The 54,462-nt window shown below is 65.9% G+C and carries 57 protein-coding genes (1 of these 57 running past the window's edge); 32 read left to right on the plus strand and 25 right to left on the minus strand.

The annotated features are described in order from the left end of the window. Window positions 1-45: 45 nt before the first annotated feature. Entirely contained in the window at window positions 46-534 is a 489-nt protein-coding gene (locus ACZ899_RS23280; RefSeq protein WP_028691183.1) for a DUF3015 domain-containing protein, read from the minus strand. 254 nt (window positions 535-788) lie between these two features. On the opposite strand from ACZ899_RS23280, the gene ACZ899_RS23285 reads away from it, so the two are divergent. The 5 genes from ACZ899_RS23285 (at window position 789) to bamJ (ending at window position 5,642) form a co-directional block, all read left to right on the plus strand. After that, window positions 789-3,227 (plus strand): Lon protease family protein, encoded by a 2,439-nt coding sequence (locus ACZ899_RS23285; protein ID WP_203650523.1) that lies wholly within the window; start codon window positions 789-791, stop codon window positions 3,225-3,227. 163 nt (window positions 3,228-3,390) lie between these two features. Further along, complete coding sequence (locus ACZ899_RS23290) at window positions 3,391-3,729, plus strand: PA4575 family protein (RefSeq protein ID WP_023631147.1); 339 nt, start codon at window positions 3,391-3,393, stop codon at window positions 3,727-3,729. A 236-nt stretch (window positions 3,730-3,965) separates the two neighbouring features. Further along, a complete protein-coding gene (locus ACZ899_RS23295; RefSeq protein WP_203650525.1) occupies window positions 3,966-4,454 on the plus strand; it encodes a TIGR00645 family protein in 489 nt (162 codons plus the stop codon). A 179-nt stretch (window positions 4,455-4,633) separates the two neighbouring features. After that, the gene (locus ACZ899_RS23300) at window positions 4,634-4,939 is read left to right on the plus strand and encodes a DUF6482 family protein (protein WP_186712960.1); all 306 of its coding nucleotides are present in this window, start codon (window positions 4,634-4,636) and stop codon (window positions 4,937-4,939) included. A gap of 85 nt (window positions 4,940-5,024) precedes the next feature. Beyond that, entirely contained in the window at window positions 5,025-5,642 is a 618-nt protein-coding gene (gene bamJ / locus ACZ899_RS23305; protein WP_203650529.1) for a BamJ family beta-barrel-assembly machinery protein, read from the plus strand. 127 nt (window positions 5,643-5,769) lie between these two features. On the opposite strand, the gene ACZ899_RS23310 is transcribed toward bamJ, so the two are convergent. From ACZ899_RS23310 to ACZ899_RS23320, 3 genes are all read right to left on the minus strand, one after another. Further along, window positions 5,770-6,015 (minus strand): PA4570 family protein, encoded by a 246-nt coding sequence (locus ACZ899_RS23310; protein WP_028691179.1) that lies wholly within the window; start codon window positions 6,013-6,015, stop codon window positions 5,770-5,772. Between the two features lie 151 nt (window positions 6,016-6,166). Next, window positions 6,167-6,508, minus strand: coding sequence for a zinc ribbon domain-containing protein YjdM (locus ACZ899_RS23315; protein ID WP_046857186.1), 342 nt, complete (start codon window positions 6,506-6,508; stop codon window positions 6,167-6,169). 185 nt (window positions 6,509-6,693) lie between these two features. Continuing rightward, a complete protein-coding gene (locus tag ACZ899_RS23320) occupies window positions 6,694-7,662 on the minus strand; it encodes a polyprenyl synthetase family protein (protein WP_186712958.1) in 969 nt (322 codons plus the stop codon). A 244-nt stretch (window positions 7,663-7,906) separates the two neighbouring features. Between ACZ899_RS23320 and rplU the strand changes: the two genes are divergently transcribed. From rplU to ACZ899_RS23345, 5 genes are all read left to right on the plus strand, one after another. Further along, a complete protein-coding gene (gene rplU, locus ACZ899_RS23325; protein ID WP_003247466.1) occupies window positions 7,907-8,221 on the plus strand; it encodes a 50S ribosomal protein L21 in 315 nt (104 codons plus the stop codon). Window positions 8,222-8,258: 37 nt separating this feature from the next. Then, window positions 8,259-8,516 (plus strand): 50S ribosomal protein L27, encoded by a 258-nt coding sequence (gene rpmA / locus ACZ899_RS23330; protein WP_003247464.1) that lies wholly within the window; start codon window positions 8,259-8,261, stop codon window positions 8,514-8,516. Between the two features lie 187 nt (window positions 8,517-8,703). After that, window positions 8,704-9,927, plus strand: a complete 1,224-nt coding sequence (gene cgtA, locus ACZ899_RS23335) for an Obg family GTPase CgtA (protein WP_110735931.1) — start codon at window positions 8,704-8,706, stop codon at window positions 9,925-9,927. An 87-nt stretch (window positions 9,928-10,014) separates the two neighbouring features. Beyond that, entirely contained in the window at window positions 10,015-11,133 is a 1,119-nt protein-coding gene (gene proB, locus ACZ899_RS23340; RefSeq protein WP_203650531.1) for a glutamate 5-kinase, read from the plus strand. Window positions 11,134-11,156: 23 nt separating this feature from the next. Further along, window positions 11,157-11,603: a CreA family protein gene (locus tag ACZ899_RS23345; protein ID WP_186713018.1), complete on the plus strand. Its 447-nt coding sequence runs from the start codon at window positions 11,157-11,159 to the stop codon at window positions 11,601-11,603. Between the two features lie 226 nt (window positions 11,604-11,829). Here ACZ899_RS23345 and mksF read toward each other — a convergent pair whose 3' ends face one another. Genes mksF through mksB form a run of 3 tightly spaced genes read right to left on the minus strand, consistent with a single transcriptional unit; the run spans window position 11,830 to window position 16,644 of the window. Beyond that, on the minus strand, window positions 11,830-14,661 hold the full coding sequence (gene mksF, locus ACZ899_RS23350; protein WP_203650533.1) for an Mks condensin complex protein MksF: 2,832 nt from the start codon (window positions 14,659-14,661) through the stop codon (window positions 11,830-11,832). Further along, window positions 14,658-15,365: an Mks condensin complex protein MksE gene (gene mksE, locus ACZ899_RS23355; RefSeq protein WP_011532174.1), complete on the minus strand. Its 708-nt coding sequence runs from the start codon at window positions 15,363-15,365 to the stop codon at window positions 14,658-14,660. Before mksE ends, mksF begins: the two co-directional genes overlap by 4 nt. Next, window positions 15,355-16,644 carry an Mks condensin complex protein MksB gene (gene mksB, locus ACZ899_RS23360; RefSeq protein WP_110735926.1) on the minus strand — a complete coding sequence of 430 codons (1,290 nt, stop codon included), beginning with the start codon at window positions 16,642-16,644 and terminating at the stop codon, window positions 15,355-15,357. The genes mksE and mksB overlap by 11 nt, the downstream gene beginning before the upstream one ends. A 233-nt stretch (window positions 16,645-16,877) precedes the next feature. Here mksB and ACZ899_RS23365 point away from each other — a divergent pair, with 233 nt between their 5' ends. Both ACZ899_RS23365 and rimI read left to right on the plus strand, forming a co-directional pair. Continuing rightward, window positions 16,878-17,669 (plus strand): energy transducer TonB, encoded by a 792-nt coding sequence (locus ACZ899_RS23365; protein ID WP_234562972.1) that lies wholly within the window; start codon window positions 16,878-16,880, stop codon window positions 17,667-17,669. After that, window positions 17,666-18,121 (plus strand): ribosomal protein S18-alanine N-acetyltransferase, encoded by a 456-nt coding sequence (gene rimI / locus ACZ899_RS23370; protein ID WP_050706883.1) that lies wholly within the window; start codon window positions 17,666-17,668, stop codon window positions 18,119-18,121. The genes ACZ899_RS23365 and rimI overlap by 4 nt, the downstream gene beginning before the upstream one ends. A 66-nt stretch (window positions 18,122-18,187) precedes the next feature. On the opposite strand, the gene ACZ899_RS23375 is transcribed toward rimI, so the two are convergent. Continuing rightward, the gene (locus ACZ899_RS23375; protein ID WP_234562973.1) at window positions 18,188-19,366 is read right to left on the minus strand and encodes an acetyl-CoA C-acetyltransferase; all 1,179 of its coding nucleotides are present in this window, start codon (window positions 19,364-19,366) and stop codon (window positions 18,188-18,190) included. A 177-nt stretch (window positions 19,367-19,543) separates the two neighbouring features. On the opposite strand from ACZ899_RS23375, the gene ACZ899_RS23380 reads away from it, so the two are divergent. Both ACZ899_RS23380 and ACZ899_RS23385 read left to right on the plus strand, forming a co-directional pair. Beyond that, window positions 19,544-19,813: a PepSY domain-containing protein gene (locus ACZ899_RS23380; protein WP_234562974.1), complete on the plus strand. Its 270-nt coding sequence runs from the start codon at window positions 19,544-19,546 to the stop codon at window positions 19,811-19,813. Then, window positions 19,810-20,340, plus strand: coding sequence for a cytochrome b/b6 domain-containing protein (locus ACZ899_RS23385; protein ID WP_234562975.1), 531 nt, complete (start codon window positions 19,810-19,812; stop codon window positions 20,338-20,340). The genes ACZ899_RS23380 and ACZ899_RS23385 overlap by 4 nt, the downstream gene beginning before the upstream one ends. A gap of 117 nt (window positions 20,341-20,457) precedes the next feature. On the opposite strand, the gene ACZ899_RS23390 is transcribed toward ACZ899_RS23385, so the two are convergent. The 4 genes from ACZ899_RS23390 to ACZ899_RS23405 are packed head-to-tail and all read right to left on the minus strand — an operon-like array spanning window position 20,458 to window position 24,627. Further along, the gene (locus ACZ899_RS23390; protein ID WP_234562976.1) at window positions 20,458-21,582 is read right to left on the minus strand and encodes an agmatine deiminase family protein; all 1,125 of its coding nucleotides are present in this window, start codon (window positions 21,580-21,582) and stop codon (window positions 20,458-20,460) included. Window positions 21,583-21,586: 4 nt separating this feature from the next. After that, on the minus strand, window positions 21,587-22,681 hold the full coding sequence (locus tag ACZ899_RS23395; RefSeq protein ID WP_232855723.1) for an extracellular solute-binding protein: 1,095 nt from the start codon (window positions 22,679-22,681) through the stop codon (window positions 21,587-21,589). 3 nt (window positions 22,682-22,684) lie between these two features. Continuing rightward, complete coding sequence (aguB, locus tag ACZ899_RS23400) at window positions 22,685-23,581, minus strand: N-carbamoylputrescine amidase (RefSeq protein ID WP_234562977.1); 897 nt, start codon at window positions 23,579-23,581, stop codon at window positions 22,685-22,687. Next, window positions 23,578-24,627 carry an agmatine deiminase family protein gene (locus tag ACZ899_RS23405; RefSeq protein WP_234562978.1) on the minus strand — a complete coding sequence of 350 codons (1,050 nt, stop codon included), beginning with the start codon at window positions 24,625-24,627 and terminating at the stop codon, window positions 23,578-23,580. Before ACZ899_RS23405 ends, aguB begins: the two co-directional genes overlap by 4 nt. A 134-nt stretch (window positions 24,628-24,761) precedes the next feature. On the opposite strand from ACZ899_RS23405, the gene ACZ899_RS23410 reads away from it, so the two are divergent. From ACZ899_RS23410 to ACZ899_RS23425, 4 genes are all read left to right on the plus strand, one after another. Next, window positions 24,762-25,622 (plus strand): LysR substrate-binding domain-containing protein, encoded by an 861-nt coding sequence (locus tag ACZ899_RS23410; RefSeq protein ID WP_234562979.1) that lies wholly within the window; start codon window positions 24,762-24,764, stop codon window positions 25,620-25,622. A 314-nt stretch (window positions 25,623-25,936) separates the two neighbouring features. Next, the gene (gene fabV / locus ACZ899_RS23415) at window positions 25,937-27,136 is read left to right on the plus strand and encodes an enoyl-ACP reductase FabV (RefSeq protein ID WP_232855720.1); all 1,200 of its coding nucleotides are present in this window, start codon (window positions 25,937-25,939) and stop codon (window positions 27,134-27,136) included. Between the two features lie 167 nt (window positions 27,137-27,303). Then, window positions 27,304-27,990, plus strand: coding sequence for a GNAT family N-acetyltransferase (locus ACZ899_RS23420; protein ID WP_485627823.1), 687 nt, complete (start codon window positions 27,304-27,306; stop codon window positions 27,988-27,990). Window positions 27,991-28,157: 167 nt separating this feature from the next. Further along, a complete protein-coding gene (locus ACZ899_RS23425; RefSeq protein ID WP_203650562.1) occupies window positions 28,158-29,066 on the plus strand; it encodes an alpha/beta hydrolase family protein in 909 nt (302 codons plus the stop codon). Between the two features lie 89 nt (window positions 29,067-29,155). Here ACZ899_RS23425 and ACZ899_RS23430 read toward each other — a convergent pair whose 3' ends face one another. The 5 genes from ACZ899_RS23430 to ACZ899_RS23450 all read right to left on the minus strand — a co-directional run bounded on the left by ACZ899_RS23430 (window position 29,156) and on the right by ACZ899_RS23450 (window position 31,911). Continuing rightward, on the minus strand, window positions 29,156-29,497 hold the full coding sequence (locus ACZ899_RS23430; protein ID WP_234561638.1) for a HopJ type III effector protein: 342 nt from the start codon (window positions 29,495-29,497) through the stop codon (window positions 29,156-29,158). Beyond that, window positions 29,490-29,786: a DUF1244 domain-containing protein gene (locus ACZ899_RS23435; RefSeq protein WP_050706872.1), complete on the minus strand. Its 297-nt coding sequence runs from the start codon at window positions 29,784-29,786 to the stop codon at window positions 29,490-29,492. Before ACZ899_RS23435 ends, ACZ899_RS23430 begins: the two co-directional genes overlap by 8 nt. 11 nt (window positions 29,787-29,797) lie before the next feature. Then, window positions 29,798-30,490 carry a dihydromonapterin reductase gene (gene folM / locus ACZ899_RS23440; RefSeq protein ID WP_203650575.1) on the minus strand — a complete coding sequence of 231 codons (693 nt, stop codon included), beginning with the start codon at window positions 30,488-30,490 and terminating at the stop codon, window positions 29,798-29,800. 76 nt (window positions 30,491-30,566) lie between these two features. Next, window positions 30,567-31,139 (minus strand): putative antibiotic biosynthesis monooxygenase, encoded by a 573-nt coding sequence (locus tag ACZ899_RS23445; RefSeq protein ID WP_203650577.1) that lies wholly within the window; start codon window positions 31,137-31,139, stop codon window positions 30,567-30,569. A gap of 148 nt (window positions 31,140-31,287) precedes the next feature. Beyond that, on the minus strand, window positions 31,288-31,911 hold the full coding sequence (locus ACZ899_RS23450; protein ID WP_203650579.1) for a hypothetical protein: 624 nt from the start codon (window positions 31,909-31,911) through the stop codon (window positions 31,288-31,290). Window positions 31,912-32,095: 184 nt separating this feature from the next. On the opposite strand from ACZ899_RS23450, the gene ACZ899_RS23455 reads away from it, so the two are divergent. Beyond that, window positions 32,096-32,551 carry a flavodoxin gene (locus ACZ899_RS23455; protein WP_234561637.1) on the plus strand — a complete coding sequence of 152 codons (456 nt, stop codon included), beginning with the start codon at window positions 32,096-32,098 and terminating at the stop codon, window positions 32,549-32,551. 98 nt (window positions 32,552-32,649) lie between these two features. On the opposite strand, the gene ACZ899_RS23460 is transcribed toward ACZ899_RS23455, so the two are convergent. Beyond that, window positions 32,650-33,537, minus strand: a complete 888-nt coding sequence (locus ACZ899_RS23460) for a LysR family transcriptional regulator (RefSeq protein WP_234561636.1) — start codon at window positions 33,535-33,537, stop codon at window positions 32,650-32,652. A gap of 100 nt (window positions 33,538-33,637) precedes the next feature. On the opposite strand from ACZ899_RS23460, the gene ACZ899_RS23465 reads away from it, so the two are divergent. The 4 genes from ACZ899_RS23465 (at window position 33,638) to ACZ899_RS23480 (ending at window position 36,810) form a co-directional block, all read left to right on the plus strand. Then, window positions 33,638-34,024 (plus strand): CidA/LrgA family protein, encoded by a 387-nt coding sequence (locus tag ACZ899_RS23465; protein WP_234561635.1) that lies wholly within the window; start codon window positions 33,638-33,640, stop codon window positions 34,022-34,024. Further along, complete coding sequence (locus tag ACZ899_RS23470; protein ID WP_203650587.1) at window positions 34,014-34,700, plus strand: LrgB family protein; 687 nt, start codon at window positions 34,014-34,016, stop codon at window positions 34,698-34,700. Before ACZ899_RS23465 ends, ACZ899_RS23470 begins: the two co-directional genes overlap by 11 nt. Window positions 34,701-34,873: 173 nt before the next feature. Then, window positions 34,874-35,779 carry an alpha/beta fold hydrolase gene (locus ACZ899_RS23475; protein ID WP_110736894.1) on the plus strand — a complete coding sequence of 302 codons (906 nt, stop codon included), beginning with the start codon at window positions 34,874-34,876 and terminating at the stop codon, window positions 35,777-35,779. Window positions 35,780-35,895: 116 nt separating this feature from the next. Continuing rightward, the gene (locus ACZ899_RS23480; protein WP_234561634.1) at window positions 35,896-36,810 is read left to right on the plus strand and encodes an SDR family oxidoreductase; all 915 of its coding nucleotides are present in this window, start codon (window positions 35,896-35,898) and stop codon (window positions 36,808-36,810) included. Window positions 36,811-37,346: 536 nt separating this feature from the next. On the opposite strand, the gene ACZ899_RS23485 is transcribed toward ACZ899_RS23480, so the two are convergent. After that, on the minus strand, window positions 37,347-38,129 hold the full coding sequence (locus ACZ899_RS23485; RefSeq protein WP_203650591.1) for an IclR family transcriptional regulator: 783 nt from the start codon (window positions 38,127-38,129) through the stop codon (window positions 37,347-37,349). Between the two features lie 189 nt (window positions 38,130-38,318). Here ACZ899_RS23485 and hmgA point away from each other — a divergent pair, with 189 nt between their 5' ends. The 4 genes from hmgA (at window position 38,319) to ACZ899_RS23505 (ending at window position 43,092) form a co-directional block, all read left to right on the plus strand. After that, entirely contained in the window at window positions 38,319-39,620 is a 1,302-nt protein-coding gene (hmgA, locus tag ACZ899_RS23490) for a homogentisate 1,2-dioxygenase (RefSeq protein ID WP_203650594.1), read from the plus strand. Window positions 39,621-39,623: 3 nt separating this feature from the next. Further along, window positions 39,624-40,916, plus strand: a complete 1,293-nt coding sequence (gene fahA / locus ACZ899_RS23495; RefSeq protein WP_203650596.1) for a fumarylacetoacetase — start codon at window positions 39,624-39,626, stop codon at window positions 40,914-40,916. Window positions 40,917-40,927: 11 nt separating this feature from the next. Then, the gene (gene maiA / locus ACZ899_RS23500; protein WP_234561633.1) at window positions 40,928-41,557 is read left to right on the plus strand and encodes a maleylacetoacetate isomerase; all 630 of its coding nucleotides are present in this window, start codon (window positions 40,928-40,930) and stop codon (window positions 41,555-41,557) included. A gap of 185 nt (window positions 41,558-41,742) precedes the next feature. After that, window positions 41,743-43,092 (plus strand): MFS transporter, encoded by a 1,350-nt coding sequence (locus ACZ899_RS23505; RefSeq protein ID WP_234561632.1) that lies wholly within the window; start codon window positions 41,743-41,745, stop codon window positions 43,090-43,092. On the opposite strand, the gene ACZ899_RS23510 is transcribed toward ACZ899_RS23505, so the two are convergent. Beyond that, window positions 43,081-43,887, minus strand: a complete 807-nt coding sequence (locus ACZ899_RS23510) for a SirB1 family protein (protein ID WP_234561631.1) — start codon at window positions 43,885-43,887, stop codon at window positions 43,081-43,083. The genes ACZ899_RS23505 and ACZ899_RS23510 overlap by 12 nt on opposite strands. A gap of 123 nt (window positions 43,888-44,010) precedes the next feature. On the opposite strand from ACZ899_RS23510, the gene ACZ899_RS23515 reads away from it, so the two are divergent. The 3 genes from ACZ899_RS23515 (at window position 44,011) to ACZ899_RS23525 (ending at window position 46,602) form a co-directional block, all read left to right on the plus strand. After that, window positions 44,011-45,030 (plus strand): Leu/Phe/Val dehydrogenase, encoded by a 1,020-nt coding sequence (locus ACZ899_RS23515; protein ID WP_234561630.1) that lies wholly within the window; start codon window positions 44,011-44,013, stop codon window positions 45,028-45,030. Window positions 45,031-45,145: 115 nt separating this feature from the next. Beyond that, window positions 45,146-45,787, plus strand: coding sequence for an MBL fold metallo-hydrolase (locus tag ACZ899_RS23520; RefSeq protein WP_050706855.1), 642 nt, complete (start codon window positions 45,146-45,148; stop codon window positions 45,785-45,787). A gap of 95 nt (window positions 45,788-45,882) precedes the next feature. Further along, window positions 45,883-46,602, plus strand: a complete 720-nt coding sequence (locus tag ACZ899_RS23525) for a YiaD family glycine zipper/OmpA-like lipoprotein (protein ID WP_028689530.1) — start codon at window positions 45,883-45,885, stop codon at window positions 46,600-46,602. A 145-nt stretch (window positions 46,603-46,747) separates the two neighbouring features. Here the strand turns inward: ACZ899_RS23525 and pta are convergent, their stop codons facing one another. Continuing rightward, complete coding sequence (gene pta, locus ACZ899_RS23530) at window positions 46,748-48,838, minus strand: phosphate acetyltransferase (protein WP_203650604.1); 2,091 nt, start codon at window positions 48,836-48,838, stop codon at window positions 46,748-46,750. A 32-nt stretch (window positions 48,839-48,870) separates the two neighbouring features. Further along, a complete protein-coding gene (locus tag ACZ899_RS23535) occupies window positions 48,871-49,173 on the minus strand; it encodes a DUF3565 domain-containing protein (protein WP_232855704.1) in 303 nt (100 codons plus the stop codon). On the opposite strand from ACZ899_RS23535, the gene ACZ899_RS23540 reads away from it, so the two are divergent. Together ACZ899_RS23540 and ACZ899_RS23545 are read left to right on the plus strand one after the other, a co-directional pair. Continuing rightward, the gene (locus tag ACZ899_RS23540) at window positions 49,172-49,657 is read left to right on the plus strand and encodes an FKBP-type peptidyl-prolyl cis-trans isomerase (protein WP_050706853.1); all 486 of its coding nucleotides are present in this window, start codon (window positions 49,172-49,174) and stop codon (window positions 49,655-49,657) included. The genes ACZ899_RS23535 and ACZ899_RS23540 overlap by 2 nt on opposite strands. 146 nt (window positions 49,658-49,803) lie before the next feature. Further along, a complete protein-coding gene (locus ACZ899_RS23545; protein WP_050706852.1) occupies window positions 49,804-50,286 on the plus strand; it encodes a glutathione peroxidase in 483 nt (160 codons plus the stop codon). A 199-nt stretch (window positions 50,287-50,485) separates the two neighbouring features. On the opposite strand, the gene fecA is transcribed toward ACZ899_RS23545, so the two are convergent. The 3 genes from fecA to ACZ899_RS23560 form a co-directional block, all read right to left on the minus strand. Next, window positions 50,486-52,795, minus strand: a complete 2,310-nt coding sequence (fecA, locus tag ACZ899_RS23550) for a TonB-dependent Fe(3+) dicitrate receptor FecA (RefSeq protein ID WP_234561629.1) — start codon at window positions 52,793-52,795, stop codon at window positions 50,486-50,488. 148 nt (window positions 52,796-52,943) lie between these two features. Further along, window positions 52,944-53,870, minus strand: a complete 927-nt coding sequence (locus tag ACZ899_RS23555) for a FecR domain-containing protein (RefSeq protein WP_234561628.1) — start codon at window positions 53,868-53,870, stop codon at window positions 52,944-52,946. 214 nt (window positions 53,871-54,084) lie between these two features. Next, window positions 54,085-54,462: the 3' portion of a sigma-70 family RNA polymerase sigma factor gene (locus ACZ899_RS23560; RefSeq protein WP_234561627.1), read on the minus strand. Its footprint extends 117 nt past the window's final position; 378 of the gene's 495 nt are visible here — the last part of the coding sequence; its start codon lies beyond the right edge, outside the window — the gene reads right to left on this strand; it ends in the stop codon at window positions 54,085-54,087.

Consider the following 54,462-nt stretch of genomic DNA (forward strand, 5'->3'; position numbering starts at 1 on the left):
TGAAGCGCCAAACCCGCCCCGCAACCGGGGCGGGAGGCGTGGAACTCAAGCCTCGGTGGCGTACTTGGCCAGTTGCGGGTCGCTCTTGAGCACGGCCAGGGTGTTGGAGTGGACAGTCTCGGCAGTCACGTCGGCGCTGCTGAAGATCTGCTGGAAGTGCTCATGGGTGACGGCGGCGAAGCGCGCGCGGTCTTCAGGCGCCACACCGAGGACCACGGCATAGGTGGTCAGGGCTTCGCCCTGGCCCTGGGCCATGTCTTCGGAGAGCTCGTTCATCATGCCGTTCATGGCGAACCAGGATTTGCCGCCATAGGTGAGCGCGGCCTTGGTCGAGCAGCCGTTGGTGCCCGAGGTCATGCCGAAGGTTGCGTTGCCGGAGGTGCCGTTGGTGGTGGAAGCCAGGAAGTGGGCCGGTGTGCCGCGCTGGCCCTCGAACAGCAGGTTGCCCCAGCCGCAGTTCGGGCCGCCCGGCGCTTCGGCCATGGCGTTGATCGAGACAGCGGCGAACAGAGTACCCAGAAGAATCCGTTTCATAGCGTTGTTCTCTTTCTCAAGTGACGTACCAATGGTCAGGGTTCTGGCAACGCGGTTGCCAGGGCGGGAGGATTTCCATCCCCCTGCGCAGCTTGGAGTTTAGGCACGATCCAAAGGTTGCGTTGTTTATTGCGAAAAATTGCTTGCGCGATCGGCCATGTTGGGCTGTGACATAAAGTCCCACGGAGCCTTGCCGCTGCGCGCTGGCGGCGCCAGAATGCCTTCCATCCGCCCCGCCGAAGTAAGGAAACCCAATGCCCGATTCTGTCGCCTCGCGCCTGCGTCTCGCGCCCGAAGCCCTGACCCGGCGTTTCTCCGCTGAACAGTTCGCTTTCTCCAACACCGACGACCTGGAGCCGTTTCGTGGCGTCCTGGGCCAGGAGCGTGCCGTCGAGGCCCTGCAGTTCGGCGTGGCCATGCCGCGCCCCGGTTACAACGTGTATGTGATGGGCGAGCCCGGCACGGGCCGCTTCTCGTTCGTCAAGCGTTACCTCAAGGCCGAAGGCAAGCGCCAGCACACCCCGGCCGACTGGCTGTACGTCAACAACTTCGAGGACTCCCGCGAGCCCCGCGCCCTCGAGCTGCCGTCCGGCAGCGCCCATGAGTTCATCAGCGACATGAACGGGCTGATCGACAACCTGCTGGCCACCTTCCCGGCGGTGTTCGAGCACCCGTCCTACCAGCAGAAGAAGAGCGCCATCGACCGCGCCTTCAACCAGCGTTACGACCGGGCGCTGGACGTGATCGAACGGGCCTCGCTGGAAAAGGACGTGGCCCTGTACCGCGACAGCAGCAATGTCGCCTTCACCCCCATGGCCGATGGCAAGGCGCTGGATGAAGCCGAATTCGCCCAACTGCCGGAGGCGTTGCGCGAGCGCTTCCACGAGGACATCGCCGAGCTGGAGGAACGCCTGAACGAGGAGCTCTCCAGCCTGCCGCAGTGGAAGCGCGAATCGAACAACCAGTTGCGCCAGCTCAATGAAGAGACCATCACCCTCGCCCTGCAGCCGCTGCTGGCGCCGCTGTCGGAGAAGTACGCGGAAAACGCCGCAGTGTGCGCCTACCTGCAATCGGTGCAGCTGAACCTGCTGCGCACCGTGGTCGAGCAGTTGGTCGATGACAGCAAGACCGACGCCGTGGCGCGCAAGATGCTCGAGGAGCAGTACGCGCCCAACCTGGTGGTCGGCCATCCCGGCAAGGGCGGGGCGCCGGTGGTGTTCGAGCCGCACCCGACCTACGACAACCTGTTCGGCCGCATTGAATACAGCACCGACCAGGGTGCGTTGTACACCTCCTACCGCCAGTTGCGCGCGGGGGCGTTGCACCGCGCCAACGGCGGCTTCCTGATCCTGGAAGCGGAGAAGATGCTCGGCGAGCCGTTCGTGTGGGACGCCCTCAAGCGCGCCCTGCAATCGCGCAAGCTGAAGATGGAGTCGCCGCTGGGCGAACTGGGTCGTGTCGCCACCGTCAGCCTGACGCCGCAGATGATCCCGCTCAGCGTCAAGCTGGTGATCATCGGCTCGCGCCAGCTGTACTACGCGCTGCAGGACCACGACTCGGACTTCCAGGAGATGTTCCGGGTGCTGGTGGATTTCGACGAAGACATGCCCATGGTCGACGAGAACCTGGAGCAGTTCGCCCAGCTGTTGCGCACCCGCACCAACGAAGAGGGCATGGCGCCTTTGACCAGCGATGCGGTGGCGCGCCTGGCCACCTACAGCGCGCGCCTGGCCGAGAACCAGTCGCGGTTGTCGGCACGGATCGGCGACCTGTTCCAGCTGGTCAGCGAGGCGGACTTCATCCGCCAGCTGGCCAACGAGGCCATGACCGATGCCGGCCACATCGAGCGCGCGCTCAAGGCCAAGGCCCAGCGCACCGGGCGGGTGTCGCAGCGGGTGCTCGACGACATGCTCGCCGGGATCATCCTGATCGACACCGAAGGCGCGGCGATCGGCAAGTGCAACGGCCTGACCGTGCTCGAGGTCGGTGATTCGGCGTTCGGCATGCCGGCGCGGATTTCCGCCACCGTCTACCCCGGCGGCAGCGGCATCGTCGACATCGAGCGCGAGGTCAACCTCGGCCAGCCGATCCACTCCAAGGGGGTGATGATCCTCACCGGCTACCTGGGCAGCCGCTACGCCCAGGAGTTCCCCCTGGCGATCTCGGCGAGCATCGCCCTGGAGCAGTCCTACGGCTACGTCGATGGCGACAGCGCCTCGCTGGGCGAGGCCTGCACATTGATCTCGGCGCTGTCGCGCACGCCGCTCAAGCAGTGCTTCGCCATCACCGGCTCGATCAACCAGTTCGGCGAGGTGCAGGCGGTCGGCGGGGTCAACGAGAAGATCGAAGGCTTCTTCCGCCTCTGCGAGGCCCGTGGCCTGACCGGCGAACAGGGCGTGATCATCCCGCGGGCCAACGTCGCCACGCTGATGCTCGACGAGCGGGTGGTGCAGGCGGTCGAGGCCGGGCGCTTCCATGTCTACGCCGTCAGCCAGGCCGACGAGGCGCTGAGCCTGCTGGTCGGCGAGGAAGCCGGCGCGGTCGACGACAAGGGCGAATTCGCCGAGGGCAGCGTCAACGCCCGGGTGGTCGAGCGCCTGCGGGTGATCGCCGAGATGATCAGCGAGGAGGAGATCAAGGAGGCCGAGAAGGAGCGCATGGAGGAGGTCATCGCCCAGGCCAAGCCTGCCTGAGTCAATAAACCGGCGCTGGCGGCCATGTGCTACCGTTCAGCGCCGGTTTTCCAACTTTTTCCTCAGCTCGGCTAAAGTGGAACTTAAGGACGTTGTCAGGGTTCAGGATGGAGACAGCCTGAGGGTTTCAGGCTGAACAGGGCTTTACAGAGGGGACGCCGCCATGCGCAACCTCAGCCTCACCCGCCAGTGCCTGGGCCTGGTGACCCGCATCGAATGCAGCATCCGTCCGCTGGCCGGGGACAACGGCATGTGGACCTTGCTGTTCGCCGCCGGCATGGCCGGCGAACAACCCTCGGCGATCAAGGCCCAGGGCCCGTTCCATGGGCCGATGGTGGCCGAGTCGGTGATGAACGCCATCGTCGACAGCCTCACCCTTCATGGTTATCAGGTCGCGGAAGACCCGCAGATCTGGTGCCTGCACCTGCAGGCGCAGTTGCGCCGGATCAACGGTGAGCGTTGCCGCAATCTTGGGGACTATCAGTTCCATCCGGAGACCTGAGCGTCTTTGCTGTGGAACCAGGTTCCCGTGGGAGCGGGCTTGCCCCGCGATAAAGGCCCGGCCTGGCCATTGTGACAAGATGGCTGGCGCCATCGCGGGGCAAGCCCGCTCCCACGAAGTCGCCTCCACAAAGCCCGTTCCCACGTGCGGCAACCAGCCGCAGGCTTTTGCTGTCACAGGTGGCTGGCTATACTCGCGCTCGCTTTTCCAGTCACTTCACGAGTCCCCTACTGTCCATGGAACGTATCCTCGAAAACGCGATGTATGCCTCACGCTGGCTGCTCGCCCCGATCTACTTCGGCCTCTCGCTTGGCCTGCTGGCACTGGCCCTGAAGTTCTTCCAGGAAATCATCCATGTCCTGCCCAACGTCTTCACCCTCGCCGAAGCCGACCTGATCCTGGTGATCCTGTCGCTGATCGACATGTCGCTGGTCGGCGGCCTGTTGGTAATGGTGATGATCTCGGGCTACGAGAACTTCGTCTCGCAGCTGGACATCGACGACAGCAAGGAGAAGCTCAACTGGCTCGGCAAGATGGATTCTTCGTCGCTGAAGATGAAGGTCGCCGCGTCCATCGTCGCCATCTCGTCGATCCACCTGCTGCGGGTGTTCATGGATGCGCAGAACATCTCCACCGACTACCTGATGTGGTACGTGATCATCCACATGACCTTCGTCATCTCGGCGTTTGTCATGGGTTACCTGGATCGCATTACCAAGCACTGATGCCTGCAAGGGCCATTCGCGGGTAAACCCGCTCCCACAGGTTCTCTGCCAACCCTGTGGGAGCGGGTTTACCCGCGAAGAAGGCAATGCGCTGCAACTGACGAGCGGTGCCTTGTCTAATCCAAGGTTCTGTACAAAAAATGAGCACTCATGCGTGGTTCCCGCAGCGAGGTACGCCCATGAACCTGCATCAGCTCAATACCGAGGCCAGGGCTGGCCATGTCGACGAACTCAACCTGATCGCCATCGAGGGCGGTGACTACCTGCTCGAGGCCCGGGTCAAGGGCCGTGCCCACCCATTGGACGATGCGCGTGGCAAGCGCTTGCGTGTGCACTCTGTCGAAGATGCGCGTCAGCTCCTGCAAGCGCTTCCCCTGCTGTCGATGAACCTGGTGCACTGGTCCGTGCAGGACGAGATGTGCGGCCTGGGTCTGCACCCGGAAGAAGACCTCAAGGTCCCGATTTCCCAGCGTTCGGCCTGGTAGCTGCTTCGCGCGGCACCAGTGTGCTAGGCTGCTCGCCCTTTTCATTAGGGCGCGGATGCAGTGCGCCCTTAAGCGGAGCAAGCCAATGTCCGAACTCAACCTGTCCACCGACGAATCCCGCGTCAGCTACGGCATCGGCCGCCAACTGGGCGGCCAGCTGCGTGACAACCCGCCACCAGGCGTCAACCTGAACGCTATCGTTGCCGGCCTGACCGACGCCTTCAACGGCGCCGACAGCCGCGTCAGCGAAGAAGACCTGTCGGCCGCCTTCAAGGTCATCCGCGAAGTGATGCAGGCCGAAGCCGCAGCCAAGGCCGAAGCCGCCGCTGCCGCCGGCAAGGACTTCCTGGCCTTCAACGCCAAGCGCGAAGGCATCGTGACCCTGGCCTCGGGCCTGCAGTACGAAGTGCTGACCGCAGGCGAAGGCGCCAAGCCGACCCGCGAAGACAACGTGCGTACCCACTACCACGGTACCCTGATCGACGGCACCGTGTTCGACAGCTCCTACGAGCGCGGCCAGCCGGCCGAATTCCCGGTCGGTGGCGTGATCGCTGGCTGGACCGAGGCCCTGCAGCTGATGAACGCCGGCAGCAAATGGCGCCTGTACGTGCCGAGCGAGCTGGCCTACGGCGCCCAGGGCGTCGGCAGCATCCCGCCGCACAGCACCCTGGTGTTCGACGTCGAGCTGCTCGACGTTCTGTAATGCCGCCGGGGCCGCTTTGCGGCCCATTCGCGGGCAAGCCCGCTCCCACAGAAACCTCGCTGCAATCGAGAGCAATGAGATACCTGTGGGAGCGGGCTTGCCCGCGAAGAGGCCAGTGCTGCTGGCCTCAATTCCAATCGGTTCCCCCCGGGCGCAACGCCCGCGCATAGCAGAACAGAAACAGATTCCTCACCAGCTCTTTGAGCACCCCGGGTTCACTCGAATTCAACCCCGTGAGATCCAGGTCTCCCTGGTCACGCAGTTCGTCGAGCGCGTCTTCCTCGAGTACGGCGCACACTTCGCCAGTCTCGCGGTGGAGGATACGCAGGTAGGGGTGGGGGCGGTCGAGCCAGGCGTCGATCAGATAGGTCATGGCTATTCTCCTTGGATAGCGTTTCCAATGAGAATAATTCTTATTATCAAAATAGCAAGGGACTATTGGAAGAAATCTTCCAAATGGTGCAGGCGATCCTGTTGCAGGATCTGTCAGGGCCGCCCGCAGGGCAGCCCCGAGGGGCAGGAGATCAGACCTTGCGCACGAACTCGGACTTGAGCTTCATCGCGCCGATGCCGTCGATCTTGCAGTCGATGTCGTGGTCGCCATCGCACAGACGGATGTTCTTGACCTTGGTGCCGACCTTGACCACCAGGGACGAACCCTTGACCTTGAGGTCCTTGATCACGGTGACGGTGTCGCCGTCCTGCAGGACGTTGCCGACCGAATCCTTCTTCACCACGTCGTCGCTGGCGGCTTCGGCTTCGCCGTTGGCCGACCACTCGTGGGCGCATTCGGGGCAGATCAGTTGGGTGCCATCCTCATAGGTGTATTCGGAGTTGCATTGGGGGCAGGGTGGCAGAGTGCTCACGGCTTTTCCTTTCAAGTACAGGCGGGTAAAGGCGCACATTGTATAAGGTTTTGCGCCTGTATGCACAAAAGCATCGCGGGGCAAGTCGCATCGGCGCACCGCCGCTCCCACGCCATGATGTGTGCCGGCGTGGGAGCGGCGGTGCGCCGATGCGACTTGCCCCGCGATGAGGGTGTTGCGATGAATCAGTGGGTGCGCGCGACCGCGAACTCGCTCAGCTCGACCAGGGCATCCCGGTACTCGCTGGCCGGCAGCACTTCCAGGCAGGCGATGGCGCGGGCGACGTAGTCGCGGGCCATCTGCGCGGTGTAGTCCAGGGCGCCGGATGCCTCGACGGCGATGCGGATCTGCTCCAGGTCTTCCAGGCCACCTTTCTGGATCGCCTGGCGCACCAGCGCGGCCTGCTCCGGGGTGCCTTCGCGCATGGTGTAGATCAGCGGCAGGGTCGGCTTGCCTTCGGCCAGGTCGTCGCCGACGTTCTTGCCCAGGGTCTCGGAGTCGCCCTTGTAGTCGAGCAGGTCGTCGACCAGCTGGAAGGCCACGCCCAGGTGGTCGCCGAAGGTGCGCAGTGCTTCGCGCTGCTCGTCGGTGGCGCCGGCCAGCGCGGCGGCGCTGTGGGTCGAGGCCTCGAACAGCATCGCGGTCTTGCCGCGGATGACGTCCATGTACACCTCTTCGGTGGTGCTGGCGTCACGCACGCGCGACAGCTGCAGCACTTCACCCTCGGCGATCACCCGGGTGGCCTTGGAGAGGATCTGCATGACCGGCATCGAGCCCAGCTCGACCATCATCTCGAACGAGCGCGAATAGAGGAAGTCGCCCACCAGCACGCTCGGCGCGTTGCCCCACAGGGCGTTGGCGGTGGAGCGGCCACGGCGCATGCCGGACATGTCGACCACGTCGTCGTGCAGCAAGGTGGCGGTGTGCAGGAACTCGATGGTCGCCGCCAGCAGGCGCAGGTCGTCGCCTTCGCGGCCCAGGGCCTTGCCGCACAGCAGCACCAGCAGCGGGCGCAGGCGTTTGCCGCCGGCGGAGGTGATATAGTCGCCGATCTTCGATACCAGCGGGACGCGCGAGGTCAGCTGCTTCTTGATGATCTCGTCGACGGCGCTGAAATCATCAGCTACCGCGCGGTAGAAGGATTGGGGTTGCATCGGCTGCTCCATTGAGGTTGCGCGGCATGCTAGGTCGCGGGTCCCGGTGTGTCAAGGCGCGGTGGCCGTGGCCCCGGGCCGGTACTTGCAAGCATTTATGGGGTTGCGTACAATCGCGCACCCTAACTTCCTGGGCAGCACCTGCCTTACGCAATTGCACCGGGCCGTTCCAGCCTTGTGCAGCCATGCCAGCCAATACTCATCATATAAAGCGCTGGGTGAGCAGGATTATCGGAGAAATACCATGTCTTACGCAGTAATCGTTACCGGCGGCAAGCAGTACAAAGTCGCTGAAGGTGAATTCCTCAAGATCGAAAAACTGGAAGTCGCCACTGGCGAATCCGTGACCTTCGATCGCGTCCTGCTGGTCGCCAACGGTGAAGAAGTCACCATCGGCGCTCCAGTTGTTGCTGGTGCTAAAGTAGTGGCCGAAGTCGTTTCGCAAGGCCGCCACGACAAGGTTCGCATCATCAAGTTCCGTCGTCGTAAGCACCACATGAAACGCATGGGCCACCGCCAGTGGTTCACCGAAATCAAAATCACCGGTATCCAGGCTTAATCGCCCCGATCCCCTGAATTTATTGGAGAATTGAACCATGGCTCACAAGAAGGCTGGTGGTAGTACTCGTAACGGTCGCGACTCAGAATCTAAACGCCTTGGCGTGAAGATGTATGGCGGCCAGGTGATCAAGCCGGGCAACATCATCGTCCGTCAGCGCGGCACCGAATTCCACGCTGGCTACGGCGTTGGCATGGGCAAGGATCACACCCTGTTCGCCAAGATCGAAGGCGTGATCAAGTTCGAGAAGAAAGGCGAGTTCATGCGCCGTTACGTGAGCATCGTCGCCGCTTAATCGCGACGTCGCTCCAGAAGCCCCGTCATGCGACGGGGCTTTTTCGTTTGTGGTGAGCCTCTTGCAAAGCTGTTTGTCTGGGCTGCCGGCGTTGGTTTCTGATGGTACGGGGCCGCCGCGCTCATTTTTGCAAGAGCCTCATGGTTTTCTGGTTTTCGACTCGTCGTCCGACGAGAGGCGGTTTTGAATGAAGTTTGTAGACGAAGTATCGATCCGGGTTAAGGCCGGTGACGGCGGCAACGGTTGCATGAGCTTCCGCCGCGAGAAATTCATCGAGAACGGTGGCCCCAACGGCGGTGACGGTGGCGACGGCGGTTCGGTGTACATGGTGGCCGACGAGAACCTCAACACCCTCGTCGACTACCGCTACACCCGTCACCACGAAGCCCAGCGCGGCTCCAACGGCGGCAGCACCGACTGCACCGGCAAGAAGGGCGATGACCTGTTCCTGCGCGTGCCGGTGGGCACCACCGTGATCGACGCAGCCACCCAGGAAGTCATCGGTGACCTGATCACCCCGGGCCAGAAGCTGATGGTCGCCCAGGGCGGCTGGCACGGCCTGGGCAACACCCGCTTCAAGTCCAGCACCAACCGGGCGCCGCGCCAGACCACCCCGGGCAAGCCCGGCGATCAGCGCGACCTGAAGATGGAAATGAAGGTCCTGGCCGACGTCGGCCTGCTGGGCCTGCCGAACGCCGGCAAGAGCACCTTCATCCGCTCGGTCTCGGCCGCCAAGCCGAAAGTCGCCGACTACCCGTTCACCACCCTGGTGCCGAACCTGGGCGTGGTCAGTGTCGACCGCTGGAAGAGCTTCGTCATCGCCGACATCCCCGGCTTGATCGAAGGCGCCTCCGAAGGTGCCGGCCTGGGCATCCGCTTCCTCAAGCACCTGGCCCGTACCCGCGTGCTGCTGCACCTGGTCGACCTGGCGCCGCTGGACGGCAGCAGCCCGGCCGATGCCGCCGAGATCATCATCAACGAGCTGGCGCAGTTCAGCCCGGCGCTGGTCGACCGTGAGCGCTGGCTGGTGCTGAACAAGGCCGACATGATCATGGACGACGAGAAGGATGAGCGCGTCAAGGAAGTGGTCGAGCGCCTGAACTGGGACGGTCCGGTCTATGTCATCTCGGCCATCGCCAAGCAGGGCACCGAGAAGCTCAGCCACGACCTGATGCGCTACCTCGAAGACCGCGCCGACCGCCTGGCCAACGACCCGGCCTACGCCGAGGAACTGGCCGAGCTCGACCAGCGCATCGAGGACGAGGCCCGTGCCCAGCTGCAGGCCCTGGACGATGCCCGCACCCTGCGTCGTACTGGCGTCAAGAGCGTGCACGACATCGGTGACGATGATGACTGGGATGACTTCGAGGACGACGAAGACGGCCCGGAAATCATTTACGTGCGCGACTGATCGGTTGCAGTACACTAAACGCCGCTCTCTGGAGCGGCGTTTTTGTATCCACGGTATCTACAGATTCGACATAGGTTGGAAGAGAAGATGCGAAGCAAGGTGACTGGCGCCCAGCGCTGGGTCGTGAAGATCGGCAGCGCGCTGCTGACCGCCGATGGCAAGGGCCTCGACCGCGGCGCCATGGCGGTGTGGGTCGAGCAGATGGTGGCCCTGCGTGAAGCGGGCGTGGAACTGGTGCTGGTCTCCTCCGGGGCCGTGGCCGCCGGCATGAGCCAGCTGGGCTGGACCTCGCGACCGAGCGCGATGAACGAGCTGCAGGCCGCCGCCTCGATCGGCCAGATGCGCCTGGTGCAGGCCTGGGAGTCGAGCTTTGGCGAGCATGGCAAGCACACCGCGCAAATCTTGCTGACCCACGACGACCTCTCCGACCGCAAGCGTTACCTCAATGCCCGCAGCACCCTGCGCACGCTGGTCGACCTGGGCGTGGTGCCGGTGATCAACGAGAACGACACCGTGGTCACCGACGAGATCCGCTTCGGCGACAACGACACCTTGGCCGCCCTGGTGGCCAACCTGGTGGAAGCCGACCTGCTGGTGATCCTCACTGACCGCGACGGCATGTTCGACGCCGACCCGCGCAACAACCCCGAAGCCCAGCTGATCTACGAAGCCCGTGCCGACGACCCGTCGCTGGACGCCGTGGCCGGCGGTACCGGTGGCGCCCTGGGCCGCGGCGGCATGCAGACCAAGCTGCGCGCCGCGCGCCTGGCCGCCCGTTCCGGTGCCCACACCATCATCATTGGTGGCCGTATCGAGCGCGTGCTGGATCGCCTGAAGGCCGGCGAGCGCCTGGGCACCCTGCTGTCGCCCGAGCGCGGCATGCTCGCCGCGCGCAAGCAGTGGCTGGCCGGCCACCTGCAGACCCGTGGCACCCTGGTGCTCGACGACGGCGCGGTGAAGGCCCTGCGCGAATCGAACAAGAGCCTGCTGCCGGTGGGCGTGAAGACCGTGCAGGGTAGCTTCCGCCGTGGCGAGATGGTGGTCTGCGTCGGCCCCGATGGCCTGGAGGTGGCCCGTGGCCTGGCCAACTACAGCGCCCTGGAGGCGCAGAAGATCATCGGCCAGCCGTCCGACGCCATCGAGAGCCTGCTGGGCTACAGCGCCGAGCCTGAGCTGGTGCATCGCGATAACCTGGTCCTGGTCTGAAGGAGATCACCGTGCTGAAAAGGATGTTTGCCGTGGCGGCGCTGCTGCTGCCGATGCTGGCCGGGGCCGAGGAAATCGGCCAGGTGTCCACCGTGTTCAAGTTCGTCGGGCCCAATGACCGCATCGTGGTCGAGGCGTTTGACGACCCGAAGGTCGACGGCGTGACCTGCTACCTGTCGCGGGCCAAGACCGGTGGCTTGAAAGGTGGGTTGGGGCTGGCCGAGGACCGTGCCGAGGCGTCGATCGCCTGCCGTCAGGTGGGGCCGATCCACTTCAAGGGTGAGTTGAAAGATGGCGAGGAGGTGTTCAAGGAGCGCACCTCGCTGGTGTTCAAGACCATGCAGGTGGTGCGGTTCCTCGACAAGAAGCGCAATACGCTGGTGTACCTGGTGTACAGCGACCGGGTGATCGAAGGCAGCCCGCAGAATGCGGTGACGGCGATTCCGATTGTGCCTTGGGCACAGCAGTAACCTGCTAGAAACAATCGCGGGGCAAGTCGCATCGGCGCACCGCCGCTCCCACGCCAGCACACAGCATGGCGTGGGAGCGGCGGTGCGCCGATGCGACTTGCCCCGCGATGCTTTAAAAGGCGAGGGCTTCGCCCTCGTTCGCGGGTAAACCCGCTCCCACAGGTACTTCATTAATCCTGTGGGAGCGGGTTTACCCGCGAAGGGCCGCAACGCGGCCCCGGCTACCTCAAGCCAGTTCCTCGGCCTCATCCTCGCGCACGATCGCCTTCACTTCGTCGCGACGGCTGATGTACTTCCAGTCCGCCTCGTCGATGTAGATGCCATTCGGCCCGCTGCCGCCTTCCAGGTCGATCGCCACCCGCGCCGACACCTGCGGCTTCACGCTCGCCAGGATCGGCACGAAGCCCAGCTGCTGGCTGGTCTCCAGCAACGCCGCCTGGTTGCGTTCGTCGATGTCCGCCGCCTCGTCGAGGTAGTACGGCAGGCGAATGCGCCCGGCCAGGTCGCGGTCCATCAGGTGCAGCAACAGGTACATGTTGGTCAGCGCCTTGATGGTCATGGTGGTGCCGTTGGACGCAGCGCCGTCGATGTCGGCGTGAATCACCGGCTGGCTGTTGATCTTGGTGATCTCGAAGGCCAGTTCGAACAGGTCCTTCAGGCCCAGCTGGTTGTGGTTGGCCGCCACCAGCCGCGCCAGGTATTCCTTGGCCTCTTCGTTCTTGTGATCCTGCTCGGCGCTCTGGGTCAGGTCGAACACCGACAGCGTTTCGCCTTCCTCGTACTGGCCGGCGCTGTGGATGATCTGGTCGATGTGCCGGAGCGCTTCCTTGTTCGGTGCCAGCACCACGCGGAAGCTCTCCAGGTTCGACACCTGGCGCTTGTTGATCTCGCGGTTGAATAGCGCCAGCTGGTGCTCGAGGCTGTCGTAGTCGCTGCGGATGTTGCGCAGGGTCCGGGCGATGTCGGTGACCGCGGCGCGGCGGGCCTTGGCCAGGGTCAGCGCTTCCTCGGTGCGGTGCGAGTAGGCGTTGATCAACAGCTGCAGGCGGCGCTCCATGTCGTCTTCGCTGTCGAACTTGGCCACGCCCTTCAGGCGCACCTGGGCGTACAGCGCCTCGATCTGGTTGTCGACGCGCTGCAGCGCCTGCCAGCTGTCCTGGTAGTCGTTGAGCAGCGGCAGCAGGTTGTCCATGGAGTCGTCGATCGCCTCCATGAACGGCGTGCCGAACGGCAGGTCGGCCGGCAGCAGCTGGCGACGGCGCAGGGCGTCTTCCAGGGTGCGCTGCTTGGCTTCGAGGTCGGCGATCTGCCGGCCCACCAGCTGCAGCTTGGCCGACAGTTGCTGGACGCGTTCGGTGAAGGCGTCGCTGGAGCGCTTGAGCTCGTCCTGGGCGGCTTCCAGCTGGCCCAACTGCTCCATTTTTTCCGGCTCTTCGGCGGCCAGGGTCTCGGTGCGGCGGAAGTCTTCCAGGGCCTTCTGCGCATCCAGCACCTGCTGGTACAGGGCCTCGGTCTGCGCCTTGCTGGCGGCGCGGTCGAGGGCCACGGCCTGCTGGGTCTTGAGCTGCTTGAGTTCTTTTTCCAGGCGCTCTTTCTGGTCGCGCAGGGCGGCGCGGTCGGCCAGGGCCTGCAGCGCGGGTGGGTCGATGTGCGAGATGTCGATGGACAGGCCCGGCACTTCGAAGCGTTCGCCCTTGAAGCGGTCGAGCACGCCTTCGAGGGTCTTCACCCAGACGTCGCTGTCGTCCAGCTCGATGCCACGGTCACCCAGCGGCAGGCTGAACAGCGCACCGTTGAACAGGCGCATCAGGCGGTCGACGTCCTGCTGCGAGAACTCCTCGCGCAGGCGGGCGTAGCTGTTGTTGTCGGCGTGGTCGAGCTGCTGCTTGACTGCCTTGACGCGTTTTTCCAGGTCGCGCACGCGCTCGTCGAGGTCCTCGGCGGAGAACTGTCGCGACTGGGCCAGGGCGCCGGCCAGTTCGTCGTGGGCGTCCTTGGCCGCCAGCAGCTGCTGCTCCAGGACCTTGACGTCGGTGACCAGGGCGAAGCGGTGCTTGAGCACCGACAGCTCACCCAGCCAACGCTGGATGCCGGTGATCTCGCGCTCCAGGCGCATCAGCTCCTGGGTACCGCCGCGCTGGTCGTTCTGCAGGCGGTCCTGCTCGCCACGGTAGTGCTCGGACTGGATCACCAGCTCTTCCTTGCGCGCCATGGCGTATTCCTGCCAGGTGCCCAGCAGGTTGTCGAGCAAGGGCGAGATGCGGTGCAGCTTGCCGCGCAGGATGTCGCGTTGGGCCACGCCACCGGCCAGGGCCTCGACCAGTGGGCCTGCGGCCACCAGGGCGTTGTAGTCGCCCTCCATGCGGCGCACGTCGCGGAAGGCCTCTTCGCAGGCGGCGATGTAGTCGACGCTACCGGAGCGCAGGCTGTGCTCGAAGGCGTCGAGGAACAGCTGCTTGAGCTTGGCGGCGGTGATCTCGCGCATGTGCAGCAGGTTGATGAACAGTGCGCGGAAGGTCTTCAGGCTCTGCTCGCTGGTCGAGCGCAGCGGGATCAGGGTCAGGTCCAGCGGCACCGAGGTGTGGCCGCCGACTAGCAGTCGGCGCAGTTCGTCCGGCTTGAGCTCGTAGGCTTTCAGGCCATGGCGCTCGAGGTTGGTGAACAGCTCCTTCTGGCGCAGGCAGGTGTCGTCTTTCTGGTAGTGGGCCAGGTCCAGCTCGCCCTGGTAGGCGAAGAACTGGTGGCCGAAGCCGCCGCCCGGGCCGCGGCCGACCACGCCGATCACGTGCGGGCCGTGGGGCAGGTTCAGTTCGGTGAGGATGTAGCTGGTGTCGGTGGCGAAGTAGAAGCGCCGCGACTGTTCCAGGCTGTACTTGCCGAAACTCATGTCGGACATGCGCGCCAGGATCGGGAACTGCAGGGCGTTGATCGACGCCGATTTACCCAGGTTGTTGGCGCCGTAGACCGACAGCGGGTGTTCCAGGGGGAACAGGCCGAGGCTGTAGCCGGCGGTGTTGAGCAGTGCGAAGCGGCGGATGCCGTAGCGTTCCTGGCTCATGCGTCAATCTCCTGTTGCTCTTCGCGGATCGCCCGGGCCAGGGCGTCCTCTTCGCTTTCCTCGCCGTCGAACGGGGTGAGGTCGAGCGGGTCGTCGGTGCGGTTGAGTTCCTCGGGGGTTTCTTCCACCACCAGCACGGGCACCGGCAGCGGCAGGTCGCTGTGCAGGGTGGCGGCCAGGTCGCGGTCCTGCTGGACCGACAGGCACACGTCGAGGAAACGGTGCATCGGCGGCATGAAGCGGTAGATGCCGCCCTCTTCGAAGGCGAAGCCCAGCTGGGTCATGCGGCGCATGATCTTTTCTTCGAGCTCGTCGACGGTCTGCACTTCGGCCTGCAGGAACAGGTCGCGGTACTTGTCCAGCAGCGATGGCAACTCGTCGCGGCCGATGCTGCCACCGTCGAGCACGGCCATCGGGTCGCGGCCCTGGTCGGCCAGGTGCTCGACCAGGATGAAGGTGAACAGCGACAGGCGCTGGGCGGTCTTGTTGACCTGCGCGGCGGCCTGCTCGGGGACGAAGTAGTAGAAGCCGCGGGTGTCGCAGACCAGCTCGAAGCCCAGGGCCTTGAACAGGGTGCGGTACTGGTCCTGGAAGTTCGACAGCTGGGCGTACAGCTCCGGGTCGCGGCGGCTGATGTGGAAGCCCTTGAACAGCTCGCGGAAGATCGGCGCGAGCTGGGACAGTTCGGAAAGATCAAGATGCATGGACGGGGCTCGCGGTGGATTCGGTCGTGGTCGCCGGCTTGTTGTCGCGGCTGGAGGTCAGGGCGAAGGAGCGCAGGCTGACCAGGTGTTCGCGGGTGAGGTATTGCTGGCGATCGAGGCGCTCGCGGCTGAAGCGCTTTTCCCGCGACAGGCGCGAGAACCAGTACAGCAGCTCGTCGGTGGCGCCCTCGGGCTCCTGCTCCAGCAGCCAGACCATCAGGTCCGGCAGCGGCAGGGCGTCTTCGCAGCGTTCGAGCATTTCCTTGACCGTGCGTGGGGCGCGGGGCAGCGGGCCCTTTTGCGTCTTGTGCGCCTTGGGGAAGCGGGCAGGCTTGGGCTCGAAGCGGGCCAGGGCGTAGACGTAGGCTTCAACTTGGCTGGCGCTGCCGAGGAAGGTGCTCTGCGGGCGGGTGAACAGCGGCATGGCGGCCTGCGGCACGGCGTCAATGCCCTTCTTGCGGATCACCGACAAGGCCAGCGCGGCGCCACGGGTCACGGCGTTGTGCCGGCGCGCTTCTTCGCGCAGCGGCAGCAGCAGTTCGCGGGCGTGGCGCAGGGTCAGCTGGGCGCTGGTCTGCATTTCGAGGATGCGCGCATGGGTGCGCAGCAGCATGTCGTCGTCGACCAGGTGGCCCAGGCGCGCCTGCTCGCCCAAAAGGCGCAGCAGCACGGTCTCGACCTTGCGCACGCCCTGCTCGAAGGCGCCGTCGGCGTTGACCAGCTGGATCATCGGTTCGACGTACTCGTCCCAGGTCGCCAGCACTTCGGCGTAGCGCTGGCGCAGGGGGATCTGGCGGTTGCTGGTCTTGGCCCGCTCGGCCACGGCCACCAGCGCCTGTTCGTCGTTGTCGAGCTTCTTCAACACGTCGCGCACGCGCATGTCGAGCAGGCGCAGCTGGCGCGCCAGGTCGTCGCTGTCGCGGTTGTCGAAGGCGTCCTGGATATGCCCGGCGAGGCGTTCCAGGTGGCGCAGGTAAGCCTCGATCTCCAGGCACAGGCCCAGCCGGTGTTCGCGGCGCAGGTAGGCGAGGAAATCGTGGATCTGCGCGTTGAGCTCGAAACGGTTCGGGCTCTTGGCCACCGGGACCAGGATGTCCAGGCGGATCCACACGTCGAGCAGCTGGGTGATGTCCTGCGGGGTGCTTTCCACCTGCTGGCGGGCCAGCTGCTGGCGCAGCTCGACCAGGCTCAGGGTGCCCTGGTCGAAGCGCTCGCACAGCGGCTCGATCAGGGCCCAGTGTTCGGCTAGGGCGCGCAGGACGCGCTTGGGTTCGATCATTGGCGGGTCGACTCGTTGCCAAATAAAAGGGGCGATTGTACTGCATCCGGGGGGGAGGATTTCACCCCTTGGTCTGTTATGGGGATAACCCTGAGCCTCAAAGGGGATTCACCGGCCCACCAGGGACCGTGGGAGCGGGCTTGCCCCGCGATGGCCGATAATCTGTTGCGGCGCATCCTGGGCAACGGCGTTAGAATGCCCGACTGTTTCGTCTATCCCCGGATACCCGCGCCTTGCTGATCGAGTCCCGCCGCCGCGCCTACCTGTCCGCCATGCAAGTGGTGCACTGGCTGCCGCGCGCTGAACTGCCGTTCGCCGCCCCGTCGCGGCCGGAGCTGCTGTTGCCGGTGGCGCCGGTCGAGGACCTCGACTTCGAGGTGCGTCCGGCCGCCCCCGCGCCTGCGCCGAGCGCCACCCCGGTGGCCCCCCAGGCGCGCGCCGAGCGGCCGAAAATCGAAATCCCGCGCCCGGGCAGCGCGCCGAAACCGGCCGCCAAGCCGGTCGAGGCCGAGCAGGAGGCCCCCGCGCCACGCCCGGCGCCGGTGCCGCCACCGCGCTTCGCCCTGCAGTTGCTGCGCGCTGGCAGTTGCCTGCTGCTGGTCGAACTGGCCACCGGCCAGCCGTTCCAGAGCCGCGATCCGTCGTACCTGCTGCTCAAGGACATGCTGCGTGCCGCCGGCCTGCCGGATGCCCCGCAGATCATCGGCGAGCCGGTGCGCTGGCCGTTGCTGATGCGCGGCAACATGGACCAGGGCCCGGACGCCGCCCGCGACTTCGTCCAGGGTTTCATCGCCGCGCGCCTGGAAGAGGCGCCGTGCACCTGCCTGTGGCTGCTCGGCCTGCCGGCCATCCGCTTCGCCGGCCAGGCCGATGCCGAAGCCTACTACCAAGAACTCGAGGTCGACCTGCTCGGCAACGCCTGGGCCTTGCCCGGCCTTGAACTGTTGATGGACGAGCCGCAACGCAAGGCGGACGTCTGGAAAGCCATGCGCCGGCTGATGGCGCGCTGGAAGAGCGTTGAATGAGTGACTCGATCAGTTTCCGCCCGGCAACCGAGGCGGATCTGGATGCCCTGCTTAAGATCGAATATGCCGCCTTCAGCCACCCCTGGACCCGCGGCATCTTCCTGGATGCGCTGAAGTCCTATGAAGTGTGGTTGATGTTCGTTGGCCAGCAGCAGGTCGGCCATGGCGTGATCAACGTGATCATCGACGAGGCGCACCTGCTCAATATCACCGTCAAGCCGGAAAACCAGGGCTGCGGGTTGGGCCTGCGCCTGCTCGAGCACCTGATGGCGCGGGCCTACCAGCTCAATGGCCGCGAGTGTTTCCTCGAAGTGCGCGCCAGCAACCAGTCGGCCTATCGCCTGTATGAGCGCTATGGGTTCAACGAGATCGGCCGGCGTCGAGACTACTATCCGGTGGCGGGCGGGCGCGAAGACGCGCTGGTGATGGCCTGTACGCTGCTGGAGGACTGAGGCGCGCCGCCGCGGGCACCGGTTCAAGCCAGTGCCAGGCGACGGCTGAGGTTCAGGCGGCGAGAATTAACGCTCGATTGCCAGGGCTACGCCCTGACCGCCGCCGATGCAGAGGGTCGCCAAGCCCTTCTTCGCATCGCGCTTGATCATTTCGTGCAGCAGGGTCACCAGCACCCGGCAGCCCGAGGCGCCGATCGGGTGGCCCAGGGCGATGGCGCCGCCGTTGACATTGACCTTCGCCGCATCCCATTCCAGCTGTTTGCCCACCGCCAGCGCCTGGGCGGCAAAGGCTTCGTTGGCCTCGATCAAATCCAGATCGGCCAATTGCCAGCCGGCCTTTTCCAGGCAGCGCTGGGTCGCGGACACAGGGCCGATGCCCATGATCGCCGGGTCCACGCCGGCGCTGGCGTAGGCGGCGATCTTCGCCAACACCGGCAAGCCCAGGGCCTTGGCCTTGGTGGCACTCATCAGCAGCACCGCGGCGGCGCCGTCGTTGAGGCTGGAGGCGTTGCCGGCGGTGACGCTGCCGTCTTTCTTGAACGCGGCGCGCAGCTTGCCGAGGGATTCGGCGGTGGTGCCGGGGCGGGGTTGCTCATCGGTGTCGAACACCAGCGGCTCGCCTTTTTTCTGCGGGATGTGGATCGGGGTGATCTCGTCCTTGAAACGCCCGGTCTCGATGGCGGCCACGGCCTTGCGCTGCGACTCGGCGGCGAAGGCGTCCTGTTGTTCGCGGGTGAGGGCGTACTTGTCCACCAGGTTCTCGGCGGTGATGCCCATGTGGTAGTCGTTGAAGGCGTCCCACAGGCCGTCGGTGATCATGCTGTCGATCAGCTGGCCGTGGCCCATGCGCTGGCCGGTGCGCGCCGAAGGCATCACGTAGGGCGCCAGGCTCATGCTTTCCTGGCCGCCGGCGATCACCACCTCGGCGTCACCGCAGCGGATGGCCTGGGTGGCCAGGTGCAGGGCCTTGAGGCCCGAGCCGCAGACCTTGTTCAGGGTCAGGGCAGGGACCTCGAAGGGCAGGCCGGCCTTCACGGCGGCCTGGCGGGCGGGGTTCTGGCCGGCGCCGGCGGTGAGTACCTGGCCGAGGATCACTTCGTCGACCTGGGCCGGGTCCAGCTGGGTCTGGGCCAGCAGCTGGCGGATCACGGCGGCGCCCAGCTCCACGGCGGAGACGTTGGCCAGGCCCCCCTGGAAACTGCCGATGGCAGTGCGGGTGGCGGCGACGATGACGACTTCGTTCATTGTTGTTCTCCGGGATGCGGGCGTGATCCTCACAGCATCCCCGCCCGGGGCTTATTTGAGAAGTTTGTTTTTCTTTGCCATTGATCTGAAATTCAAATGAATGATTGGCTTGCGGCGGTGCCTTCAATCGGGCGGGCTAAGCTTGGCTGGTTCCCACCAACCAGAAGGGGTCCATTCATGCGCCGTTCAGTGCTCGCCATCACCCTGCTGCTCGCCAGTGCCGGTGCGTTCGCCAAGACAGAGTGCACCACCGCCGATCGCGGCACCTGGCAGGATGCCGACAAGTTCCAGGACCAGCTCAAGGAGCAGGGCTACAAGATCAACAAATTCCAGGTCACCAAGGGCAACTGCTACGAGATCTACGGGTTCGACAAGGACGGCCGCAAGGTCGAGATCTACCACGACCCGGTGACGGGCAAGGCGGTCAAGACCGAGTACCATAAGTGACCGCCAGCGTGCGGCTGTGGGACCCGTTGCTCAGGGTGTGTCACTGGTCGCTCGCGCTGGTGTTCTTCGGCGACTATTTCTTCAACGAGGCCGGTGACGACTGGCACCAGTGGCTGGGTTACTACGCCTGCGTGTGCCTGGTGATACGGCTGACGTGGGGCTTCGTCGGGCCGCGCAGTGCGCGCTGGGCGGACTTCTGGCCGACGCCTGCGCGGCTGCTGGGCCATGCCCGGGCGCTGTGGCGCGGTGAGCGTTATCACCGCCTGGGGCACACGCCGATCGGCGCGCTGGTGATGGTGCTGATGATGACCGGCATCGCCAGCCTGGGCCTGACCGGCTGGATGATGCTGGAGGTGGATGCGTTGTGGGGCGCCGAGTGGCTGGAAACCGTGCACAGCTGGCTGGCCGATGGCCTGCTGGCGCTGGTCTGCGTGCACCTGCTGGCGGCGCTGGTGGAGAGCGTGCGACTGCGCGAGAACCTGCCGTGGTCGATGGTGACGGGGCGAAGGCGGTCTGATGAGCCCTGAGTCTGCCCATCGCGGGGCAAGCCCGCTCCCACGCCAGACCTGCGTCTTCACAACTGGCGTGGGATCGGATTTGTGCAGAACTGGCGTGGGAGCGGGCTTGCCCCGCGATGATCGTCTCTATACCGCCGGACACTGGTTGGTCACGCAGTGAATCCCGCCCCCACCCGCCGCAATCGCATCGATATCCAACTGCACCACCTTGCGCCCCGGATACAGCTTCACCAGCAACGCCCGCGCCTTCTCGTCGGCACTGCGGTCACCGAACTGCGGCGCGATCACCGCGTCATTGATGAGGAAGTAGTTGATATACCCCGCCGCGAAGTCCGGATTGTCCTCGCTGAACTTGCTGCGCCGAGGCTTGAGCGGTGGCGACATCGTGTGCACCTGCAACTTGCGGCCATCGGCATCGGTGGCGTTGCGCAGGATTTCCAGGTGCTCAAGGGTCACTTCGTGATCGTACGAGTCCGGATCGTTGTCCAGGTTCGCCACCACCACGCCGGGCGCCGCGAAGCGCGCGTAGAAGTCCACATGTGCATCGGTGATGTCCTTGCCCTTGATGCCCGGCAGCCAGATGATCTTGCGCAGCCCCAGCCGCTCCTTCAGCTCCGCCTCGACCTGAGCCTTGCTCCAACCCGGGTTGCGGTTGCTGTTGATCCAGCTGCTCTCGGTCATGATCCCGGTGCCATGGCCGTCCACTTCGATACCGCCGCCTTCGCCCACCAGCTCGCTGCGCTGGTACTGGGCACCGGCCAATTTGGCGACGCGGGCTGCCAGCTTGGCGTCGTAGCGGTGCTGCTGCTTGCCGCCCCAGCCGTTGAAGTTGAAGTCCACCGCGCCCAGCGCGCCATCGTCGTCGACCACGAAGTTGGCGCCGATGTCGCGCATCCAGATATCGTCCAGCTCGGTCTCGACATAGGTGATGTTGTGGCTGCCGCATTCCTCCTCGGCGATGTCGCGCTCGCTGGCGCGGCAGAACACCGTCACCGGCTGGAACGCGGCGATGGCACGGGCGATGCGCCCGAGCGCGGCCTGGACGTCTTCGGTGAAGTCTTCCCAGATGGCGTCCTGGGCGCCGAAGGCGATGTAGGCGCGCTGGTGCGGTTCACCCTCGTCGGGCATGAACCAGCGACCGGCCTCGCTGGCGCGGGCGCTGTTGCTGCCGAACGGCAGGCCAAAGCTGGCGGCGGCGCCGAGGCCGGCGACGACGCTCATTTGCTGGAGGAAGGTACGGCGAGTGGGCATGGGGTCAGTCCTGTGCAGTCTTGAAACGGGTCCAGACGCGCATGCGCGCACGCATGTCGGCCTGGGGGATGTCCTTGCCCGGGATCAGCCGGGTGTAGGTGGCATCGGCGAGGTAGATGTCCGGGTTGTCACGCAGGCGCGCGTCCACCAATGGGCGGGCCTTGGCGCTGGCGGTGGGGTAGCCGGTGAAGTTGCTGATCGCGGCCATGTTCTCCGGGCGCATGACGAAGTTGATGAAACGATAGGCGTATTCCGGGTGCTTGGCGTCGGCGGGGATGGCCATGGTGTCCATCCACACCGTGGTGCCTTCGCGGGGCACGCGGTACTGGAAGTCGATGGCCTTGCCGGCGGCCTCGGCGGTGCGCTGGGCCTGGATCACGTCGCCGCTGTAGCCCAGCGACAGGCAGGTGTTGCCGTTGACCAGCTCGGTGACCGGCTGTGACTGCAGCTTGCGCACATAGGGGCGAATGCCCTTGAGCAGTTCGCTGGCGGCGGCCAGGTCTTCGCGTTTGGCGCTGCGTGGTTCGCGACCGAGGTAGTGGAGGACCACGGCCAGCACTTCGTCGGGCGAGTCGATCATCGAGATGCCGCAGTCGGCGAACTTGGCCGCCAGCTCCGGTTTGAACAGCAGGTCGAGGCTGTCCAGCGGGGCGTCGGGCATGCGCTCGCGGATCTTCGCCGCGTCCATGGTCAGGCCGATGGTGCCCCAGGTGTAGGGCACGGTGGCCTGGCTGGCCTTGGGATAGCGCTCGTGCAGCTGGCGCAGACCGGGCTCGATGTCATCCAGCGCAGTCAGTTGCTGGCGGTCCAGCGGCCGCAGGCTGCCGGCGCGCATCAGCCGTTCGGCCACGGTGTCGCCGGGGAACACCAGGTCATAGCCGCTGCGCCCGGACATCAGCTTGGCCTCGAGCACTTCGCTGCCGTCCATGACGTCGTAGATCACCGGGATGCCGGTTTCGGCGGTGAAGCGCTTGAGGGTGTCCTCGGCAAAATAGTCGGCCCAGTTGTACAGACGCAGGGCTTCCTGCTCGGCCTGGGCAGCGCCGGCGCAGGCCACCAGGGCGGCGATGGCGAGCAGTTTCGATGGACGGCTTGGCATGGTTCAGGCCCTCGCGGTTTGTGGGGTACGGCCGTCGAGGGTCATCAGCGGCGCATACATGCTGGGGCGACGGTCACGGTAGATGCCCCAGGTCAGGCGGTCCTCGCGCATGCGTTCCAGGTCCAGGTCGTGCAGCCACACGCCGCTGCTGTCGCGGTCGGCTTCTTGCAGCATGGCGCCTTTGTGGTCGCAGATGAATGACGAGCCGTAGAAGTGCATCGACAGGTTGTCGTCACTACGGGCGACCTCGTGGCCGACCCGGTTGGCGGCCACCACCGGCAGCAGGTTGGCGGCGGCGTGGCCACGCATGGCCATCTGCCAATGGTCGCGCGAATCCAACTCGGCGGCGCCCGGCTCCGAGCCGATGGCGGTGGGGAACAGCAGCACCTCGGCGCCCATCAGCGCCAGGCAGCGGGCGGTCTCGGGGAACCACTGGTCCCAGCAGATGCCGATGCCCAGGCGGCCGAAGGCGGTGTCCCAGACCTTGAAGCCGGTGTCGCCGGGGCTGAAGTACTCCTTCTCCTGATAGCCGATGGCGTTGGGGATGTGAGTCTTGCGGTAGATGCCCAGCAGGCGGCCGTCGGCGTCGGCCACGGTCAGCGAGTTGAAGAAGGCATTGCCGGCGCGCTCATACCAGCTCAGCGGCAGCACCACGCCCAGCTCCTTGGCCAGGGCGGCGAAGCGCTTGAGCAACGGGCTGTCGTGGTAGTCCTGGGCCAGGGCCTGGTGGCTGTGGCACTGCTCGATGCAGAAGTACGGGGTGGCGAACAGCTCCTGTAGCAGGATCACCTGGGCGCCCTGGGCGGCGGCCTGGCGCACCAGCTGCTCGGCGCGCTCGAGGTTGGCGGCCAGGTCCCAGCTGCAGGCCATCTGCGTGGTGGCGATGCGCAAGGTGCTCATGGGCGCGCTCCCTGCCAGGCCGGCTGCTGCTGGGTGATGCAGTGGATGCCGCCGCCGCCGTGGGCGATGTGGTCGATGCGCACCGGCACGACTTCGCGGCCGGGGAAGGCCAGGGCCAGCTGCTGCGCGGCGGCCTGGTCGGCGTCGATGCCGTAGGCCGGCATGATCACCGCGCCGTTGGCCAGGTAGAAGTTGGTGTAGGAGGCGCAGAACACCTCGGCTTCGGTGTCCACGGCCGCCGTGGCCTCGTACAGGTCGAGCAGCTCGAACGACCGGCCCTGGGCATCAGTGGCCAGTTCCAGGGCGCGGCGGTTCTCGCGGGCCACTTCGGCGTACACCGAACCCTGGTCGTGGGTGGCGTCCACCAGCAGCACGCCGGGGCGGGCGAAGGCGCACACGCCATCGACATGGCCGTCGGTCATGTCGCCGGTGACGTACTGCGGGTCGCCCGGCAGCCAGATGGTCTTGCGGATGCCCAGCAGGCGGGCGAAGCAGTCCTCGAAGTCGGCCTTGCTCAGGCCCGGGTTGCGGTTGGGATTGAGTAGCACCGACTCGGTGGTGATCAGCGTGCCTTCGCCGTCGACGTGGATGGCGCCGCCTTCGTTGCACAGCGGGGTGCTCAGGCCTTCGAGGCCGAGGTGGTCGAGGATGCGCCGGGCCAGGCTGCGGTCCTTGCCATGCTCGGACTTGTCGCCCCAGGCGTTGAAGCGCCAGCTCAGGCCGGCCACGCCCTGTTGCGGGTGGACGAGGAAGGTCGGGCCGCTGTCGCGGCACCAGCTGTCGTCCACGGCCAGTTCGACCAGCTCGATGCCGGGGCCGCACAGTTCGCGGGCAATGGCCATGGCCGAAGGATCGACCACCATCTTCACCGGCTCGAAGCGGGCGATGGCGGCGGCCACGCGGGCATAGTCGCGCTGCACGTCGGCCAGGGTCACGCCCCAGCCCGACTCCCACAGCGGCTTGTTGTGTGGCCAGATCATCCAGGTGGCGGCGTGGCGGGCCCATTCGGCAGGCATGCGCCAGCCGCTGTCGCGGGACAGGGTCATAGTGAACTCCGATCTATTAGGGATTGTTATCAACGAAGCCCGCCGTCGCGGGTGTTGCTGCCCATGTTATGGCTGGGAAAGTGGCGCGACAAACGATAGATTTAGCGTATTTCTGATTAGTCAGGCTTATCAGCATGCTCAAGCATTGGCCCCCGCTCAAAGCCCTGCGTGGTTTCGAAGCCGCCGCCCGCCTGGGCAGCTTCCATAAGGCCGCCGAGGCCCTGAACCTCACCCAGTCGGCGATCAGCCAGCAGATCCGCAGCCTGGAAAGCTACCTGGAACAGCCCTTGTTTCATCGCAGCGGGCGCAGTGTCAGCCTGACCGATGCCGGGCATGACCTGCTCAGCACCACCCAGGCCTTGCTGCAGCAGCTGGCGGTGGGGATTCGTCGTCTCGACCAATACCGCAAGCCCAACCAGCTGGTGGTCAATACCACCCCGGCCTTCGCCCGGCATTGGCTGTTACCGCGCCTGGCGGATTTCCACCGGTGTCACCCGGACGTGGACCTGTGGCTGTTCACCAGCTTCGAGGTGCCGGACATGGCCAGCGAGACCATCGACCTGGCGATTCGCGACGATATCGGCCCGCAGGCTGAATGCAGCTTCACTGTGCTACACCAGGACACGCTGTATCCGGCTTGTCACCCGACATTATCCGAGACCGGGCGCACGACCTTGCACGGCGAGCGCGAGATGGACTGGAGCCACTGGCAGCTGGAGGGCGGCGAGGAGGTAGGGCAGCAGGGCAAGGGGCTGAATTTCTCCGACCCGGGGCTGCTGCTGGAGGCGGCGGGCGAGGGGCTGGGGATTGCCCTGGTCAGTCAGCTGCTGGCGCAGCGGATGGTCGACGAGGGACGTTTGCGGCCCTTGTCGGCACAGCGTGTACGCGGGCCGGTGTGGAGCTGCCTGGTGCATTGGGAAAGCCAGGAGGATCCGTTGGCGCGGCAGTTCCTGGCATGGTTGCGCGAAGCCTTGCAGCCAGCACCGTCCCTGTAGGAGCGGCCTTGCGCCGCGAAAGGGCCGCGCAGCAGCCCCAGGATTTCAGTGTTGACACAAAGATTGCCGGGGCCGCTTTGCGGCCCTTTCGCGACACAAGGCCGCTCCTACAGGACCGCGCCAGCCTCAAGATCAACGCCGTACCTGTAGGCGCCGGCTTTGCCGGCGAATGGGGGCGTGCAGACAATGCAGCAATGCGAATCACCCCGTAATATGTGTCGGATATCCCGCGAGGGTAGTCTCACCCTCTAGATCAAACGGCAGCGCCCCGAATCCGGGTGCTGCCCCAGCCTAAACCTGACGAGGTACAGACATTGGCCATCATTCATCCCAAGGTTCGCGGTTTCATCTGCACCACGACTCACCCCAAGGGCTGCGAGCTCAACGTCCGTGACCAGATCGAAGCCACCCGCAAGCTGGGCGTGCGCGAGGATGGTCCGAAGAAAGTCCTGGTGATCGGCGCCTCCAGCGGCTACGGCCTGGCCGCGCGCATCACCGCGGCGTTCGGCTTCAAGGCCGATACCCTGGGCGTGTTCTTCGAAAAGCCGGGCACCGAGACCAAGCCCGGTACCGCCGGCTGGTACAACGCCGCCGCATTCGACAAGTTCGCCAAGGCCGAAGGCCTGTACAGCAAGTCGATCAACGGTGACGCCTTCTCCGACGAAGCCCGTGCCAAGGTCATCGAGCTGATCAAGAACGAAATGGGCGGCCAGGTCGACCTGGTGATCTACTCCCTGGCCTCGCCGGTGCGCAAGCTGCCACAGACCGGTGAGCTGGTGCGTTCGGCACTGAAGCCAATCGGTCAGCCGTACAAGTCGACCGCCATCGACACCAACAAGGACACCATCATCGAGGCCAGCATCGAGCCGGCCACCGAGCAGGAAATCGCCGACACCGTCACCGTGATGGGCGGCCAGGACTGGGAGTTGTGGATCGACGCCCTGAACGCCGCTGGCGTGCTGGCGCCGCAGGCCCGCACCGTGGCCTTCAGCTACATCGGCTCCGACATCACCTGGCCGATCTACTGGGACGGCGCGCTGGGCAAGGCCAAGCAGGACCTGGACGAAACCGCCCAGCGCCTGGGCAAGAAAGTCGGTGGCAGTGCCAACGTGGCCGTACTGAAGTCGGTGGTCACCCAGGCCAGCTCGGCGATCCCGGTGATGCCGCTGTACCTGTCGATGGTCTTCAAGATCATGCAGGAGAAGGGTATCCACGAAGGTACCCAGCACCAGCTGGACCGCATGTTCCGTGAGCGCATGTACCGTGCGGACGGTGCGCCGGCTGCCCTGGACGACGAAGGCCGTCTGCGTCTGGACGACTGGGAACTGCGTGATGACGTGCAGGACGCCTGCCGTGCGATGTGGCCGAAGGTGACCACCGAGAACCTGTTCGAGCTGACCGACTACGCTGGTTACAAGAAGCAGTTCCTCAACCTGTTCGGCTTCGAGCGCGCTGACGTCAACTACGACGAAGACGTGGCGACCGACGTACGGTTCGACTGCATCGAGCTGTAAGCAAGTCCTTGACCGCGCAGCCGTTGATGACGGCTGCGCGGTTCCCGCCGACGACTTGTTAATATTCTGAAACAAATCACCCAATGGCCCTTTGCCATGGGCACCCTCCGCCTGATCTATACCCCAGCTATTGGCCTTGCAATTCCGCCGGGGCCAGGGAGGGAGCAATGGGCGCACTGCAAAAACTACAAGAACGCATCCGCCAGAAGGGCCTCAAGCGCACCTTCAAGACGTTGTTCGAACGCTACGTGTTCTTCCACTGGGAACTGCTGTGGATGGAGCGCGACCTGATCAGTCCAGTGCCACCCCACAGCCTCAAGGCCCACACGCCGGTCACCCTGGTGCAGATCACCCCCGCCAACGCCGACGCCTTCGCCGCGTATTTCGGCGACCGCGTCGAGACCATGCGCGAACTGGCCGCCGCCGGGCACACCGGGCACATGTACCTGGACGAGCAGGGCGACGCCGTGGCCTTCATCTGGGCCAGCGTGGTCGACTATCACGACAAGCACTACTACGGTTGCACCTTCCCGGTGAAACCGGGCGAGTTCTTCGAATTCGGCGGCGAAATGACCCGGCCCTACTTCGGCAGCGAGCTGTCGGTAACCGCCCAGGTCGAACTGTGGAACGCCATGCGTGAGAAAGGCTGTCACAAGGTGGTGGATGTGGTGGAGACCCACAACGTGCCAGCCATGAAGCTGCACCTGCGCATGGGTTACCACGAGCAGGGTCGGGTGATGCATGTGTATGGCCTGTTTGGCCGCTGGAAGCTGTTCCGCGAGACCCGCTACCACGGCTCGCGCCTGGCGGTGCTGCGCAAGCCGGGTGTGGCGCGGGCCCTGCCGACTGCTTGAACTATCGCGGGGCAAGCCCGCTCCCACGCTACCCTGAACTGGGCAGGGTAGCGTGGGAGCGGGCTTGCCCCGCGATAGGGCCGGTACAGCCACCGATTTTTTTGCTAGCGTGGGCGCACGACAACAGCCCGTCCGCCAGCATGGCGCGACGCCGCAGGGAGCGCGCCATGAGCAGCCTCACCCAACCCGCCTGTGCCTTTCGTCATGTCGCCGCCGACGGCTACAGCCTCGGCGGATTCCGCTGGCGCCACGCCGAGCCCGATCCCGGGCGAGCGCTGGTGATCATCAACGCCGCCACCTCGGTGCGCTGCCGTTACTACTCGCGATTCGCCGACTACCTGTTCGCCCAGGGCTTCGACGTGCTCACCTATGACTACCGCGGCATCGGCGAATCGCGCCCGGCCACGCTGCGCGGCTTCCAGGCGTCCTGGAGCGACTGGGGGCGGCTGGACTTCGAGGCGATGCTGCAATTGGCCGTCGCCGAGCATCCCGGCCAGCCGGTGCATGTGGTCGGCCACAGTTTCGGCGGCTGGGCGCTGGGGCTGGCGCCTTCGGCGGCGCAGGTGCGCCATGCGGTGCTGGTGGGGGCGCAGTTCGCCTACTGGCGTGACTACGCGGCGGAGCAGCGTTGGCAGCTGTTCGGCAAATGGCATGTGCTGATGCCGCTGTTGACCCGGGTGTTCGGCTACTTTCCCGGCAAGCGCCTGGGCTGGCTGGAGGATACCCCGGCTGGTGTGGTGCACGACTGGAGCACCCGCACGCCGCGCTACGAGCACCGGCCCAGTGGGCGCCTGCTCGAGGCGGCGCCGTTCGAACAGGTGCGGGCGGCGACCCTGGCCGTCAGCTTGACCGACGATCCGTTCGGCACGGTGGCGGCCACCGAGAGGTTGTTGGGGTATCTGCGGCAGGCCGAGCGTCGGCACCTAAGGGTGGCGCCTGTGGATATCGCGGTGGAGGAGATCGGGCATTTCGCGTTCTTTCACGATCGGTTTCGTGAAAGTTTGTGGCCGATTGCGCTGGGATGGCTGCGAGAAGGGCAGTTGCAGGGCCAGGTGCCGGGTCGCGTTATCGGTTGAGGGCCCATCGCGGGGCAAGTCGCATCGGCGCACCGCCGCTCCCACCAGCAGTGGGAGCGGGCTTGCCCCGCGATGGGCGAGACGCGAAGTCAGGCCAGGCGCGTGAGCGGCTGGGCGGTCAACTTCACGCCGGCCAGCCCATGCTTGATCAGCGCACGGATATTGCCATGATCGCTGCCCTCGGGGGTGGCCACCACGCTGCGGTAGTGCTCGCCGAAGGCCAACAGTGCTTCCTGGTCGCTCAGCCCTTCCAGCAGCGCCAGGCCCAGGGTCTTGCACGAGCCTTCGTTCTGCCCGGCGGCATTGTGCACGTCGCCGTTGTCGAAGGCCTGGGGCTGGTAGCTGTAGTTCGCGGCGATGAACGCCAGGGTGTCGGCGAAAACGTGTTCGCCGCTGGCGAGGCTGCTGCGCAGGGTGTTCAGGTCAGTCACGGGGTTTTCCTTGTTCGAACGCCGCCTGTTGCTCGGCGCTGGCTTCTTTTTGGTGTTGGGCTTTCCACTCGGCGTAGGGCATGCCGTACACCTGCTCGCGGGCATCGTCCAGGCTCAGCTCGATCTGGCGATCGTCGGCGGCGGCCTTGAGCCATTTCGACAGGCAGTTGCGGCAGAAGCCGGAGAGGTTCATCAGGTCGATGTTCTGCACGTCGGTGCGTTTCTGCAGATGGTCGACCAGGCGCCGGAACGCGGCGGCTTCGAGTTCGAGCTGTTGTTGCGGGGTCATGGGCGGTCTCTTCAGGTCATGCGGTTCTTCAGATGGCGGCCACCGTTGATGACCACCTGGCTACCGGTGCTGTACTGGCTTTCGAGCAGGAACAGCACGGCGTCGATCAGCGGGCGGGCGCCGGGTTCGAATTCGAGCAGGGCCTTTTTCAGGGTCTGCTGGCGGTACTGCTCGTCGCCGCCTTCCTTGAGGATCAACAGGCCCGGCAGGATACCGTTGACCCGCACCTTGGGCGCGTACTTTTCGGCGAACGACAGCACCATGTTCTGCAGCGCGGCCTTGGTCGCGGCGTAGCCGATGTGGCTCTTGCTGCCGCGCGAGGAGGTCTCGTCGCAGATGTGGATGATATCGGCCTTGTCCACCTTGTTCAGCCATTCGCCGAGGGCCAGGTTGAGGTGGTAGGGCGCCTCGACGTGCAGGCGGAACATGGTGTCGAGGTTGTCCAGGCCGTCGTCGAGCCACAGCGAGGCGTTGTGGATGATCCCGCGCAGGCCGTCGTAGTGGCCGTGCAGGTGGTCGATCAGGGCCTGACGGTCTTCACTGCGGGTCAGGTCGGCCTGGAACTGCCGGATGTTCGGGTGGGCCGCCTGGGCATGCAGGCTGCGGCTGGCGCTGACCACCGTATGGCCGGCCTGGGCCAGCTCCAGGGCCAGGGCCAGCCCGACGCGCTGGCTGGCGCCGGTGATGAGGATTGGGCTGTTCATGTGCGGGCGGTCTGTTCGTCTGTCCGTGCGTGATGCCCCAGCATACCCGAACTGCGCGGCCTTGCGAGCCCGTGCCTCAGCGGCTGCGCAGCCCCTGGGGGCGGTCGCTCGGGGCCTGCGGCGCGGCGTTCAGCCAGCCGGCCAGCAAACGGGTGGACAGCGGGATGAACAGGTACACCATCAAGGGGGTCAGGGCCAGGGTGCTGAGCAGCACGCGGGGCAGTAGTTCCAGCGCTGCCAGCCAGTGGCCGAACAGCAAGTTGAACAGCAGCGAGACCGGGAAGAACGCCAGCCAGATGGCCGTGGCCTGTTTCCAGCGTGGCGGTTTTTGCACCGTATTGGTGCCGAACCAGTCGTCGATGCCGCTCACACGCCTCTCTTTGGGGCGTTCGAACAGGCCGTCGCCGCGCTCCAGCCAGGTCCGGCGCGAGGCGGAGTGCTCCCAGGCGTGCAAGGTCTGCTCGTCGGTGAAGCGGAAGATGATCTGGAATTCATCGCCCTCGGCCGGCGGCGCGAGGATGCCCGAGCCCAGGTAACCGGGGAAGTCGGTGGCCAGCTGCTCGCCTTCGTGCAGCCAGGCCAGCAGGTCCTGGTAGCGGCCACAGGCGGCGCGGCGCGACACCATCAAGGTGACGGGTGGGGTAGACATCGTGTATCTCCTGGCGACGGGGCTGGCGGGTAGCCGGCCCCTTGGCATGCGGCCCGGGGTGGTGGGCGGCGCAGGCGTGCTTGCAAGAATCGGGCGCAGATTATGCGCGAACACGCATGACCGGTCAGTTTCAGCGGCTGGACGGTCGTCAGAAGGCGGCAGGGGCCTGGGCGTGCAGCTCGGGGTGAGCCTGGCGGTGGGCCTGCAGGATGTACTCGCGCAGGCGTTCGATTTCTTCGGCCGGGCTATGTGACAGGTCATAGGCGGCCAGGCGCGGGCCGATGCGTCGGCGCAGCACGCCGTGCAGGCCGATCGGCGGGATATCCGCGGCGGCGAAGCGCAGCTTGAAGCGGGACGGCGCCTCGCGCTGGCCACGGACTTCCAGCAGCACGCCCTTGAACGAGATGTCCCGCACCCACAGGTCGCTGGCCTGGCCATGGTCGTCGAGCAGGGCGCTCGGCCGCTCCAGCGACAGGCGCCAGGGCCGCAGCATGGGGCCGTCCTCGTAGATGTCCGGCGAGCCCAGTTGCAGGTGCAGGGCGTGGAATTCATCCTCGACCAGTTGCAGAGGGAAGCTTAACTGCTGGTTGTTGAAGCTGGCCTGCAGGGTCACCTGCTCGTTGGCCACCAGGCGGGTGAGCAGGTCCTTCAGACGACGGTCGCCATTGACCAGCAGGCTCGACATGGGGTCGGCCAGGTTCAGCTGGGGCGAATGCTGCATGTCCTGGATGAAATCCAGTTCGTCCTGGGAGAGTAGGGCGTCTGCTTGCATGGTCGAACTCGAAGGGGCGATCGGTAAGGGCGATTTCTTCACGGTGGTGGACAGTGGGCAATACGCTTCGTTCCGGTCATTCGTCGGATAATCCTGAAGTGTGTGACTTTAGGCATAGGCGGCCTTTTGCCACTGTCGAGTGCTAGTATCCTACGTTTTCACTCAGTTTCGGAATCCTCACCCGATGAAAGTCGCCATTATTTCCGGTTCGGTATACGGCACCGCCGAAGAAGTCGCCCGTCACGCCGAGTCGCTGCTCAAGGCCGCCGGCCTTGAAGCCTGGCACGCCGCCCGCGCCACCCTGCAGGACATCGAGGGCTTTGCCCCGGATGCGTTGTTGGCAGTGACCTCGACCACCGGCATGGGTGAACTGCCCGACAGCCTGATGCCGCTGTACAGCACCATTCGTGACGTGCTGCCGGCGACCTGGCGTGGTTTGCCGGGGGCGGTGATCGGCCTGGGCGACTCGAGCTATGGTGATACTTACTGCGGCGGCGGCGAGCAGATGCGCGAGCTGTTTGCCGAGCTGGGGGTGAACGAGGTGCTGCCGATGCTGCGGCTCGATGCCAGCGAGACGGTAACGCCGGAGACCGATGCCGAGCCGTGGTTGGCGGAGTTTGTGGCTGCCCTTGAAGGCTGATGTTGCCTGGACCGGTCCTATCGCGGGGCAAGCCCGCTCCCACGAAAGCTGCATGATGCTCGTGGGAGCGGGCTTGCCCCGCGATAGGGCCGGTCGCCTCAACGCATGGCTGAATGTTCGCGCAACAACGCCAGCCACGCCTGCGCCGCCCGCGACAGGTAAGCCCCGCGCCGCCAGATGAAGGCGATGTCCCAGCGCAGGTACTCCGGCGCCCGCAACGGCAGGCGTACCACCCCTGGCCGCTCCAGCGCCCGCGCGACGACCGCCGGCAGCAACACCACGCCTTGCCCGGCCGCCACCAGCGCGGCAAGAAAGTCCGCCTGGCCGCTGCGTCCGCCTTCCCTGGGCGTAAAACCCTCCTGCTGGCAGGCACTGAGCAACCGATCATTCAACACGAAGCTGCGCTGGTACAGCAGGAACGGCGTGTCGGCCAGTTGCGCCAGGGCGACGTCGGCTTGCCCGGCCAGCGGGTGGCCGGCGGGCAGCAGTGCCTCCAGCGGCTCATTGCAAAAGGCTTGGTAATCGAACGCCGGATCGCTCGGCGTCAGGCTGCCGCCCAGTTCCAGCTCGCCGCTTCTCACCGCCTGCTCGACCATGCGGCTGCCGCCTTCGAGCAGTTGGATCGAGATGTTCGGATGCCGCCGCCGGTACTCGGCGAACAACCCGGCGAACAACGCGTCGCTGCCCAGCAGCGGCAGGCCCAGGCGCAGCTCGCCGCGGGCCATCTGGCTGAGGTCGTCCAGTTCGCTCTGCAGCTCCTGGCGCTGGCGCAACAGCGCCTCGCCTCGCTCCAGGACGATGCGCCCGGCGGCGGTCAGCAGCAATTGCGAACCCTGACGTTCCAGCAGGGGCTGGCCGATAGCCTGTTCCAGCTGGGCGACCTGCTTGCTCACCGCCGACTGGCTGATGTGCAGGGTGGTCGCCGCCTGGGTGAAGCCGCCCTTGTGAACGACCTCGATAAAACTGCGCAGCTGTTTGAATTCCATGATCGCTCGATTCCATTCTGGAATGGCTGTCAGTCTAACAATTCGCTTCTGGCCTAGGTGCGCGACTTCTACAATGGGCACGTTGTCGAGGAACCCCGCCATGAATCCTGAATTGCTGAAGAAAACCCTGCGCCTGCTCGCCGAGCTGACGGTGTTGCTGGGCCTGTTCCTGATCGGTGGCCAGCTGGCCGCCTGGCTGGCCTGGCCGATCCCCGCCGGGGTGATGGGCCTGGCGCTGCTGCTGGTGCTGTTCGCGACCGGCGTGCTCAAGCCGGCCACCCTTCAGTTGGGCGCCGGCTGGCTGATGGCCGAGATGCTGCTGTTCTTCATCCCGGCGCTGATGAGCCTGCTGGACTACGGCAGCCTGCTGCGCAGCGAAGGCTGGCGCATCTTGCTGGTGATCGCCCTGAGCACGCTGCTGGTTATGGTCGTTACCGCGCTGGCCGTGGAACTGGTGTGCCGCTGGAGGTTGCGCCATGAGCCTTGAACCCATGCCGCTGTTCTGGCTGGCGCTGACCCTGGGCGCCTACCTGGGCAGCCGCTGGCTGTACCGGCGCAGCGGGCGCTACCTGCTGTCGCCGCTGATCCTGGTGCCGGCGCTGCTGCTGGCGGTGGCCGTGCCGCTGCACACCGCCTACGCCGAATATGCCCGCAACACCCACTGGCTGATGGGCGTGCTGGGCCCGGTCACCGTCGCCTTCGCGGTGCCGATCTGGCAGCAGCGGGCACTGCTGGCGCGCCACTGGCCGGCGCTGCTGGTGGGCATGCTGGCCGGCAGTGTGGCCTCGATCGGCAGCTCCTGGGCGCTGGCGCACCTGCTGGCGCTGGACGATGCGGTCAGCCTGTCGCTGCTGCCGCGCTCGATCACCACGCCGTTTGCCATGCCGGTGGCCCAGGACCTGGGCGGCGTGCCGGAACTGACGGCGGTGTTCGTGATGTTCACCGGCGTGCTCGGGGCGATGTTCGGCGGCATCCTGCTGCGCTGGCTGCCACTGCGCACGCCGTTGGCGCGGGGCGCGCTGTTCGGCGTCGGCGCCCATGGCGCGGGCGTCAGCCGGGCCCAGGAGGTCGGCCGCGAGGAGGGCTCGGTGGCCGGCCTGGTCATGGTCCTGACCGGGCTGCTCAACCTGCTCGCGGCGCCGCTTTTGATGAAGCTGATCTGACCGTTCGTGCCACTGACTCGCACGGTCATCAGGCTGGCTGCCAAGGCGACTTATCACCTTCGTATAGGCTTCTAGACTGAGCCTCGACATAGAGAGCACATGTATGTGCCGAGGTGACATGCAATGAACGCAGCCTTGCCCTCTTCCGACACTTATCCACCGGGACGACCGTGATGCCACTGGCCGAGATTCCATTGTGCGTCTGGCGCACCCGGAGCCAGGGTTTCACCTTCCGGGGCCAGAGCATCCGCTACTGGACGGCAGGGCAAGGAGAGCCCCTGCTATTGCTTCACGGTTTCCCCACGGCCAGCTGGGATTGGCACTACCTGTGGGCACCCCTGACCCAGCGTTTTCGCGTGGTGGCCTGCGACATGCTCGGCTTCGGCGACTCGGCCAAGCCCGCGGACCACGACTACAGCCTGCTCGAGCAGGCCGACCTGCAGCAGGCGTTGCTGGCGCACCTGCACATCGACCAGCCGGTGCACCTGCTGGCCCATGACTACGGCGGCAGTGTCGCCCAGGAGCTGCTGGCCAGGCACCATGAACAGCGGCTGGAGGTGGCCAGTTGCGTGTTCCTCAACAGTGGGCTGTTCCCCGAGAGTTGCCGCGTGCTGCTGGTGCAAAAGCTGCTGCTCAGCCGCCTGGGCTGGCTGGTCGGGCGCTCGTTCGGGCGCGACGACCTGGTGCGCAACGTCACCCAGGTCTACGGCCCCTGCACCCACCCCAGCGAAAGCGCCCTGGACGACTACTGGAGCCTGATCGCCTCCAACCGCGGCCCACGCATCCTGCACCGGCTCATCAGCTTCCTGCCCGAGCGCAGGGCCCAGCGCGAACGCTGGGTCGCGGCGCTGCAACGCCCGGGCGTGCCGCTGCGCTTCATCAATGGCGCGGTGGATCCTTTGTCCGGCGCGCACATGGTCGAACGCTACCGCGAACTGGTGCCGGAGCCCGACACCGTGGTGCTGCAGGGCATCGGCCATTACCCGCACACCGAGGCGCCGGTGCAGGTGCTGCGCCACTACCTGGCCTTTCGTGAGCAACCGATGAGCTATGTGCCGCTGAAGGTCGCCTGGTCCTGACCGGGCGATCATCGCCGGGCGTTATCGGGCGGCATTCGCCACGGTGCGCTTGATTGCCCGGCCCCGGCGGCTGGCGGAGACTGCGTTGCATCCCTTCATTGCCAGGAGCCTTGAGCATGAGCGAACCAGTACGTCTGCAGGATCGAGTGGTGATCGTCACGGGGGCCGGTGGCGGCCTGGGCCGGGCCCATGCGCTGCTGTTCGCCGCGCGCGGCGCGCGGGTGGTGGTCAACGACCTGGGCGGGTCGACCCACGGCGAAGGCGCCAACGCAACGGCGGCCGACCGCGTGGTGGAGGAGATCCGCGCCGCGGGCGGTTCGGCGATCGCCAACCATGACTCGGTCACCGACGGCGCACGCATCGTCGAGCAGGCCCTGGATACCTACGGCCGCGTCGATGTGCTGGTCAACAACGCCGGCATCCTGCGCGACAAGACCTTCCACAAGATGGAAGACAGCGACTGGGAGCTGGTCTATCGCGTGCACGTCGAGGGCGCCTACAAGGTTACCCACGCCGCCTGGCCGCACCTGCGGGCGCAGAACTGGGGGCGGGTGATCTTCACCTCGTCCACTTCGGGCATCTACGGCAATTTCGGCCAGGCCAACTACGGCATGGCCAAGCTCGGTCTCTACGGGCTGACCCGCACCCTGGCCATCGAAGGCCGCAAGCACGGCATCCTGGTCAACGCCATCGCCCCGACCGGCGGCACGCGCATGACCGAGGGGCTGATCCCGCCGCAGGTGTTCGAGCGGCTGCAACCCGAGCTGATCAGCCCGCTGGTGGTGTACCTGGGCAGCGATCAGTGCCAGGACAGCGGCGAGCTGTTCGAGGTGGGCGGCGGCTGGGTCGGCAAGGTGCGCTGGGAGCGCAGCCAGGGCGTGGGTTTCGACCCGCGCGAAGGATTCACGCCCGAGCAGGTGGCGGACAACTGGGCGCGGATTGGCGACTTCGAGGGTGCCGGGCATCCGCAGGACAGCCTGCAGGCGTTGCAGCAGATGATGGCGAACTTGCAGAAGTATCCGCTGGGTTGAGGCGCGCGTGTCACGGCATGGTCGGATTCGCGTGCGTGGCATGTGAGCGGGCATGCGAGCGGGGTATGCGTGGGAGCGGGCTTGCCCCGCGATGAGGCCGGTCCAGGCAACGGCGCCACATGGCACGGGCTTCGCCCGTGATCGCGGGGCAAGCCCGCTCCCACGCAGCCTCGCTCGCATACCCGCTCCTACGCAGCCCCCGCTCGCACGCAGCCCGTACCAAGCCCGCTCTCAACCAGCCAATTCCCACCAGATTTTGCCAAGCGATTCTTGCACAAATAAAAAAGGCCGCTGCAATCGCAGCGGCCAATCGAGACGTTAGATCAAGGAGCTTCAAAATCAACGTCGGTGAACCTGAGCGGGCGCGAAAGGCGGGGGGGAGAGCCCTTCGTGCCGGCCAGTGAGATCAGAATAAGCGCTTGAACCCGTGGGAAAAATAGCCGCTTATGACATTCACCTTTACGTTTCGGGTAAAAGTGCAAGGCGGACTATAGCCAGACTGTGCAGTGAAAATCCGTAATGCTTTGTAAGCCCTTTCACTGATCCGCGCCGTATCCCATCCGCCAGCTGGTGGCCTGGGTGGCGGCGAGCAGGCGTCGGGCGGCCGGGCCGTGCTCGTCGGCATGGAAGATCGAGGTCGGCCCGACCACGGTCATCACCGCGGCGACCTGGCCCATGGCGTTGAACACCGGCGCGGACAGCGCATCCACCCCCGGCATCAGCAACCCGTGCACATGGTGCAGGCCGCGCTGGCGGATCTGCTCCAGCAGGGGCGCATAGTCGTCCGCCTTCTGGCCGAGCGAGGCCAGCTCCTGGTCGCGCAGCTCCACGGTCTCCCGCTCGGGCAAGTGGGCGGCGAATACCAGCCCGGTGGACGAACTCAGCAACGGCAGCACCGAGCCGATCTGGGTCACCACCGTCACCGCCCGCACCGCCGGTTCGATACTCACCACGGTCGCGCCCTGGTTGCCCCACACGGCGATGAAGCAGCTTTCGTTGAGCTCGTCGCGCAACTGCGACAGCGGCAGCGCGGCCACCTTCAGCACATCGATGCTGCCCAGGGCCGCCATGCCTACCCGCAACGCCTCGCGCCCGAGCCCGTAGTGGTTGGTGGCCGGGTCCTGCTCGGCGAAGCCGCTGGCGATCAGTGCCTGCAGGTAGCGGTGCACCTTGCTCGCTGGCATCTCGACATGCTCGGCCAGGCGTGACAGCGAGGTGGAGGGGGAGAGTTCGGCCAGGGCCTTGAGGATGTCGGTGCCGACTTCCGCCGAGCGGACCTTCTGTTTGCCGTTGTCGGCACTGCTGCTGGCTTTGGCCATGGGGGGCTTCTATGCAGATTTCATGGAGTGGCGCCTTTATAGCTTGACGCCTGCGCGCGGGCAAATTACGTTATTCGTAATCTGATTACGATAAAAACAATGCAGACGCGCTGCCGCCCTTGGTGCCGGTTTCAGGATCGGGCCCGCAGCCAGCTGCCCGCAATGGCTCCCAGCAGCCTGGAGGCACCGATGACCCGCGACACTTCCCCTGAACTCGAGTACCTGAGCGGCTTCGGCAACGAATTCGCCAGCGAAGCCTTGCCCGGCGCCCTGCCGGTCGGGCAGAACTCGCCGCAGAAGGCACCCTACGGGCTGTACGCCGAGCTGCTGTCGGGCACTGCCTTCACCATGACCCGCAGCGAACTGCGCCGTACCTGGCTGTACCGCATTCGCCCGTCGGCGCTGCACCCGCGCTTCGAGCGCCTGGAGCGCCAGCCGCTGACCGGCGCGCTGGGCGCCATCAACCCCAATCGCCTGCGTTGGAGCCCCCAGCCGATCCCGTCCGAACCGACCGACTTCATTGACGGTTGGGTGCCCATGGTGGCCAACTCGGCATCGGAAAAGCCGGCTGGCGTGAGCATCTACATCTACCGCGCCAACCGTTCCATGGAGCGGGTGTTCTTCAATGCCGACGGCGAGCTGCTGCTGGTGCCCGAGCAAGGCCGCCTGCGCATCGCCACCGAGCTGGGCGTGCTCGTGGTCGAGCCGCTGGAGATCGCGGTGATCCCGCGGGGCATGAAGTTCCGGGTCGAACTGCTCGATGCCCAGGCCCGTGGCTACATCGCCGAGAACCACGGTGCGCCGCTGCGCATTCCGGACCTCGGCCCGATCGGCAGCAACGGCCTGGCCAACCCGCGTGACTTCCTTACCCCGGTCGCCCATTACGAAGAAAGCACCGGCCCGGTGCAGCTGGTGCAGAAGTTCCTCGGCGAACACTGGGCCTGCGAGCTGCAGCATTCGCCGCTGGACGTGGTTGCCTGGCACGGCAGCAACGTGCCGTACAAGTACGACCTGCGCCGCTTCAACACCATCGGCACGGTCAGTTTCGACCACCCCGATCCGTCGATCTTCACCGTGCTGACCTCGCCCACCAGCGTGCATGGCATGGCCAACATGGACTTCGTGATCTTCCCGCCGCGCTGGATGGTGGCCGAGAACACCTTCCGTCCACCATGGTTCCACCGCAACCTGATGAACGAGTTCATGGGCCTGATCCACGGCGCCTACGACGCCAAGGCCGAAGGCTTCCTGCCCGGCGGCGCCTCGCTGCACGGGGTGATGAGTGCCCACGGCCCGGACGCCGAGACCTGCGACAAGGCCATCTCGGTGGACCTGGCGCCGCACAAGATCGACAACACCATGGCCTTCATGTTCGAGACCAGCCAGGTGCTGCGTCCGAGCCGCCAGGCCCTCGAAAGCCCGCAGTTGCAGGCCGACTACGATAGTTGCTGGGCCACCTTGCCGAGCACCTTCAACCCGAACCGGAGATAACCGATGAACCACACCGCCATTGCCCGCAGCTGGGTCGAGCACGCCAACGGGCACCGCGACTTCCCGCTGCAGAACCTGCCCCTGGGCATCTTCAGCCGCCCAGGGCAGGCGCCACGTTGCGGCGTGGCCATCGGCGACGCGATCCTCGACCTCGAGGCCGTGCTGGCCGCCGGCCTGTTCGACGGTGCGGCCAAGGCCGCCGTCGAAGCCACCGCCGGCGGCGCGCTGAACGCTTTCTTCGCCCTCGGCCGTGCGGCCCGTGTGGCCTTGCGCGAGCGCCTGCTGGTACTACTGGGCGAGGGCAGCGAGCACCAGGCTGCGCTGAAGGCCGCGCTGTACCCGGCCGGCGAATGCCAGCTGCACCTGCCGGCGAAGATCGGTGACTACACCGACTTCTATGTCGGCATCGAGCACGCCAAGAACGTTGGCAAGCTGTTCCGCCCGGACAACCCGCTGCTGCCCAACTACAAGCACGTGCCGATCGGCTACCACGGCCGCGCCTCGACCATCCGGGCCTCCGGCGCCGATGTGCGCCGTCCCAAGGGCCAGACCCTGCCGGCGGGCCAGACCGAGCCGAGCTTCGGCCCTTGCGCGCGCCTGGACTACGAGCTGGAACTGGGCATCTGGATCGGCCAAGGCAATGACATGGGCCAGCCAATCCCGGTGGGCGATGCCGCCGAGCACGTGGCCGGCTTCTGCCTGCTCAACGACTGGTCGGCGCGGGACATCCAGGCCTGGGAATACCAGCCGCTGGGCCCGTTCCTGTCCAAGAGCTTCATCACCACGGTGTCGCCATGGGTCGTCACCGCCGAGGCCCTGGAACCGTTCCGTTGCGCCCAGCCGGCCCGTCCGGAGGGTGACCCGCAGCCGCTGTCGTACCTGCTGGACAAGCGCGACCAGGCCGCCGGCGCCTTCGACATCGAGCTGGAAGTGCTGCTGCTGACCGAGCGCATGCGCGAGCAGAACCTGCCGGCTCATCGCCTGACCCTGAGCAGCACCCGCAGCATGTACTGGACCGTGGCGCAGATGGTCGCCCACCACAGCGTCAACGGCTGCCAGCTGCAACCGGGCGACCTGTTCGGCTCGGGCACCCTGTCGGGCGCCGCGCCGGGGTCGTTCGGCAGCCTGCTGGAGATCACCGAAGGCGGCAAGCACCCGGTGGAACTGGCCAGTGGCGAGGTGCGCAAGTTCCTCGAGGACGGCGACGAGATCATCCTGCGCGCCCGTTGCGTGCGCGAGGGCGTGGCCAGCATCGGCTTCGGCGAGTGCCGCGGCACCATCGTCGCGGCCAACTGAGGGGCAGGGCGATGGAACTGTTCACCTACTACCGCTCCACCTCGTCGTATCGGGTACGTATTGCCCTGGCGCTCAAGGGCCTGGATTACCAGGCCTTGCCTGTGAACCTGCTCAAGGGCGAGCAGCGCGGCGCGGACTATCTGGCGCTCAACCCCCAGGGCCGGGTGCCGGCCCTGCGCCTGGAGAGCGGCGAGCTGCTGGTGCAGTCGCCGGCGATCATCGAGTACCTGGAGGAAGCCTTCCCCGAAACGCCACTGCTGCCCCGTGGACCTGAAGCCCGGGCCAGGGTGCGCGGCGTGGCGGCGATCATCGGTTGCGATATCCACCCATTGCACAACGTCAGCGTGCTCAACCAGCTGCGTCAGCTGGGGCACGAAGAGGCCCAGGTCAACCAGTGGATCGGCCACTGGATCAGCCAGGGGCTGGCGGCGGTCGAGCAATTGATCGGCGATGAGGGCTTCTGCTTCGGGGCGACGCCGGGCCTGGCCGACGTCTACCTGATCCCGCAGCTGTACGCGGCCGAGCGCTTCAACATCGACCTTGGTGGTTACCCGCGCATTCGCCGGGTGGCCGCCCTGGCCGAGCAGCACTCGGCCTTCCTCCAGGCCCACCCGGCGAGGCAGCCCGACACCCCCGACTGACCACCAACTCATTTTGTTGGCAGGGGCACTGTGGGAGCGGGTTTACCCGCGAATGCAAGGGTGAGGCCACCGACGCTTTCGCGGGTAAACCCGCTCCCACAGGTACTGCTTCAGCCCGCAGGAGCTAGCTCCTGCAACGACCATCGCGATCCCGTGGCATAACAATAAAAGACAGGTAACTTGCGATGCACAACCAGATAGCCAGCTTTCGCGCGGCGCTCGACGCACGCCCGGTGTCACCCTACCAGTGGCGCCTGCTGCTGCTGTTGATCCTGCTGTTGGTCACCGATGGTTATGACGCCCAGGTGCTGGGCTATGTGATCCCAGCGCTGGCCCAGGACTGGGGGTTGGAAAAGGCCGCCTTCGGGCCGGTGTTCAGCGCCAACCTGCTGGGGCTGACGGTCGGTTCGCTGGCAGTGACGCCACTGGCCGACCGCTTCGGCGTGCGCCGGGTGCTGCTGTGCTGCGTGCTGTTGTACGCCAGCCTGACGGTGCTGATGGTGTTCGCCTCCTCCCTCGACAGCCTGATGCTGGCGCGCTTTCTCTGCGGCATCGGCATGGGCGGCGCCATGCCCAGCGCCATGGCGCTGATGGCCGACTACGCGCCGCCTCGACTGCGCACCCTGATGGTCACTCTGGCGGCCTGCGGTTTCTCCCTGGGGGGCGCTGCGGGGGGATTCGTCGCCGCGGGTTTCATCGACCATTATGGCTGGCAGGCGGTGTTCCTTGCCGGCGGCGTGGCGCCGCTGTTGTTGTTCCCGTTCCTGGCCTTGTACCTGCCCGAGTCGCTGCCGCGCCTGCTGCGCGATGCGCCGCCGTATGCCCGGTTGCAAAGGATTGCCACCCGCCTGCTGCCGGGCTGGCAGGTGCCGGCGGCACAGGTCGCCACCGATGAGCCAGCGGACAGCAAGCTCACCATGGTCGCGTTGTTCCGCGACGGTTTCGCCCGGCCGACCTTGCTGCTGTGGGGCACCTTCTTCGTCAGCCTGATCCTGCTGTATTTCATGATCAGCTGGCTGCCGTCGCTGCTGCAGGAAAGCGGCCTGGCGCTGAACCAGGCCAACCTGGTCACTTCGCTGTTCCTGTTCGCCGGCACATTCGGCGCGGTGTGCCTGGCCTGGTGCGCCGACCGAATGAAGAACAAGGCCCACCTGTTGGCCGGCGTATTGCTGGGGGCGGCAGTTTTCAGCGTGCTGGTCGGCCTCAACCACGACGACCCGCGCTGGCTGGTGCCCAGCGTGTTCGCCGCAGGCTTCTGCATCATCGGTGGCCAGCTGACGCTCAATGCCTTCGTCAGCAACTTCTACCCGGCTCAGGTGCGCGCCACTGGCACCGGCTGGGCCCTGGGCGTCGGGCGCTTCGGCTCGATCCTTGGACCGCTTGTCGGTAGCTTGCTGCTGACCCTGCACATGCCGGTGGAGCAGATCTTCTTCTTCTGCGCCATCCCGGCATTGCTTGGGGCGCTGCTGGTCAGCCAGGTGCGGGCGCCACGGCCACGTGAAGTGGCGCCCAAGGCTGAAGCGCTAGTGGATTGAGCGCTTGCCGCTGGGCAACTGGCCGATGCGTTCGCTGAGTTTCAGGCGTTGCAGCGGGTCGTCGGTCAGCAGCAGGGCGTGTTCCAGGTCGAAGCGTTCGGCCTGGGGGCAGTCCAGATGCTGGTACAGCGTGGCGCGGGCCAGGTAGTCGTTGACCTGCACCGGACCCAGTTGCATGACCCGTTCGGCATCGACCAGCGCGGCCAGGTCGTTGTCGTTACTGCTGTGCAACTGGCGCAGGTTGCGCGACAGGCGCTGGAGCATCTGCATCGGCGAGGCGCTGCGCAGGTGTTCGGCGGTCAGCGGCATCTGCGGGCCGAACTGGCGGGCGAGCAGTTCGCGGCAGTCGTTGGGGTAGAGGCGACGACCGCCGCAGGGGTCGAGCAGGTGATCGGCGCCGGGCACGCGCAGCAGGAAGTGGCCGGGGAAATTGACGCCTTCCAAGGGAATCGACAGGCGGCGGGCCAGCTCCAGGGCGAGAATGGCCAACAGCAACGGCTGGCCGCGACGGCGTTGCAGCACCTTGTCCATCAAGGCCGCCTGCGGTCGCAGCGGGTGGTACTCGTCCTGCTGGTAACCCAGGGCGTTGAGCTGGCGCAGCAAGGGCTGGGCCAGCTCGTTGAGCGGCAGCATCGGCAGGCTGGTGCTGACGTCGCGTTGCAGTTCGTGTAGCCGGGCCAGGCCGGCCGCGGGCTCGACGTTGCGGTCATGCTCGGCGGCGATCCACAGGGTGGCCTCCAGCAGGGCGACCGGCTCGCGTTCCAGGCAGGCCAGGCAGGCTTGGCGTGGGTTCATGGGACCTCTCCATCACGCTTAACTTGTAGCCCTGGCGCGGCTTTTCGTCCAGTGGTCCGCCCGTGCGGTGTCCGGCCTCGACCTGTTTATACTGGTAGGAGCACCTCGTTGGGGAGCCCGTCCATGTTCGAGCTCATGCAAAGCACCCGCGCCCAGTCACTGCACCTGTTCATCGACCCACCCACGGGCCTGAAGGCCGTGGTGGTGATTCACAGCGAACAGCTGGGACCGGCCATGGGCGGCTGCCGCTACCTGCCCTATGCCGACGACGAGAGCGCCATGACCGACGCCATCCGCCTGGCCCAGGGCATGAGCTACAAGGCGGCCCTGGCCGGGCTGCCGATGGGCGGTGGCAAGGCGGTGATCGTGCGCAACCCGCACGTGGAAAACCGCGCGGCGCTGTTCGAGGCCTTCGGCCGCTTTGTCGACAGCCTCCAGGGACGCTTCATCACCGCAGTGGACAGCGGCACCTCGACCCTCGACATGGACTGCATCGCCCAGTCTACCCGCTACGTGACCAGCACCACCACCTCGGGCGACCCGTCGCCCCATGCGGCCATGGGCGTGTTCGCTGGCATCCGCGCCACCTCCATGGCCCGGCTGGGCAGCGACAACCTGGAGGGCCTGCGGGTGGCGGTGCAGGGCCTGGGCAACGTGGGCTATGCCCTGGCCGAGCAACTGCATGCGGCGGGCGCCGAGTTGCTGGTCAGCGACCTGGACCCAGGCAAGGTGCGCCTGGCGGTGGAGCAGTTCAGTGCCCAACCGGTGGCCCATGAGGCCTTGATCAGCACCCCGTGCGACATCTTCGCCCCCTGTGGCGTGGGGCCGGTGCTCAACAGGCAGAGTGTGATGCAGTTGCGTTGCGCGGCGGTGGCGGGGTCGGCGAACAACCAGCTGACCACCTTGGAGGTGGCCGACCAGTTGGAGAATCGGGGGATCCTGTATGCACCTGACTACGTGATCAATGCGGGCGGGTTGATCTATGTGGCGTTGACCCATCGTGGGGAAGCCGCGGGCACCATAACCGCGCACCTGGCGCGAATTCCCACGCGGCTGACCGAGGTGTTCGCCCATGCCCAGGCGGAGAAACGCTCGCCGGCAAGGGTGGCGCAGACGTTGGCGGAGCGGTTGCTGTATGGCTGAGGCTCAGACTGGCCGCTTGTGGTGAAGATCGTTCCTCAATACCATCGAAAGGACCTCCGTCTTATTGCGCAGGGCGACTCCGAGCGGTCGTCATCTGTGATGTTTCCAGGTAGACATGAACCCATTACCCACCCTTATCCGCGAAACCTTCCCCGTCGGCCCTTTGCAGTGCAACTGCACCCTGATCGGCGACCCGCTGAGCAAGAAGGCCATCGTCGTCGATCCGGGCGGAGACGAGCAGAAGATCCTCGCCCGCCTGCAGCACCATGGCCTGACCCTGGTGAGCATCATCCACACCCATGCCCACTTCGACCATTTCCTCGCCTCGGGCAAGCTCAAGGAGCTGACCGGTGCCACGCTGCACCTGCACAAGGCCGACCAGCCGCTGTGGGAAAACCTGGAAATGCAGTGCCAGATGTTCGGCATGCCCTACACCCCGGTGCCGTCGCCGGATCGCTGGCTGAGCGATGACGAGGAGCTGGCCTGCGGCTGCGGCGTGGCGCTGCACACCCCAGGGCATACGCCGGGCTCGATGAGTTTCTGGTTCGCCGAGCACAAGCTGCTGATCGCCGGCGATACCCTGTTCCGCCGTGGTGTAGGGCGCACCGATTTGTGGGGTGGCGATCAGCGGGCTATCGTTCGTTCCATCAAGGAACGGCTGTACCGCCTGGATGAGGAAGCCATCGTGGTGACCGGCCATGGCCCGGACACCCGCCTCGGCGACGAGATGCGCGAGAATCCGTTCGTGCGCGCCTGAGGTTTCATGGAATTTTTCCGCTGCGCTGCAATCCAAGGCTGGCATAGATCCGTAGGCGATCCGCTGCACTTTTGAATTTCAGTAGGAGCTTGTCCATGTTCACCATGCGTCGTCTGATTATCGTCGCTACCGCCGCCGCCCTGATGTCCGGTTGTGCCAGCCCCAACCCGTATGACAACCAGGGCCAGGCGCAGGGCTCCACAGGGATGAGCAAGACCGCCAAGTACGGTGGCCTGGGCGCGCTGGCCGGCGCCATCGCCGGTGCCGCCATCGATCACAACAACCGCGGCAAGGGCGCGCTGATCGGCGCCGCCGCGGTGGGCGCCGCCGCCGCCGGCTACGGCTACTACGCCGACAAGCAGGAAGCCGAGCTGCGGGCCAAGATGGCCAACACCGGCGTCGAGGTGCAGCGCCAGGGCGACCAGATCAAGCTGATCATGCCGGGCAACATTACCTTCGCTACCGATTCGGCGAACATTTCCCCGAGCTTCTACTCGCCGCTGAACAACCTGGCCAACTCGTTCAAGCAGTTCAACCAGAACACCATCGAGGTAGTGGGCTTCACCGACAGCACCGGCAGCCGCCAGCACAACATGGACCTGTCGCAGCGCCGTGCCCAGGCGGTCAGCACCTACCTGACTTCCCAGGGCGTGGACTCGTCGCGGGTCAGCGTGCGTGGCATGGGGCCGGACCAGCCGATCGCCAGCAACGCCGACGCCAATGGCCGTGCGCAGAACCGCCGGGTCGAGGTCAACCTCAAGCCGATTCCGGGTCAGCAGTATGACCAGCAGGGGACTGTGCAGCAGTATCCGTAAGTTATAGTTCTGAACTGATGGGGCTGCTTCGCGGCCCTTCGCGGGTAAACCCGCTCCCACAGGGTTTGTGCATGACTTTGGCCTTGCGCGATACCTGTGGGAGCGGGTTTACCCGCGAAGGGGCGCGTAGCGGCCCCATCTGTTTTCAGCGCTCGGTACTGGCCTGGATCGCCGTCAACGCGATGGTATGCACGATATCGTCCACCTGCGCCCCACGGGGCAGGTCGTTGACCGGTTTGCGCAGCCCCTGCAGCATCGGCCCGAGGCTGACGCAGTCGGCGCTGCGCTGTACCGCCTTGTGGGTGGTGTTGCCGGTGTTCAGGTCGGGGAACACGAACACCGTGGCGCGTCCGGCCACCGGGCTCGACGGCGCCAGTTGCCGGGCGATCTCGGGGTTGGCAGCGGCGTCGTACTGCAACGGCCCGTCGATCACCAGGTCGTGCTCGGCCTGTTGCGCCAGGCGCGTGGCCTCGCGCACCTTTTCCACTTCCTCGTCGCTGGCCGCCGAATCGCTGGAATAGCTGAGCATCGCCACCCGTGGCGCGATGCCGAACGACTCGGCGGACTCGGCGCTCTGCCGGGCGATTTCGGCGAGCTCCGCGGCACTGGGGTGCGGGTTCATCACGCAGTCGCCGTAGACCAGCACCTGGTCGGGGAACAGCATGAAGAACACCGACGACACCAGGCTGCTGCCTGGCGCGGTCTTGATCAGCTGCAAGGCCGGGCGGATGGTGTTGGCGGTGGAGTGCACCAGGCCGGAGACCAGGCCGTCCACCTCGCCGAGGGCGAGCATCATGGTGCCGATCACCACCGGGTCTTCCAGTTGCTGTTCGGCCATCGGTGCGTTGAGGTTCTTGCTCTTGCGCAGCTCGACCATGGGTTCGACATAGCGGCCACGGATCAGCTCGGGGTCGAGCACTTCCAGGTCCGGCGGCAGGCTGATGCCCTGGGCGCGGGCCACGGCCTGCACGTCCTCGGGCTTGGCCAGCAGCACGCAACGGGCGATACCACGGGCCTGGCACAGGGCGGCGGCCTGCACCAGCAGGGGCTCGGCGCCCTCGGGCAGGACGATGCGCTTGTTGGCCTGCTGGGCGCGCTGGATCAGCTGGTAGCGGAACACCGCCGGCGACAGGCGCAGTTCCCGTGGCGTGCCGCAACGCTGGTGCAGCCAGGCGGCGTCCAGCTGGCCGGCGACGAAGTCGGTGATGAACTCGGCGCGCTCGCGGTCGTCCACCGGGATCTCGCGGTTCAGCGAGTTGAGCTGGTTGGCGGTGTCGTAGGAGCCGGTGCTCACCGACAGGATCGGCAGGCCGGCCTGCAGGGCGCCGCGGCACAGTTCGAGGATGCGCGGGTCGGGCTTGCTGTCGCTGGTCAGCAGCAGGCCTGCCAGGGGCACGCCGTTGATCGCGGCCATGCACACCGCGAGGATGATGTCGTCGCGGTCGCCCGGCGTCACCACCAGGGTGCCGGAGGTCAGCAGCGGCACGGTGTTGGCCACGGTGCGGGCACAGATGATGATCTTGCTCATGCGCCGCTGGTCGTAGTCGCCGGCGTTGAGCACCTGGGCACCGAGCAGCTCGGCCACGTCGCGGGTTCGCGGGGCGTTGAGCTCGGCCTGGTAGGGGATGCAGCCGAGCAGGCGGAAGTCGTTGCCACGCAGCAGCGGCGAATGCTCGCGCAGGCGCGTGGCGAAGTCGGCCATGCTTTCGTCGGTGCGCACTTTGTTGAGAATCACACCGAGCACCTTTGGGTCCCGCGGGCCGCCGAACAACTGGGCCTGCAGCTCGACGCGGCCGGACAGCTCGCTCAGTACCTCGTTCTCCGGCGCCGACACCAGGATCACCTCGGCGTCGAGGCTCTTGGCCAGGTGCAGGTTGACCCGGGCGGCATAGCTGGCGTGGCGGGTCGGCACCATGCCCTCGACCACCACCACGTCCTTGCCGACGCACGCCTGCTGGTAGAGGCGGATGATCTCCTCGAGCAGTTCATCGAGTTGGCCGTCACCGAGCATGCGCTCGACATGCCCCAGGCTCAGGGGCGTGGGCGGCTTGATGCCGTGGGTGCGGGCGACCAGTTCGCTGGAACGCTCCGGGCCGGTGTCGCCGGGGTGCGGCTGGGCGATCGGCTTGAAGAAGCCGACCTTGAGCCCCGCGCGCTCCAGGGTGCGCACCAGGCCCAGGCTGATGGAGGTCAGGCCGACACCGAAGTCGGTCGGCGCGATGAAAAATGTCTGCATGCGTGCTTCTCGAAATAAGCGGTGCAAGGAATTCAGCGGCCAAGGGTATCGCTAACCGCCCCTTGTGCGCACCAGCCACAGGCGAATACCTGGCCGATGCGTCGGGCGCGTTCGTCGGCGTCGAGCACCCAGGGCCGCGCCTGCCACGGCGGCTGGTGGCGCAGGTGCTGGGTGTGGCCGCAGGACAGCTCGACCACCCAGTGGCCCTCCTCGTCGAGGCGAAAGCCGGTGATCCGACTGATGGGCGGCCCTTGGTCCGAGTCGCGTTCGCAATCGGTCGATGCGTTGGTTACACTTGTCCGTTCTACATTCTTTTGCAAAAGGTCTTGCCCCATGCTGATCGCCGCCAACAAGGCTGTCTCCATCGACTATACCCTCACCAACGACGCTGGTGAGGTCATCGACAGCTCCGCCGGTGGTGCGCCGCTGGTCTACCTGCACGGTGCCGCCAACATCATCCCGGGCCTGGAAAAAGCCCTGGAAGGCAAGCAGGCCGGTGACGAGCTGACCGTTGCCATCGAACCGGAAGAAGCCTACGGCGAGTACTCGGCCGAACTGGTCAGCACCCTGAACCGCAGCATGTTCGAAGGCGTCGACCAACTGGAAGTCGGCATGCAGTTCCACGCCTCGGCGCCGGACGGCCAAATGCAGATCGTCACCATCCGCGACATCGACGGCGACGACGTGACCGTCGACGGCAACCACCCGCTGGCTGGTCAGCGCCTGAACTTCAAGGTCAAGGTTGTCGACGTGCGTGACGCCAGCGAAGAAGAAATCGCTCACCGTCACATCCACGGTGAAGGTGGCCATCACCACTGATTTTCTGCGCTAAGCTCAGAGAGTCGCCAGGCGCTCGGGCAAGCCGGACTTGCCCTCCTCAGGAGGGTGGACGGTTTGGCCGCGCGCCTTTTTAGTGGGCGGGATTCGCCCCAGCGGCAATCGGGAACCTGAGAGGGGATTTCATCATGAGTGCATTTCACGACCTGACGTTGAAGGCGTTGAACGGTGAGGACCTGCCGCTGGCCCCGTTCAAGGGCCAGGTGGTGCTGGTGGTCAATGTCGCCTCCAAGTGCGGGCTGACGCCGCAGTACAAGGCCCTGGAGAACCTGTATCAGGATTACCGGGACAAGGGCTTCAATGTGCTGGGCCTGCCGTGCAACCAGTTCGCCGGCCAGGAACCTGGCAGCGAGAAGGAAATCCAGGAATTCTGCAGCCTCAACTATGGGGTGAGCTTCCCGCTGGGCGCCAAGCTCGAGGTCAACGGCCCGCAGCGTCATTCGCTGTACCGCCTGCTGGCGGGCGAGGGCGCCGAGTTCCCCGGCGATATCACCTGGAACTTCGAGAAGTTCCTGGTTGGCAAGGATGGTCGGGTGCTGGCGCGTTTTGCCCCGCGTACCGCGCCGGACGATCCGACCGTGGTGCAGGCGATCGAGAAGGCGCTGGCGTGATTTGCGCTATTTGCCGGACACACGCTCTAGGCCACACCACACCCTTTGTAGGAGCGGCCTTGTGTCGCGAAAGGGCCGCAAAGCGCCCCAGCAATATTGGCGGCGTAGTTGAAACCCTGGGGCTGCTACGCAGCCCTTTCGCGACACAAGGCCGCTCCTACAGGGGACGGCGAAAGTCGCGATTTCCCGCTCCGGTCTGTCAGAACGCTACCGACGTCTGCACATACAGCGTCCGTGGCTCACCCACGTACTTGCCCTTGTTGTTGTCGTCGAACGAGCGGGTGTAGTACTCGCGGTTGAACAGGTTCTTCACTCCCACCGCTACCTTCAGGTTCGACAGCGCAGGGCCGAAGTCATAGCCGGCGCGGGTGCTGACCAGCATGTAGCCGGGGATGCGCCCGGTGCTGCCGTCGGCGCTCTCGCCGCCGGTGTTGGCGTTGTCGGCGTACTGGCTGCTCTGGAAGCTGCTGTCCAGGTTCAACTGCCACGGGCCTTCGGTGTAGCCGATCCCCAGCGTGCCCTTGTGGCGGGACGAGAACGGTACCTGGTTGCCCTTGTTCGGGCCGTCCTCGCGGATGGTGGCATCGACGAAGGCATAGCCGGCGTGCACGTCGAAACCGACCAGCGCCGGGCTCACTCCGTCGAGGGCGTAGCGCACGCTGGTCTCGATGCCCTGGTGACGGGTTTCGCCGCGGGCGATCACCGAGTCGTTGGTCTGGTTGCTTTCGTACTGGTTGTCGAAGTTGATCAGGAATGCGCCGATCTCGGCCTGCAGGTCGCCGTTGTCGTAGCGCGTGCCGACTTCCCAGGTGCGCGCCTTCTCCGGTTTCACCTCGCCGCTGCTGACCCGGTTGGGCATCTGGCTGTACTGCACGCTGCCGAACGAGCCTTCGGTGTTGGCGTAGAGGTTCCAGTTGTCAGTGAGGTGGTACATCACGTTCAGTGCCGGCAGGGCGGTGTTGTAGCTGCCCTGGTACTGCTGGCCATTGAGCTTGTTGCTCTGCTCGGAGTCGATCATCTCGTAGCGGATGCCCGGGGTGATGGTCCAGCGGCCGATGTCGATGCGGTCGTCCAGGTAGATGGCGTGGGCTTCGGTGCTGCCGCGGGTGTCACGGTCGTTGCGGCTGGCGGTGGTCGGCAGGGCGCCGTTGACGGGCTCGCGGTAGCGCAGTTCATGTCCGGCCTCGTTGACGTAGCGGTAGCCGATACCCAGCTCGTGCCAGCTGTCGCCCAGGGCCACGCCCTGCGAGAAGCGGGTCTCGATGCCGCGCACCCAGTACTCGCGTGGCGACAGCGAGACGAAGCTGCCCTGGTCGAGGTAGCCGCTGCGCAGGGTCTTGGTGAAGAAGCTGTTGACGCTGAACTGGCGGTCGTCCTGCTTGTAGTCGTAGCCCAGGTTGAACAGCGTGCGGCGGCCCCAGAACTTGTCCTTCAGGCGGGTCGACTGGTACGGGTCGGCGTCGAAGGCGGCAGTGCTCAGGCCACCGGGCATCTCGGCTTCACCCTCGTAGTACTGGGCCATGGCATGCAGGCTGTTGGCTTCGTCCAGTTGCAGCTTGCCCTTGAGCATCAGGTCGTCGATCTGCGTGTCGCTGTGTTCGCGCCAGTCGCTGCCGCGGGTGCCGGAGTAGAGCAGGGCGCCGCCCAGGCCGTTGGCATTGGTGCCGCCGATCAGCAGGTTGGCGCTGTTCTTCAGGCCATCCTGGCTGGACGAGGGGCTGATCTGGTTCTGCATCGCCGCCTTGAAGGTGGCTTCTTCAGGGATGGCGCGGGTGACGAAGTTGACGATGCCGCCGACGTTCTGCGGCCCGTAGCGCACCGCGCCGCCGCCGCGCACCACGTCTACGGCGTCCATGTTGCCCAGGCTGATCGGTGCCAGCGACAGCTGCGGCTGGCCGTAGGGGGCGAAGGGCACGGGGATGCCGTCCATCAGCACGGTGGAGCGCGAGGCCAGGCGCGGGTTCAGGCCACGGATGCCGAAGTTCAGCGCCAGGTCATGGCTACCGGTGCCGTTGTTTTCCGGGGCGTTAACGCCGGGGATGCGGTTGAGCACTTCGCGGGCGCTGCTGGCACCGCTGCGTTCGAACTCCTCACGGCGCACCACGTCGCGGGCGCCGGCATGTTCGAAGACGTTGTCCTGGCGGGCCTCGGCCAGCCAGTCGCCGACCACGGTCGAGGCGCCCAGCTCGACCGGGGCGTTGCCGCCCATGGCCGGCAGCGGTTGCAGGCTGTAGGCGTTGTCGGTCTCCTGGCGCGCCTGCAGGCCGCTGTCGCGCAGCAGGGCATCGAGCCCCTGGCCGACCTCGTACTGGCCCTCCAGGCCCGGGCTGCTCAGGCCCTGGGTCAGGCCCGGGCTGAACGAGATCAGCGCGCCGCTTTCGCGACCGAACTGGTTCAGGGCCTGTTCCAGTGTGCCGGGCGCGATGTGGTAGGCGCGGGGCTCGCCAGCCAGGGCGAGCGGGGCGGCGAGGATCAGGGCGTAGGCGAGGGGGCTGAGGCGCAGGGGCATGTGACGGAGGTCCTGTGACAAGGGGTTCTGTCTTCTCTGTCACGCGAGGTTTGGAAAATGGCTCAACTGATTTGAAATAATTTTGGGTTGGAGCCGATAATCGTGGGAGCGGGCTTGCCCCGCGATGGCCATGTCGGTTGCTTGCCTCTCAACCCGTTGACGCAGCCTCGAGCGACACCCAGTACCGGGTGAACCGCCGCACCTTTACCGGCAGTGTCACTTCCAGCATCTCCAGGATCCGCTCACTGTCTGCCAGCGGATACGATCCGGAAATCCGTAGATCGGCCACCCGCTCGCTGCATCCCAACTGACCGAGTCGATACCGCGACAGCTCGGCGAGAAAGTCACCCAGGCGCATCTGCGACACCACCAGCATGCCCTCCACCCAGGCCGCCCGGTTAGGGTCCAGCGGTGCGATTGCCTGCCAGCCGCCTTGCGCGAAACGTGCCTGATGCCCGGCCAGCAGCGGTGTGCCGGCCACGCTAGCGCTGCCGCTGAACACCGATACCAGGCTGAAACCGTCGAACTGACGGACGTCGAAGCGTCCGCTGTGCAGATGCAGCTCGCCCTGGGCCGTGGCCAGGCGCAGCGGACGTGGATCGTTGATCACCTCGAGCAGCAGCTCGCCCTCCTGCAAACGCACCAGGCGCTGCCGGCCATCGAAGCGCACGTCGGCGGCGCTGCGGGTGTTCAGGTGCAACTGGCTGCCGTCGTCGAGGGTCAGGCGGCGGCGCTGGCCGACCGGGCTGCGGTAGTCGGCCATCAGCCCGGGCAATGGATTGTGCGGGTGCAGGCCCAGCCCGGCGGCACTGGCCACCCCTGCCAGCAGCAGCGCCTTGAGGGCGCGGCGCCGGGCCGGCGAGGGAGGCGCCTGCAGGGTGGCGTGGACCACCGGGGCGGCGACGCCGCGCAGGCGCTGGTTGACCTGCTGGATATGGGCCCAGGCCCGCTGGTGTTCGCTGTCGGCCTGCAGCCAGCGTTCCAGGGCTTGGTGCTGGTCGAAGCCGTCGCTCTGCGACTCGATCAGCCAGTGCACTGCCTGTTCGGCGATTTGTGAGGAAAAGGCTGCGTTCACAGGGCTAGCCCTCTCAAAGTGCTGAAAATAGGCATCCGGCTTGGATTTGCTGGGGTCGCTTTGCGACCCTTTCGCGACGCAAGGCCGCTCCTACAGGCAACCGCGCCCCCTGTAGGAGCGGCCTTGCGTCGCGAAAGGGCTGCAAAGCAGCCCCGGCAATCCTGAATCGGACCGGTTATATCCCAAAAAACGCAAAAATCTTGAGAGGAAAGGTTCACAAGGCGAAATAGCAGCGCAAGGCTGCCTTGTGCAGGTAGCGCTTGACCGTCGCCAGGGAAATGCCCAGCTCGCGGGCGATATCCCCCTGGCCCAGGCCATCGACCTGGGCCAGCAGGAAGGCACGCTTGACCAGCGGTGGCAGGCTATCGAGCAAGCGGTCGAGTTCGAGCAGGGTGTCGAGGATGATGGCTTTGTCTTCCTCGCTGGGCGCCACCTGCTCGGGCAGCTGGGCCAGGGCCTCGAGGTAGGCGCGCTCCAGCTCCTGGCGGCGGAAGTGGTTGCACAGCACGCGCTTGGCCACGGTGGTGAGGAACGCGCGAGGTTCGATCAGCTGCGGTGCCTCGCGGGCCTGGAGCAGGCGCAGGTAGGTGTC

It is taken from the genome of Pseudomonas sp. TE31087 (genome assembly GCF_057284075.1).

Coding starts and splice junctions, on each gene's coding strand:
- ACZ899_RS23280 (WP_028691183.1), bottom strand. CDS start 534: ATGAAACGGATTCTTCTGGGTACTCTGTTCGCCGCTGTCTCGATCAAC.
- ACZ899_RS23285 (WP_203650523.1), top strand. CDS start 789: ATGCCCGATTCTGTCGCCTCGCGCCTGCGTCTCGCGCCCGAAGCCCTG.
- ACZ899_RS23290 (WP_023631147.1), top strand. CDS start 3,391: ATGCGCAACCTCAGCCTCACCCGCCAGTGCCTGGGCCTGGTGACCCGC.
- ACZ899_RS23295 (WP_203650525.1), top strand. CDS start 3,966: ATGGAACGTATCCTCGAAAACGCGATGTATGCCTCACGCTGGCTGCTC.
- ACZ899_RS23300 (WP_186712960.1), top strand. CDS start 4,634: ATGAACCTGCATCAGCTCAATACCGAGGCCAGGGCTGGCCATGTCGAC.
- bamJ (WP_203650529.1), top strand. CDS start 5,025: ATGTCCGAACTCAACCTGTCCACCGACGAATCCCGCGTCAGCTACGGC.
- ACZ899_RS23310 (WP_028691179.1), bottom strand. CDS start 6,015: ATGACCTATCTGATCGACGCCTGGCTCGACCGCCCCCACCCCTACCTG.
- ACZ899_RS23320 (WP_186712958.1), bottom strand. CDS start 7,662: ATGCAACCCCAATCCTTCTACCGCGCGGTAGCTGATGATTTCAGCGCC.
- rplU (WP_003247466.1), top strand. CDS start 7,907: ATGTCTTACGCAGTAATCGTTACCGGCGGCAAGCAGTACAAAGTCGCT.
- rpmA (WP_003247464.1), top strand. CDS start 8,259: ATGGCTCACAAGAAGGCTGGTGGTAGTACTCGTAACGGTCGCGACTCA.
- cgtA (WP_110735931.1), top strand. CDS start 8,704: ATGAAGTTTGTAGACGAAGTATCGATCCGGGTTAAGGCCGGTGACGGC.
- proB (WP_203650531.1), top strand. CDS start 10,015: ATGCGAAGCAAGGTGACTGGCGCCCAGCGCTGGGTCGTGAAGATCGGC.
- ACZ899_RS23345 (WP_186713018.1), top strand. CDS start 11,157: ATGTTTGCCGTGGCGGCGCTGCTGCTGCCGATGCTGGCCGGGGCCGAG.
- mksF (WP_203650533.1), bottom strand. CDS start 14,661: ATGAGCCAGGAACGCTACGGCATCCGCCGCTTCGCACTGCTCAACACC.
- mksE (WP_011532174.1), bottom strand. CDS start 15,365: ATGCATCTTGATCTTTCCGAACTGTCCCAGCTCGCGCCGATCTTCCGC.
- mksB (WP_110735926.1), bottom strand. CDS start 16,644: ATGATCGAACCCAAGCGCGTCCTGCGCGCCCTAGCCGAACACTGGGCC.
- rimI (WP_050706883.1), top strand. CDS start 17,666: ATGAGTGACTCGATCAGTTTCCGCCCGGCAACCGAGGCGGATCTGGAT.
- ACZ899_RS23375 (WP_234562973.1), bottom strand. CDS start 19,366: ATGAACGAAGTCGTCATCGTCGCCGCCACCCGCACTGCCATCGGCAGT.
- ACZ899_RS23380 (WP_234562974.1), top strand. CDS start 19,544: ATGCGCCGTTCAGTGCTCGCCATCACCCTGCTGCTCGCCAGTGCCGGT.
- ACZ899_RS23390 (WP_234562976.1), bottom strand. CDS start 21,582: ATGCCCACTCGCCGTACCTTCCTCCAGCAAATGAGCGTCGTCGCCGGC.
- ACZ899_RS23395 (WP_232855723.1), bottom strand. CDS start 22,681: ATGCCAAGCCGTCCATCGAAACTGCTCGCCATCGCCGCCCTGGTGGCC.
- aguB (WP_234562977.1), bottom strand. CDS start 23,581: ATGAGCACCTTGCGCATCGCCACCACGCAGATGGCCTGCAGCTGGGAC.
- ACZ899_RS23405 (WP_234562978.1), bottom strand. CDS start 24,627: ATGACCCTGTCCCGCGACAGCGGCTGGCGCATGCCTGCCGAATGGGCC.
- ACZ899_RS23410 (WP_234562979.1), top strand. CDS start 24,762: ATGCTCAAGCATTGGCCCCCGCTCAAAGCCCTGCGTGGTTTCGAAGCC.
- ACZ899_RS23420 (WP_485627823.1), top strand. CDS start 27,304: ATGGGCGCACTGCAAAAACTACAAGAACGCATCCGCCAGAAGGGCCTC.
- ACZ899_RS23425 (WP_203650562.1), top strand. CDS start 28,158: ATGAGCAGCCTCACCCAACCCGCCTGTGCCTTTCGTCATGTCGCCGCC.
- ACZ899_RS23435 (WP_050706872.1), bottom strand. CDS start 29,786: ATGACCCCGCAACAACAGCTCGAACTCGAAGCCGCCGCGTTCCGGCGC.
- folM (WP_203650575.1), bottom strand. CDS start 30,490: ATGAACAGCCCAATCCTCATCACCGGCGCCAGCCAGCGCGTCGGGCTG.
- ACZ899_RS23445 (WP_203650577.1), bottom strand. CDS start 31,139: ATGTCTACCCCACCCGTCACCTTGATGGTGTCGCGCCGCGCCGCCTGT.
- ACZ899_RS23450 (WP_203650579.1), bottom strand. CDS start 31,911: ATGCAAGCAGACGCCCTACTCTCCCAGGACGAACTGGATTTCATCCAG.
- ACZ899_RS23455 (WP_234561637.1), top strand. CDS start 32,096: ATGAAAGTCGCCATTATTTCCGGTTCGGTATACGGCACCGCCGAAGAA.
- ACZ899_RS23460 (WP_234561636.1), bottom strand. CDS start 33,537: ATGGAATTCAAACAGCTGCGCAGTTTTATCGAGGTCGTTCACAAGGGC.
- ACZ899_RS23465 (WP_234561635.1), top strand. CDS start 33,638: ATGAATCCTGAATTGCTGAAGAAAACCCTGCGCCTGCTCGCCGAGCTG.
- ACZ899_RS23470 (WP_203650587.1), top strand. CDS start 34,014: ATGAGCCTTGAACCCATGCCGCTGTTCTGGCTGGCGCTGACCCTGGGC.
- ACZ899_RS23475 (WP_110736894.1), top strand. CDS start 34,874: ATGCCACTGGCCGAGATTCCATTGTGCGTCTGGCGCACCCGGAGCCAG.
- ACZ899_RS23480 (WP_234561634.1), top strand. CDS start 35,896: ATGAGCGAACCAGTACGTCTGCAGGATCGAGTGGTGATCGTCACGGGG.
- ACZ899_RS23485 (WP_203650591.1), bottom strand. CDS start 38,129: ATGGCCAAAGCCAGCAGCAGTGCCGACAACGGCAAACAGAAGGTCCGC.
- hmgA (WP_203650594.1), top strand. CDS start 38,319: ATGACCCGCGACACTTCCCCTGAACTCGAGTACCTGAGCGGCTTCGGC.
- fahA (WP_203650596.1), top strand. CDS start 39,624: ATGAACCACACCGCCATTGCCCGCAGCTGGGTCGAGCACGCCAACGGG.
- maiA (WP_234561633.1), top strand. CDS start 40,928: ATGGAACTGTTCACCTACTACCGCTCCACCTCGTCGTATCGGGTACGT.
- ACZ899_RS23505 (WP_234561632.1), top strand. CDS start 41,743: ATGCACAACCAGATAGCCAGCTTTCGCGCGGCGCTCGACGCACGCCCG.
- ACZ899_RS23510 (WP_234561631.1), bottom strand. CDS start 43,887: ATGAACCCACGCCAAGCCTGCCTGGCCTGCCTGGAACGCGAGCCGGTC.
- ACZ899_RS23515 (WP_234561630.1), top strand. CDS start 44,011: ATGTTCGAGCTCATGCAAAGCACCCGCGCCCAGTCACTGCACCTGTTC.
- ACZ899_RS23520 (WP_050706855.1), top strand. CDS start 45,146: ATGAACCCATTACCCACCCTTATCCGCGAAACCTTCCCCGTCGGCCCT.
- ACZ899_RS23525 (WP_028689530.1), top strand. CDS start 45,883: ATGTTCACCATGCGTCGTCTGATTATCGTCGCTACCGCCGCCGCCCTG.
- pta (WP_203650604.1), bottom strand. CDS start 48,838: ATGCAGACATTTTTCATCGCGCCGACCGACTTCGGTGTCGGCCTGACC.
- ACZ899_RS23540 (WP_050706853.1), top strand. CDS start 49,172: ATGCTGATCGCCGCCAACAAGGCTGTCTCCATCGACTATACCCTCACC.
- ACZ899_RS23535 (WP_232855704.1), bottom strand. CDS start 49,173: ATGGGGCAAGACCTTTTGCAAAAGAATGTAGAACGGACAAGTGTAACC.
- ACZ899_RS23545 (WP_050706852.1), top strand. CDS start 49,804: ATGAGTGCATTTCACGACCTGACGTTGAAGGCGTTGAACGGTGAGGAC.
- fecA (WP_234561629.1), bottom strand. CDS start 52,795: ATGCCCCTGCGCCTCAGCCCCCTCGCCTACGCCCTGATCCTCGCCGCC.